This window comes from Eubacterium sp. AF17-7 (assembly GCF_003461285.1).
GTDB classification, from domain to species: Bacteria; Bacillota; Clostridia; order Lachnospirales; family Lachnospiraceae; genus Eubacterium_U; species Eubacterium_U album.
This window is the reverse complement of record NZ_QTWU01000016.1, coordinates 1-57,671: the sequence shown is the minus strand read 5'-3', so window position 1 is coordinate 57,671 and position 57,671 is coordinate 1. Positions and strand designations below refer to the sequence as shown.

At 32.7% G+C, this 57,671-nt stretch carries 59 protein-coding genes and 2 pseudogenes (1 of these 61 running past the window's edge); 2 read left to right on the top strand and 59 right to left on the bottom strand.

Annotation, left to right across the window (positions count from 1 at the left end; genetic code table 11):
- The 43 genes and pseudogenes from DWW96_RS12040 to DWW96_RS11840 all read right to left on the bottom strand — a co-directional run.
- On the bottom strand, nt 1–353 hold the 5' portion of the coding sequence (locus DWW96_RS12040) for a class I SAM-dependent methyltransferase (protein WP_022088524.1). Its footprint begins 250 nt before the window's first position; only the first 353 of its 603 coding nucleotides appear in the window; its start codon is at nt 351–353; the stop codon falls past the left edge of the window.
- A 72-nt stretch (nt 354–425) separates the two neighbouring features.
- The gene (locus tag DWW96_RS12035) at nt 426–1,649 is read right to left on the bottom strand and encodes an N-acetylmuramoyl-L-alanine amidase (protein ID WP_117910586.1); all 1,224 of its coding nucleotides are present in this window, start codon (nt 1,647–1,649) and stop codon (nt 426–428) included.
- A gap of 159 nt (nt 1,650–1,808) precedes the next feature.
- Nucleotides 1,809–2,048 (bottom strand): gamma-D-glutamyl-L-diamino acid endopeptidase 1, encoded by a 240-nt coding sequence (locus DWW96_RS12030; RefSeq protein ID WP_022088522.1) that lies wholly within the window; start codon nt 2,046–2,048, stop codon nt 1,809–1,811.
- 53 nt (nt 2,049–2,101) lie between these two features.
- Nucleotides 2,102–3,190, bottom strand: a complete 1,089-nt coding sequence (locus DWW96_RS12025; protein WP_117910585.1) for a M14 family zinc carboxypeptidase — start codon at nt 3,188–3,190, stop codon at nt 2,102–2,104.
- Nucleotides 3,191–3,425: 235 nt separating this feature from the next.
- Complete coding sequence (locus tag DWW96_RS14635) at nt 3,426–3,935, bottom strand: PDDEXK nuclease domain-containing protein (protein ID WP_346432191.1); 510 nt, start codon at nt 3,933–3,935, stop codon at nt 3,426–3,428.
- Between the two features lie 18 nt (nt 3,936–3,953).
- A pseudogene (locus tag DWW96_RS14630) lies at nt 3,954–4,211 on the bottom strand (DUF1016 N-terminal domain-containing protein); the annotation flags it as partial.
- Nucleotides 4,212–4,322: 111 nt separating this feature from the next.
- Nucleotides 4,323–4,466, bottom strand: a complete 144-nt coding sequence (locus tag DWW96_RS14625) for a hypothetical protein (RefSeq protein ID WP_336305845.1) — start codon at nt 4,464–4,466, stop codon at nt 4,323–4,325.
- A 70-nt stretch (nt 4,467–4,536) separates the two neighbouring features.
- Complete coding sequence (locus DWW96_RS12015) at nt 4,537–5,001, bottom strand: class I SAM-dependent methyltransferase (protein ID WP_158562709.1); 465 nt, start codon at nt 4,999–5,001, stop codon at nt 4,537–4,539.
- Nucleotides 5,002–5,379: 378 nt separating this feature from the next.
- Nucleotides 5,380–5,787: an NUDIX domain-containing protein gene (locus tag DWW96_RS12005; RefSeq protein ID WP_117910582.1), complete on the bottom strand. Its 408-nt coding sequence runs from the start codon at nt 5,785–5,787 to the stop codon at nt 5,380–5,382.
- Nucleotides 5,711–5,935 carry a hypothetical protein gene (locus DWW96_RS14280; protein WP_199522695.1) on the bottom strand — a complete coding sequence of 75 codons (225 nt, stop codon included), beginning with the start codon at nt 5,933–5,935 and terminating at the stop codon, nt 5,711–5,713. The genes DWW96_RS12005 and DWW96_RS14280 overlap by 77 nt, the downstream gene beginning before the upstream one ends.
- Nucleotides 5,936–5,958: 23 nt before the next feature.
- Entirely contained in the window at nt 5,959–6,111 is a 153-nt protein-coding gene (locus DWW96_RS14110) for a hypothetical protein (RefSeq protein WP_158562708.1), read from the bottom strand.
- 6 nt (nt 6,112–6,117) lie between these two features.
- The gene (locus tag DWW96_RS12000) at nt 6,118–7,068 is read right to left on the bottom strand and encodes a phosphotransferase (RefSeq protein ID WP_243003078.1); all 951 of its coding nucleotides are present in this window, start codon (nt 7,066–7,068) and stop codon (nt 6,118–6,120) included.
- Between the two features lie 2 nt (nt 7,069–7,070).
- Nucleotides 7,071–7,649: a hypothetical protein gene (locus DWW96_RS11995; protein WP_117910581.1), complete on the bottom strand. Its 579-nt coding sequence runs from the start codon at nt 7,647–7,649 to the stop codon at nt 7,071–7,073.
- A gap of 120 nt (nt 7,650–7,769) precedes the next feature.
- On the bottom strand, nt 7,770–8,375 hold the full coding sequence (locus tag DWW96_RS11990) for a YdcF family protein (RefSeq protein WP_117910580.1): 606 nt from the start codon (nt 8,373–8,375) through the stop codon (nt 7,770–7,772).
- A 74-nt stretch (nt 8,376–8,449) separates the two neighbouring features.
- The gene (locus tag DWW96_RS11985) at nt 8,450–9,229 is read right to left on the bottom strand and encodes a class I SAM-dependent methyltransferase (RefSeq protein WP_117910579.1); all 780 of its coding nucleotides are present in this window, start codon (nt 9,227–9,229) and stop codon (nt 8,450–8,452) included.
- A 61-nt stretch (nt 9,230–9,290) separates the two neighbouring features.
- Nucleotides 9,291–9,623: a DUF3784 domain-containing protein gene (locus DWW96_RS11980; protein WP_117910578.1), complete on the bottom strand. Its 333-nt coding sequence runs from the start codon at nt 9,621–9,623 to the stop codon at nt 9,291–9,293.
- Nucleotides 9,624–9,683: 60 nt separating this feature from the next.
- Nucleotides 9,684–10,079 (bottom strand): DUF6483 family protein, encoded by a 396-nt coding sequence (locus tag DWW96_RS11975; protein WP_117910577.1) that lies wholly within the window; start codon nt 10,077–10,079, stop codon nt 9,684–9,686.
- 354 nt (nt 10,080–10,433) lie between these two features.
- The gene (locus DWW96_RS11970) at nt 10,434–11,498 is read right to left on the bottom strand and encodes an FUSC family protein (protein ID WP_117910576.1); all 1,065 of its coding nucleotides are present in this window, start codon (nt 11,496–11,498) and stop codon (nt 10,434–10,436) included.
- Between the two features lie 33 nt (nt 11,499–11,531).
- Nucleotides 11,532–12,575 (bottom strand): HAMP domain-containing sensor histidine kinase, encoded by a 1,044-nt coding sequence (locus tag DWW96_RS11965; protein ID WP_117910575.1) that lies wholly within the window; start codon nt 12,573–12,575, stop codon nt 11,532–11,534.
- Nucleotides 12,575–13,285 carry a response regulator transcription factor gene (locus DWW96_RS11960; protein WP_003693048.1) on the bottom strand — a complete coding sequence of 237 codons (711 nt, stop codon included), beginning with the start codon at nt 13,283–13,285 and terminating at the stop codon, nt 12,575–12,577. Before DWW96_RS11960 ends, DWW96_RS11965 begins: the two co-directional genes overlap by 1 nt.
- On the bottom strand, nt 13,264–14,697 hold the full coding sequence (locus tag DWW96_RS11955; RefSeq protein ID WP_117910574.1) for a phospholipase D family protein: 1,434 nt from the start codon (nt 14,695–14,697) through the stop codon (nt 13,264–13,266). Before DWW96_RS11955 ends, DWW96_RS11960 begins: the two co-directional genes overlap by 22 nt.
- A gap of 197 nt (nt 14,698–14,894) precedes the next feature.
- Entirely contained in the window at nt 14,895–16,454 is a 1,560-nt protein-coding gene (gene cls, locus DWW96_RS11950) for a cardiolipin synthase (protein WP_117910573.1), read from the bottom strand.
- Between the two features lie 35 nt (nt 16,455–16,489).
- Nucleotides 16,490–16,816, bottom strand: a pseudogene (locus DWW96_RS11945) (GTP pyrophosphokinase family protein); the annotation flags it as partial.
- Between the two features lie 542 nt (nt 16,817–17,358).
- Nucleotides 17,359–18,612, bottom strand: coding sequence for an ATP-binding protein (locus DWW96_RS11935; protein ID WP_117910572.1), 1,254 nt, complete (start codon nt 18,610–18,612; stop codon nt 17,359–17,361).
- Nucleotides 18,613–19,021: 409 nt separating this feature from the next.
- Nucleotides 19,022–19,084: a hypothetical protein gene (locus tag DWW96_RS14485; protein ID WP_243003079.1), complete on the bottom strand. Its 63-nt coding sequence runs from the start codon at nt 19,082–19,084 to the stop codon at nt 19,022–19,024.
- Between the two features lie 279 nt (nt 19,085–19,363).
- Nucleotides 19,364–19,798 (bottom strand): NUDIX domain-containing protein, encoded by a 435-nt coding sequence (locus DWW96_RS11930; RefSeq protein ID WP_117910571.1) that lies wholly within the window; start codon nt 19,796–19,798, stop codon nt 19,364–19,366.
- A gap of 50 nt (nt 19,799–19,848) precedes the next feature.
- Nucleotides 19,849–20,241, bottom strand: coding sequence for a GNAT family N-acetyltransferase (locus tag DWW96_RS11925; protein ID WP_199522694.1), 393 nt, complete (start codon nt 20,239–20,241; stop codon nt 19,849–19,851).
- A gap of 69 nt (nt 20,242–20,310) precedes the next feature.
- Nucleotides 20,311–20,811: an NUDIX domain-containing protein gene (locus tag DWW96_RS11920; RefSeq protein WP_243003077.1), complete on the bottom strand. Its 501-nt coding sequence runs from the start codon at nt 20,809–20,811 to the stop codon at nt 20,311–20,313.
- A 154-nt stretch (nt 20,812–20,965) separates the two neighbouring features.
- Nucleotides 20,966–21,733, bottom strand: coding sequence for a class I SAM-dependent methyltransferase (locus DWW96_RS11915; RefSeq protein WP_117910570.1), 768 nt, complete (start codon nt 21,731–21,733; stop codon nt 20,966–20,968).
- 1,013 nt (nt 21,734–22,746) lie between these two features.
- Complete coding sequence (locus DWW96_RS11910) at nt 22,747–23,889, bottom strand: HNH endonuclease domain-containing protein (RefSeq protein ID WP_158562707.1); 1,143 nt, start codon at nt 23,887–23,889, stop codon at nt 22,747–22,749.
- A gap of 44 nt (nt 23,890–23,933) precedes the next feature.
- Nucleotides 23,934–24,566, bottom strand: a complete 633-nt coding sequence (locus DWW96_RS11905; protein ID WP_117910568.1) for an SdpI family protein — start codon at nt 24,564–24,566, stop codon at nt 23,934–23,936.
- A gap of 3 nt (nt 24,567–24,569) precedes the next feature.
- The gene (locus tag DWW96_RS11900; RefSeq protein WP_243003076.1) at nt 24,570–25,544 is read right to left on the bottom strand and encodes a nucleotidyl transferase AbiEii/AbiGii toxin family protein; all 975 of its coding nucleotides are present in this window, start codon (nt 25,542–25,544) and stop codon (nt 24,570–24,572) included.
- On the bottom strand, nt 25,486–26,118 hold the full coding sequence (locus DWW96_RS11895; RefSeq protein WP_117910566.1) for a DUF6088 family protein: 633 nt from the start codon (nt 26,116–26,118) through the stop codon (nt 25,486–25,488). Before DWW96_RS11895 ends, DWW96_RS11900 begins: the two co-directional genes overlap by 59 nt.
- 214 nt (nt 26,119–26,332) lie before the next feature.
- The gene (locus DWW96_RS14105; protein ID WP_158562706.1) at nt 26,333–27,511 is read right to left on the bottom strand and encodes a CD3324 family protein; all 1,179 of its coding nucleotides are present in this window, start codon (nt 27,509–27,511) and stop codon (nt 26,333–26,335) included.
- Between the two features lie 221 nt (nt 27,512–27,732).
- Nucleotides 27,733–27,939, bottom strand: a complete 207-nt coding sequence (locus DWW96_RS11885; RefSeq protein WP_117910565.1) for a hypothetical protein — start codon at nt 27,937–27,939, stop codon at nt 27,733–27,735.
- Between the two features lie 53 nt (nt 27,940–27,992).
- Nucleotides 27,993–28,214, bottom strand: a complete 222-nt coding sequence (locus tag DWW96_RS11880) for a hypothetical protein (protein ID WP_117910564.1) — start codon at nt 28,212–28,214, stop codon at nt 27,993–27,995.
- Between the two features lie 314 nt (nt 28,215–28,528).
- Complete coding sequence (locus DWW96_RS11875) at nt 28,529–28,732, bottom strand: hypothetical protein (protein WP_147339829.1); 204 nt, start codon at nt 28,730–28,732, stop codon at nt 28,529–28,531.
- A 578-nt stretch (nt 28,733–29,310) separates the two neighbouring features.
- Nucleotides 29,311–29,778, bottom strand: coding sequence for a hypothetical protein (locus tag DWW96_RS11870; RefSeq protein WP_117910562.1), 468 nt, complete (start codon nt 29,776–29,778; stop codon nt 29,311–29,313).
- Nucleotides 29,779–29,907: 129 nt separating this feature from the next.
- Nucleotides 29,908–30,576, bottom strand: a complete 669-nt coding sequence (locus DWW96_RS11865; protein WP_117910594.1) for a Fic family protein — start codon at nt 30,574–30,576, stop codon at nt 29,908–29,910.
- A gap of 95 nt (nt 30,577–30,671) precedes the next feature.
- A complete protein-coding gene (locus tag DWW96_RS11860; protein ID WP_117910561.1) occupies nt 30,672–31,301 on the bottom strand; it encodes a non-canonical purine NTP pyrophosphatase in 630 nt (209 codons plus the stop codon).
- Between the two features lie 227 nt (nt 31,302–31,528).
- Nucleotides 31,529–34,156, bottom strand: coding sequence for a pyruvate, phosphate dikinase (gene ppdK, locus DWW96_RS11850; RefSeq protein ID WP_117910560.1), 2,628 nt, complete (start codon nt 34,154–34,156; stop codon nt 31,529–31,531).
- A 228-nt stretch (nt 34,157–34,384) separates the two neighbouring features.
- A complete protein-coding gene (locus DWW96_RS11845; RefSeq protein ID WP_117910559.1) occupies nt 34,385–35,344 on the bottom strand; it encodes a LacI family DNA-binding transcriptional regulator in 960 nt (319 codons plus the stop codon).
- A 97-nt stretch (nt 35,345–35,441) separates the two neighbouring features.
- Entirely contained in the window at nt 35,442–35,843 is a 402-nt protein-coding gene (locus DWW96_RS11840; RefSeq protein WP_022088018.1) for a hypothetical protein, read from the bottom strand.
- 248 nt (nt 35,844–36,091) lie between these two features.
- On the opposite strand from DWW96_RS11840, the gene DWW96_RS11835 reads away from it, so the two are divergent.
- Nucleotides 36,092–36,697, top strand: a complete 606-nt coding sequence (locus DWW96_RS11835; protein WP_117910558.1) for a YdcF family protein — start codon at nt 36,092–36,094, stop codon at nt 36,695–36,697.
- Nucleotides 36,698–36,973: 276 nt separating this feature from the next.
- Here the strand turns inward: DWW96_RS11835 and DWW96_RS11830 are convergent, their stop codons facing one another.
- From DWW96_RS11830 to DWW96_RS11805, 6 genes are all read right to left on the bottom strand, one after another.
- Nucleotides 36,974–38,305 carry a leucine-rich repeat domain-containing protein gene (locus tag DWW96_RS11830; protein WP_022088016.1) on the bottom strand — a complete coding sequence of 444 codons (1,332 nt, stop codon included), beginning with the start codon at nt 38,303–38,305 and terminating at the stop codon, nt 36,974–36,976.
- Nucleotides 38,306–38,566: 261 nt separating this feature from the next.
- Nucleotides 38,567–39,964 (bottom strand): glycine--tRNA ligase, encoded by a 1,398-nt coding sequence (locus tag DWW96_RS11825; protein ID WP_022088015.1) that lies wholly within the window; start codon nt 39,962–39,964, stop codon nt 38,567–38,569.
- An 82-nt stretch (nt 39,965–40,046) separates the two neighbouring features.
- Nucleotides 40,047–40,682 (bottom strand): hypothetical protein, encoded by a 636-nt coding sequence (locus tag DWW96_RS11820; protein ID WP_022088014.1) that lies wholly within the window; start codon nt 40,680–40,682, stop codon nt 40,047–40,049.
- A 49-nt stretch (nt 40,683–40,731) separates the two neighbouring features.
- Entirely contained in the window at nt 40,732–41,475 is a 744-nt protein-coding gene (gene recO / locus DWW96_RS11815; RefSeq protein ID WP_117910557.1) for a DNA repair protein RecO, read from the bottom strand.
- A gap of 129 nt (nt 41,476–41,604) precedes the next feature.
- Nucleotides 41,605–42,513 carry a GTPase Era gene (gene era, locus DWW96_RS11810; protein ID WP_022088012.1) on the bottom strand — a complete coding sequence of 303 codons (909 nt, stop codon included), beginning with the start codon at nt 42,511–42,513 and terminating at the stop codon, nt 41,605–41,607.
- Between the two features lie 92 nt (nt 42,514–42,605).
- Nucleotides 42,606–45,623 carry an insulinase family protein gene (locus DWW96_RS11805; RefSeq protein WP_347496383.1) on the bottom strand — a complete coding sequence of 1,006 codons (3,018 nt, stop codon included), beginning with the start codon at nt 45,621–45,623 and terminating at the stop codon, nt 42,606–42,608.
- 275 nt (nt 45,624–45,898) lie between these two features.
- Here DWW96_RS11805 and DWW96_RS11800 point away from each other — a divergent pair, with 275 nt between their 5' ends.
- Nucleotides 45,899–46,870: a biotin--[acetyl-CoA-carboxylase] ligase gene (locus DWW96_RS11800; protein ID WP_022088010.1), complete on the top strand. Its 972-nt coding sequence runs from the start codon at nt 45,899–45,901 to the stop codon at nt 46,868–46,870.
- Nucleotides 46,871–47,082: 212 nt separating this feature from the next.
- Here the strand turns inward: DWW96_RS11800 and DWW96_RS11795 are convergent, their stop codons facing one another.
- The 10 genes from DWW96_RS11795 to DWW96_RS11760 all read right to left on the bottom strand — a co-directional run.
- Nucleotides 47,083–47,946, bottom strand: a complete 864-nt coding sequence (locus tag DWW96_RS11795; RefSeq protein WP_022088009.1) for a DegV family protein — start codon at nt 47,944–47,946, stop codon at nt 47,083–47,085.
- Between the two features lie 127 nt (nt 47,947–48,073).
- Complete coding sequence (locus tag DWW96_RS11790; protein ID WP_022088008.1) at nt 48,074–48,439, bottom strand: hypothetical protein; 366 nt, start codon at nt 48,437–48,439, stop codon at nt 48,074–48,076.
- A 69-nt stretch (nt 48,440–48,508) separates the two neighbouring features.
- Nucleotides 48,509–51,190 carry a hypothetical protein gene (locus tag DWW96_RS11785; protein ID WP_117910556.1) on the bottom strand — a complete coding sequence of 894 codons (2,682 nt, stop codon included), beginning with the start codon at nt 51,188–51,190 and terminating at the stop codon, nt 48,509–48,511.
- The gene (locus DWW96_RS11780; protein WP_022088006.1) at nt 51,187–51,531 is read right to left on the bottom strand and encodes a hypothetical protein; all 345 of its coding nucleotides are present in this window, start codon (nt 51,529–51,531) and stop codon (nt 51,187–51,189) included. Before DWW96_RS11780 ends, DWW96_RS11785 begins: the two co-directional genes overlap by 4 nt.
- Nucleotides 51,532–51,593: 62 nt before the next feature.
- Entirely contained in the window at nt 51,594–51,998 is a 405-nt protein-coding gene (locus tag DWW96_RS11775) for a hypothetical protein (RefSeq protein WP_117910555.1), read from the bottom strand.
- 3 nt (nt 51,999–52,001) lie between these two features.
- Nucleotides 52,002–52,142, bottom strand: a complete 141-nt coding sequence (locus DWW96_RS14100; protein WP_022088004.1) for a hypothetical protein — start codon at nt 52,140–52,142, stop codon at nt 52,002–52,004.
- Nucleotides 52,143–52,372: 230 nt separating this feature from the next.
- Nucleotides 52,373–53,677, bottom strand: a complete 1,305-nt coding sequence (locus tag DWW96_RS11770; protein WP_022088002.1) for a hypothetical protein — start codon at nt 53,675–53,677, stop codon at nt 52,373–52,375.
- 7 nt (nt 53,678–53,684) lie between these two features.
- Complete coding sequence (locus DWW96_RS11765; RefSeq protein WP_022088001.1) at nt 53,685–54,701, bottom strand: ATPase, T2SS/T4P/T4SS family; 1,017 nt, start codon at nt 54,699–54,701, stop codon at nt 53,685–53,687.
- A gap of 23 nt (nt 54,702–54,724) precedes the next feature.
- Complete coding sequence (locus DWW96_RS14095) at nt 54,725–54,898, bottom strand: hypothetical protein (protein WP_022088000.1); 174 nt, start codon at nt 54,896–54,898, stop codon at nt 54,725–54,727.
- Nucleotides 54,899–55,382: 484 nt separating this feature from the next.
- Nucleotides 55,383–57,671: glycosyl hydrolase family 18 protein (locus tag DWW96_RS11760; protein ID WP_117910553.1), on the bottom strand; the 2,289-nt coding region annotated here is incomplete at its 5' end.

Genomic DNA, 57,671 nt, shown 5'->3' with positions numbered 1-57,671 from the left:
TCAAGTACTTCAAATTTCTCTGCATTTGCAAGTTCAATTATGACTTTATTAGATGACACTGCAGTTTCTTTATTTGTCATTGCCTTTTCATAAATACGCTCATCGTACTCAATTCCAATTGATTTGCATTTTGTCTGATATGCCATAAAATAATCAACTCTTCCTTTGCCGCATCCATAATCAATCAATGTATTATTTTTACGTATAAGCCCACTGTTGGCAAGACGCTCTAGCACTGAATACGGCGTTGGCTCATAAGGATATCTATATTGGTCTGCTTTTGAATCATCTCTTCCTGTGGTGCGAATCTTAAGAAGTTTGTCCCACCTTATTTCGTTTTTGTCTTGTTTCATAATTTATCGCAAAAATGCATATCTCCTATCTTACACTTTCCATTTTTTGACCTATTAATATCAGTAACTCAATTACTTATTCACCTTATTCATTCCCTTAACAATTCCTACGGCAATTGTTTCTAATGTCTTATTTGAATGATTACTACTCTTATCTCCCACTTCTAAATCTACAGAAGGTATTGTAGAATAGGAAGTTTGAGTCAAATCAATTCCCATTACACCATTCCCATATATTTTAACTCCGGCATTTTTCATTCCCAATACGAGATTTTTTCCTAATTTGTTATGTTTTTTCCAATTTTTAGAAACCGGATACATATTTTTATATGACTGATTATCTGGAACACCAATATAAAAAGCCCCTTTATTTGATGAAGTCGAATCATAATGAAGTGCAATATGATAATCTGCGCAGTTATTTGCATATACAGTTCTTCCTATATTGTCTATCTGAGCATCTTCGTCTTCCCTAACCATTAAAACATTATATCCTGCTTTTAAAAGTTTCTGCTTAACTATCATTGCCAAATTTAATGTAGCCTTTGCTTCAGGTGTCCCGTCATTTAAAGTAGTTCCACCATTAATTGATGTAGCTCTTATTGCTCCCTGCGAAGTACTTCCGCCGGTTACTTTAGCGCTACCATCAGGATGGCATAAAGTCTTAACACTTTCACCACCTTTAGTTCCATGTCCTGCATTTATGCAAACAGTTTTGTTCTTAACCTTTGATGCTCTTGAAAAATATAAAACAGCTGAATCTGTATGCATTTTTGAATAACTTGCAAATTCCCATTTAGAATTCCACGAAATTATTTCAGCACAGCTACTCCAGTCTGAATAATATTTACTTCTACCCTTCTTTGCATATCCTCTGACTCTTACATAGTAATTTTTCTTACTATTTAATTTAGCAAGTTTTGTAGAATTTTTATTTTGACCTTTTATCGTTTTAATTTTTGAGTTTACAAAATTTTGGTCTGTAGAATATTGAATCTGATATCCATTAGCCTTACTATTTTTAGTCCACGAAACTGTAACATTTCCCGGCTTTCCTGATAATATATTAATATTGCTTTGCTTAAGGGAATAATTTTTAACTTCCGGCAAGACTTTACTTTTATCTTCTTTTACGGCCTCTGTATTACCTGTAGAAATTTCTTCTGCTTCTACTATAGAATTAAATGCAATATTACCCGGCATTTTAAGTCCGTTATTATTAATTTCTGCAAATACAACTGTTGTTACTATAATCAGTCCTGATGCAATTATTTTTTTTATTGTATTTCTGTTCATATACTACCACCTTTCTTACTTACTCTGATAGATATTTATTAAGTGCAAATAAATTTAGCGGGGAATTTTTCTCAAATCAAATTAACCCATTTATTGTTTAACCTCTTATATTTTTTCAGAAAAGGCGAAATCCTAAAGAATCCGGACTTCGCCTTTTTATTATAAATACATTTTTGCAACCGCTACTAATACATCTTTATTTGTCTTATATATTTTCTTATACATGCTGTTTTTTACAGGTGCCGGTGTTAATCCTGTTTCTAATGTACAATTTAGTATATTTCTGGCATCAAGATAATCACTGAATGTTCCATAATGAGTCTGCCCACTTATTATGTGAGTATAATGTGTCATGGAATAAAGCATATTGCTAAGCTTTGTGTGATTAAGATGATACATAACTTCACCTGCCTGATGATAACAAATTACTACATCTGGTTTAACTTTCTCTACTACCGATACCTGTGCCTTGGTTTCCGGTTCAGATATAGGTGTTTTACCGGCATTTCAGATATAGGTGTTTTACCGGCATACTGCTTATGTCCTGGTGTTTTTGCACCACCTCTGTCGAAACCTTCTGCGTAATTTCTATTTATATCTATACCTCTGGCATTTGCTTTCCATATTTTGAAATCAACTCCGCCTGCTATCTTATAAAGATTTTCACGTAACTTAGCATTTCTTATTTTTTTAGGTCCATACTGACTGATTGTTACTCCGTCCGGATTTACCATTGGCATAATTACTAATTTAACATTATTAAAGATTGTACTATATTTTTTTCCTTTATATTTTTTCGTATCATATCCTCTGCAATAATCTTCAATAACTTTCATCATAAATTTAGTATTCATATACTCTCTTGCATGCACGGATGTTTCTACATAAACCGTTTTCTTTGCTTTAGCATTCCCCAATGTAACATAGTATAAATTTCTTTTATCCAAACTTTTTCCTGCAATATCAACTTTTAATATTGAACCGTATGCTTTCTCTAATTTCTTTAAATCTACTTTCATATCTGAGTATGAATATTTTTTATCTGATGTATTTACTATTTTTTTAGCATTACATTTGTAGGTAATATATTTCGTTTCAACTAATAATTCCTGATTTCCCACTTTAATTAATGAATATCCATTATTACATTCTTTATAAACATAATAACGAACACCTTTTTCAACTTCTGTCACTTTCTCTAATTTCAAATTATATGCAGAAACATTCTTCTTTACGTAGCCACCTTTTTTCACGTTCTTTCCTGTTGTGTCCACATCCGGTTTAGTTGTCGGCTGTACAGTTGTTGTTTCTTCTGCTTTTGTTGTAGTTGTTTCCGGTATTGTTGTTGTTTCCTGCGGCGTAGTTGTTTCCGCTATTACTGTTGTTTCCTGAGGTGTAGTCGTTTCCGGTAACGTTGTTGCTTCTTGTACTGTCGTTTCCGGTACTGTTATCTCTCCCGAAGTTTCGGCTTTTGCCTCTGTCAAATTAATTCCCATTGCAATTATTGCAATTAACATTAGTGTCTTTAGCGTTTTTTTCATATGTTTTTCCTTTCAATTTTTCGTTCCAGTTTATATATAAATATTATACTACAAAATGCCTGTTTATTTAATTACTAGAATTCTATTTTTGTAGAAAAATACATCCTCTATGGTTTATTATTTAGAAATAATAAAAAAAATAGTTGGGGCACGGGGTCCCAACCTGATAATAACCTTTTCAAATATACATTTGCAAAATATAGTAACTCATTAGTATTTCTATACTTTAATAAAACTACTCGTCATTTTCCTGTTGTTGCAAATAAAACATTGTTTTCTGATTTTCAATCTCTGCTCTTAATTCTTCCTCTGTTGGTAAGTATAACTTATATTTTGATGCAAACAGCTGTTCATTACCATGAAGAATAGAATACTTTGCAACGTCCTCATCTGTATCAGAACAGAGGACAATTCCAATCGTAGGATTGTCTCCTTCACTACGTTTAAGTTCGTCATACATCCGAATATACATATCCATCTGACCTACATCCTGATGTGTAATTTTCTGCGTTTTCAAATCTATTAGTACAAAACATTTGAGAATATAGTTATAGAAAACAAGATTAATATAATAATCCTGCTTTTCTGTATGAATATGTTGCTGTCTTGCCACAAAAGCATACCCTTTCCCTAATTCCATCAAAAACTTCTGTAAATTAGACAAAATGCTATTTTCTAAATCACTTTCAGTAAAATCTGTATTTGAAGCCATACCTAAAAATTCTGCAATAACCGGATTTTTTATAAATTCTAACTTATCATTCTAATATTCCTTGGTTAGTTCATTCATTTCATTTTCTACAAGATCCTTCTTTTGAGTCTGAAGCATACGGTAATAGTACTGTGAAGAAACATTACGTTGTAATGTTCTAACACTCCATGCTTGTTGAAGCGCTTCTTTCTCATACCATTCACGTGCCTTTTCATCTTTTACTTGTAATAAAATGCGATAATATGTCCATGATAATATCGGTTGAGATTTTCCACTCGCTGAGTGGAAAATCTCTGGATAAGTTTTATAAAATGAATAAAAATTTTATAGATTTGCTTTTGTAAAACCTTTTCCATACTCTGCCCGCTTTTCACCATGCAATTCCTCACTGGCGATCCGATAACCCATCATCCAATTTCTCTACACAAGAGTCATATTAACTGCCTGATGTGCAGCTCTCTGTGAGGATTCAATAATCTGTCGCATGTCTTTTAATATATCATCTGTCTCAATAAAATTATCCATAATACTATTTTGACCAGTGTTTATTAGTTTATTCTCCATATGTATTATTCTCCTTTGCCACTTCTTGATACTGATTTTTTTCTGCAATAGTGCCTTAACCATTTTATCTCTATCCTTTTTTTGCTACAAAAGTAACTACACTTGTTTTCAATTCACATATTCCACTATCTCTCGGAATATCATATTGCTGATCCACCACAGTAGATTTTAATACTGTCCATTCACTAAAAGCTTTTTCAAAAATCCTTTGCATTTCTTCTGTAGGTAAGCATACTTCAAATTGTGGAAGTATTTCATTTCCTGTTTTCTTGTCAAACTCTTTTATATTTGAATTTACAACTAAACATACAATGCCATTTTTGCGGATGCCATGTTCTATTTCCCGCAATTTATTAACAAAGGTTTCTTTTGAATCTACGTGTTCCAAAGATGATACCGCCATTACTAAATCATAATTTCTTTCTTTGATTTGATAATCATCAATCGATTTAACTATTCCACATATATTTGATGTAACACCATATTCATCAGCATTAGCATAAAGTTTTTCGATAGCTAAATCCAGTATATCCACACAATCTATTTTACACAACCTATCATAATAATGTCGAGCAATACATATGCAATTTCTTCCATTTTTTGTATCTTTTATTTTTACTCCACTGATTTATCACTTTTTTGATCTCCGTTATGAGTTGTTCTTTATTGGTAATATAATAAATATATTTTGATGCAAAATATTACTTGCCAATCCTTCTAAAGCATATTCTGCAACCACTGAATCTTTATCAGTGCAAAGAATAATACCAGTTGGCTTATTAGATTCTTCGTCATTTACTATTTGCTAATAGCCCTAATTTTCAGCCTATATTTCAAAATCTGGAGCTTATGACCAGCTTATAACTGTAACGCACTACAATTTTGTTGTATATAAATCATAATATAAATATTCTTAATTTAATGTTCCTAATTTAATTTTACTATCTAATTCCCATAACGCAGTTTTATTACTATCATAGCTAAGTTTTTTTAATGCGGTTTTGTAATCAACCCATTCATATTCCGTATGCTCTTGAGACAATTCCAAAATTGTTGTATCCATCCTAACAGCAAATGTATATTCAGGAAAAACCAAACAATTTTCACCCCATATTTTTCTTGCTTCTTTAAAACAGTATGTTGGTATGCCATTTTGTGTATCAAGTACAGAATACTTACAATCCATACCTATGTTTGCTTCTTCATATGCCTCTCGTTTTGCAGATATTATTATAGTTTCATCCTCATCTTCTCCACCACTTGCTATAAATTGCCCCTTCTTCGTATAACCACAATAACAATTTACGCGAAAATAATTCAACAGATAGTGATAAGAATTTTCCTTCTTCTACCGCATGCAACAGCTTAAACTGTGACTCCATTAAAGATGTTTTTTCTCTTAAGTCTTTTCTATCAAATTTCGTAATACACGAACTTCCTACCGGATATAAAATATTTCCATTATACATATTTTTAATAGTATATAAATACTTTATATTCTCTTTTCCACATATGCATATTTCAGAGCATTTTCATCTTCCTCGCAATCAATAATTTTCCACTCCATTACAGCATTATCCCAATTATTACTTTCTGATTTATCAATAACTTTACAAATCAAATTCTTTACATATGTGCCTTCCATAGTTTATTATTTCATCTCCTTCTTTTTAAAGTTATTCCTATACTTATCTGTATACCACTTTGGTATATACGTTTCAAAATTGTCGTAGTCATCAAGTGCCATACGGCATCTAACTACCATACTATCTATATCTTCTTGCCCAAATTTCTCTGCCCATTTAATTGAAAATAAAGAAGCCTGTGCTACATACACTGCAAGTGTACTCCAAAAGTCTTCTGGTATTTGGTCATCAAAATATGCATCTATTTGTCCGATACAATACGGAATGCTGTTTTCAATTCCAAAACTTTCAAGTTTATAGAATTCTTCATAAGGGTCACCAACTTCCCAACGATTAAAATCAATTACACCAATTAAACCATTATCTGTGTAAATAAGATTTCCCGGGTGATAATCCCCATGCATATATACAGGTTTCTCTTTCCATATTAGGTCGATATTTTCCTTTACATATTTAATTGCAATTTCATCACCATCAATACGAACGTGTGACTCTTCATAACGTGATAATTGCTGCAACTTCTTCGATTTCTTTGTATCTTTTGGAATGTCATTTATATCAACATCTATTGAATGTATTTTCTTTAAAATCTTTCCTGCTTGTCTTCCAAGCTGATATTGTTGTTCTTCTGTCAAGTCAGATAATACTTCTTCTAAATCTTTACCTTCAATCCAAGTAAGCAACATATACACGTTTTTTCCATTGTTACAAATTCCAAAATCAATTGGTTGAGACATTAAAAATCCAAGTTTTGAGTATTTTTCTACAATCTCATATTCTTTTTTCTTTGTTTCATATTGTTCCATATCTGATATTCTAAGTAATAGCATCTTTCCTTCTTTTGTTTTAATAAAGTATTTACTATCGCTTGACCATCCCTTTGAAACCTTATCAACAGATTGCCAATCACTACTATTCTTTATATCTTCAAACATCTGTGTACCTCTATATTTCATAATTATCCAACTCTACAACTTGGGATTCGTTTACTTGATTTACGGACAATTTTTTCATCCAATTCCTCTATCAATTCACACAAAATAGCTAAGTATTCTAATGGTAATTTATACTGTTCATTAAAAACTTTCAAAAGTTCAATAATGTTATTCCTGTAACAAGCTTTATTAATAAAGATATTACAATTAATAAATGTAGCCACCTCGTTTGCTATGCTTACACCTATATCCTGTTTGCCCGATAAGAACTTAATCAAACTACGATGAAACAAACGAGAGATTTGATAGTGCATATCATCTCTTAAAGCAAACTCTTTACATAATTTTTCATTTCTACTGTAATCGTATAACTTAATATCATCAGTATGGAAGAATTCACTGTTTGAAATATCTATTTTTTCGATTATTTCCAAATCAACAGTTACTCCATCTTCATATATAACGATAAGTATGCCTAATGGTTTATGGGTAAATGATATATACACAGGTTTTCCATAACCATAAATCAGTTCATTCAAATTTTCCGTGTTACAAAAGGTACTTATATCTACATCAAAGAACAATGTAGCAGTTCTATGCAAAAAAAGAACCACTTAACCAAATGTGACTTTTATTTTTTTCCGCAAATCGCATAACATATTCAATATACTGTTGCTGATTGTTCTTCATATGATAGCTTTTACCTCCTCACTAATTTCAACCTATATTTCAAAATCTGGAATAACACCATTTTTTACGCATCCAACAATATTCAAAGCTTCTCTCTTTGCTCTTTCTCTTCCCTTTGGTGTATTCATCCAAGTATCACGATTTGTATTATTATCATCCGCAGGACCGGGAACTATATCTATATGTATTGGAAATAAGTACCTTGCAATTGCTAAGCTGCGCCTCATGTGATATGTACTTGTTACTAACAATACTTTTTTTACTCTATTCAACCAAAATGCACGTTGCAATTCTACTAATGCACAAAGAATATTTTCCACTGTACTTTGTGATTTATTCTCCAAAATAATATTTTTCTCTGGCACACCTAATTCCAAAACCCTTTTATACATATGCTCAGCTTCAGTACTTTCTTCATCCGGAAATTTTTTTAAAGCACCGCCACATAATATTATTTTGTTTGCTCTGCCTGAATTATAGGCTTTCACTGCTACTGGAACTCTATATTTTGATGCCTTTGTACTTCCTAAAACAATAATACAATCAATATTTTCTCCTGTATCCACTATGCCTTCAAATAATAATTTATCTATTATTTCATTACTTAAATCTTCTTCTGTAATTTTTGATACCCACATTTCTTTTACCCTTTCATTTTTCTAAGCAAATATTTCTTATTATATTAATCCTACTACTTTGAAATAATTATGTTCTATGATGCAACAAACATTCCATATTCCTTTGGTACATTTAATATTCCATTTGTCATATTTTGCATTAGTACGTCTTTTATTATATGTTTTGGTACATCATTCAAAGTTGTCATACTCGACAGGGAGTAAATATAATCTATCATATCATCTACATTAGTAACTGCTAACGAATCTATATATTCTAATTTATCAACTTTAGAAAATGTTTTACTTAATATCTCATATCCATTTTGAAGTGTGAAGTTCTTATTTATATTGTTTTGAACACCATATTCAGAAAGAATTTTTGAAAGATATTCTATAATTCCATGTTCTCCATATGTTGCACAGTAAAAATGTCCACCTTTCTTTAATACACGTCGCACCTCATTCATACCTTTATCAATATCTGGCACATGGTATAACATCATGTTTGCTATAACAACATCAAATGTCTCATTTTCGTAAGGGATTTCTTGAATATCTATAACCTTATATTCGGTATTTTCATAGTTTCCTATGTTGCTTTTTGTTGTTGCTACCATTCCTTCTGAAAAATCAGAAAGTATTAGTTTTGAGCAAGCTTTAATCAAAGACTGGCTATTCTTCCACATATCTCCTGTTCCACAACCTAGTTCTAAAACTTTCATTTTCTCATCAATTCTATAATTAGACATTATCCAGTTTCCAAAACCCATTTTGTTTGTTGAATATTTATCGTGAATAGATATTCTTGTATTTAAATTGTTTGCATTAGCATACTGCTGTTTTACAACTGATGTATTATTTATTTTATTCATGTTAAACCTCACTAACTTTTTATTCTTCTACTCATTTTATTAGCTCTCAAACTGGATTTTGTCACCTTCTACATATTGTATTTCCCAAGACAATAATTATCACAACATCAGCTAAAATAATACCCAATGCAATATACACAAAAAATGCCGGTAAAATATTTTCAAACACTCCCATAATTAATAGAAGAATTGCTATGACAGACATTCCAATTTCCATTGTTCTGCATAGCTTTTTTTCATTATATTTTGCCTTTTCTTCTTTTGAAGCTGTATTATATCCGGAAATTAACCAACTTCCATGTCCAGAAATCAAAACTATGGAAAATACAGCAAATATTATAAATCCAACATATACTACCCAGTCTGGTCCAGTTGATAAGTCTGCCAGTTTCATTTGTATAACACCTCCCACCAAATTCCGAGTTGTTAAAGTCCACAAGTCGAAAATTCTGCATTACTCATCATCCTTAATCATATATAACAAATTATTATATTCTGACTGCACAAGTAATTGCTTAAAACCAGAAAGTACTTCTTCTTTTGTATAATTGTTGTTAATCAAAAACTCACTATCTTTCTCACTAAGGTATTGATAGAAAAGAGCTGCCGCCATAACATCATCATTATTTGTATAATCAATGTTATCTAAAAGTATATTCTCCGCTTCGTTAATTTGCCCTGAATCAATCATATCAAGAAAATCTTTCAAATTTTTCCCTGATACTTCATATTTATTTTCTTTTTCAAGTTCAACAGAAACATACTTTTTCCCAAACATTAAAGAAAATAATACTCTTACCATTTCTTTTATCATTCGCATAATATAGTCTTTTTCGTCTGTGAAATACATTTTTCACCTCCATAACTTCCGATTGAGATTTCACCTGTTTTAAGAGATTTAATAACTGTTATATTTTGTTATTAAATTCTCCGCAAACCCTTGAAAGCACTGGATTTGTCGCAGGTGAGCTTTCCCTTATTTTTTCCCTTGTGTTATATCGTCCCATCAGTGTTTATGAACTCTGATAAGGGCAAATACAAGGGCAAGAAAAATCTATAAAACAGTATAACACAAACGGATTCCCTTAACTGATCCTGAAGTAAATGTTACCTATCACCTGATTAGTTCCGCTAAGAGTACTATTTTACAATCTGTTTCGCCCACTTTTGAATTTCGTTATCAGAAGTAATCTGTTTTTCTTCATTAAAGCGTACATTGAGTCCCGCATGAACCGTTTTTTTTAGACATAAACCAATAAAATATAACACAAAATGCTAAAGCAAACACAACACCAAAAACATTTTGAATCACTCTAAGACTAACCGCTCCTTGTAGTCCATAAGTCTCTGCAGCAATGGCTAAAGCACCAAATGTGTTAAATACTGCCTGCCAGCCATATTGTGCTGAAAATCCTACACCGATTCCACCAAGAATTCCTATATATGCATAGATTGACGAAGGAAGCAGAAAATATAATACTGTAAAACATATAACACCTGCAATATTTCCGACAATCCTTTTACGGACTCTGTAGTGCATATCTTCCATAAACGGCAAAATCGTGGACATGGCCGCAATACCAGCCCACATTGCACGTGGCATATTACAAAGTTCTGCAATGCAAAGGACTATCGGTACGCATAAAATCTGACATATCTGCCATTTTGTTCTGGAAGAAATGATATCAAATTCTTGTATCAGATCTTTCAGATTTCTTTTATAGGTTCTGTTTTTATGATTTCGATAAAATACGAAGCAGGTAAGTGCTGCACCTAAAGCCATTCCGACTAATCGCATCTGATAGCTTTTTCCCGTAACATCATAACCATATAGCAGTAGATACCCAAGAACCAATGTAGATTGATTAAACATGAATGGATTATGACATCCGAACAGAATCAACACAGCCAGTGCCGCAATATTTAACAGCATTCCCAATACCGGTGAAAACTGATTTGCTAAATGCGGACATACAGTCATAATTACAAAGAACAAAGCCAAAAGCATCGTAGATTGTCCGATGTGGATCCCCAGATCCGCATTTCTAAACACCATGAGACATAATAAGACTACTACACCTACAATGCTGTTCTCCTTTCCAAATAGGATGCTGAAAATACTAACAAAGAAAAAACAAAATGCCATTGTAACAGCTATCTTCACCAGATATACCCACATATGATATAATTTTTCTTTTAGTGTTTCACTCTTTTTCAACAGGTTTTTAGAACCTGCCTGATTTAACTGCAACTCCTGATAAAATGTCATATAAATCCTCCCATCTTCTAATTTATCTTAAAACTATATAATCTCATCTTTCTGCTTTGGCAGCTCTATAACAAATCTGCATCCACCATATTCACGGTTTTCTGCTTTGATTGTTCCTCCGGCACTATCTACAATCCGTTTTACAAGTGCAAGACCTAGGCCATTTCCTTCTGCTTTATGAGATCCATCTACCTGATAGAACTTGTCAAATATTCTGGATTTTACATCATCCTCTATTCCTGGTCCTTCATCTTCCAGAATGAACTTAACAGAATCCTGTTCTTGTTTCAGAAACATCGTAATTGTCCCCTTTGAAGGGCTGAACTTAATCGCATTATCCAAAAGATTTATCCAGATATGCATAAAAAGTCCTTCATTCCCAGTATATTTAACTTCCTCCAATTCTACCTGAAAACCAATTTCTTTTTCTGTCCATTTTGTTTCCAATGAAAGAAATGCCTGGCGGATCTGTTCATCCAGACGATATTCTGTTTTTTTCATTGGTATATTCTGATTCTCTAACTTGGATAACAGCAAAATATTACCAACCAATCCGGAAAGTCTTTGGGTGTTAAATAAGATTTTTTCTACATATTCCTCTTGATCCGGAGACAGTTCTTCTCCCTGAAGCAGCATTGTATATCCTTCAATGGCATTAATCGGGGTCTTAAACTCATGAGAAACATCAGATACAAAATCCATCTGCAGCACCTCTGTTGCACGAAGTTCTTTTGTCATAACGTTAAAACTTTGATAAGATTCTCCAACTTCTGCTATACGGCTGTTCGTTTCCAAATGCTGTTCAAAATCTCCCTGAGAAACTTCCTTCATTGCTTTACTAAGTCTGGTAATTGGTTCCAGTAACTTTGCATTAATAAAGGAAGTGATCAGCCCTGCAATCAATGTATTGAAAATCAAAAGCCAGCCAAGCACAGGTATGCTGCCCGGCAGATTAAAAAAATGATTCAAAAAAGCAAATAATAAAGCAGATATGACTGTTGAAAATACAAGTGCCAGCCAGATTGCACCAGTCAGACAGGATCGGATCCGCAATCCTTTTTCTTTCTTTTGTTCCATTATTTTTTCACCACCTTGTATCCAATTCCACGCATTGTTACGATTTCAAAATCAGGGTTATCTTTAAAACGCTCTCTAATTCTTCCTATATGTACCTCTATCGTATGTGGGTCTGCCTCCGTCTCGTATCCCCATACTTCATCCATCAACTGTTGTTTTGTAAATGTTCTGCCTGGCGAAGCTGCAAGCTTATATAAAAGCAGGAATTCTTTTTTAGGCAAAACAAGACTTTCCTTATCAGTTGTAACCGTCATTGCATCATAATCAAACTCTGTTGAACCGATCACAATTTTGTGTTCATTCAGTATCTGTGCACGGCGAAGCAGTGCTCCGACTCTTAAAACCATTTCATTCACATTTACCGGTTTTACCATATAATCGTCACTTCCCGAAAGAAATCCCTGGCGCATATCATCAAAGGAACCTTTCGCAGTGATCATAAGTACCGGTATCTGATACCCTGCTGAACGGAGTTCCGACACCAGTTCATAACCATCCATAACCGGCATCATAATATCAGAAATGATCAGATCAATATATTCCTTATCCAATACTTCTAATGCCTGTGCTCCATCCGATGCACTTTTGACCTGATATCCATTCTTCTCAAGCACTTTTTGGAATAGCTGGCTTAATTCTTTATCATCTTCTACAATCAATATTTGAAACACGTTTTCCTTCCTCCTTATTAAAACAGATACCTTGCCCATCCAAGCAGATGCTGTACCAAAAATATTTTTCTCTGACGTTTCTTTGTTAATTCGATTGGCTCTACATGATATGGATCACGATAGGTTCCATCTTCCAATACCTGGCGGGACACTCTTTCATATTCCATCATGCCCTCTTCCAACTGTTTATTAATATCTTTACTGCGAATTACAAGCATCAGTTCCGTATCCAGATATGCACTTCTCATGTCCATATTAAAGGAACCGATTACAGACAGATCATCGTCAATCAAAATACTTTTTCCGTGGTATGAATAACCGCCTTCATATTCCCAGATATTAATTCCTGTACTTAAGATTCTATTTCTGTTTTTCGCATAATCGGCAGCCCCAAATGGATTCCCATTATTCGCAACTGAATTTGTCATGATAGAAAAATCTGAAACGTTCTCTGCAATCTCCTCCCATGTATTATACATCATATCATTACAGATAATATATGGCGTGTGGATCTTCACACGATTTTTTGCATTTTTCATCAATTCTCCCAACTGATACCACACTACTGGTTCTTTGGAACCTGTGTGAATAGGATTTGACACTAATGCAATCTTTTCTGTCTCAAAAGTTTCGTCCGTATAATCGGTATCGCAGATTCTTTCCTTATTCTCTTCAAAATATTTCTGATAGCCGTTCTGCAGCTCTAAAACTGCGTTCTTTACAGATTTTCTATTTGCCAGTTTTTTATTGTTATGAAAATAACCACTGTCTTCCTGATCCCATATAGTTTCAAAATAATCTAACAACTGGTTAACTGAATTTTCTTTCTCAGGTTCATTGCAAACAACCAACACGTCTCTGTCATAGTTCTTATGTCCCGGAAAATCCCCCAGGAAATAATTATATGTATTTCTTCCGCCAAGAATATATGTCTTACCATCTGCAATCAAATATTTATCATGCATTCTACCCATCATTTTCCATGGTTTCAACGGGTTGGCTTTATTATACAGTTTAATTTCAACATTCTCATGGGAAGATAATCCATAGAAATACGGATTCCCTTCCATATCAATCCAGCTCTCCATTCCATCTACTAACAGACGAATATGCACACCTCTGTCTGCCGCATCATGCAGTGCTCCTAAGATTAATTTTCCACTTTCATCGGATTTAAATGCAAAAGTAGAAAGAATAATTTCCTCTTTTGCATTCTGGATCAAACGCACTCTTTGTAAAAGCGCTTCTGGATTCTTTTCTATGATTACTGCCCGTTCTGTATTTTCACTGCATTCGTTCCATGACCCATTTTTTGTTTCTTTTTTGGTTGTATTGGACACTTCCGGCTGCTTTTTATATGCAACGCAGATTCCGAGCAATTCATAAAAAGCCACACATAAAAAAATTGCCAGTATAACAAGAAGGATTTTACATATTTTATACTTTTTCATTGTACATCACCTAATTCCTTTTTATTTCATACTTATACAATACAAAGTCAATCTCAATTTAACCTCAACAAGGTTTGTTTTTTCATCAATGCAAAATCTTCTTTGTACAACAGACTGTTAGATATAGCAAAAACGGCCTTTCAAAAACAGTTAACTTCTAAATCAACTGTTTTTTGAAAGGTCGTTTCATCAGATTCTTATAGCAATCCAGCAAATAATCTCATAAATAATTGTCCCAGTCGCAAATATGCACTTCGTCCGGTTTGATATTGGTCTGTCACATCACGACATTCTCCCATCGTTCTTATCAGATCATTTTTTATTTCCACAACTGCCTGACAATCTGCCATAAAACAGCCGTTTTCAAAATGGTGATATAAACTTCGATAATCCAGATTAATTGTTCCACAAGTTGCCATACAGTCATCTGCCACACTCATTTTTGCATGACAGAAACCAGGAGTCCACTCATAAACACGAACACCATGTTTAACCAATCCATGATAAAAAGAACGAGTTATATTATAAATGAATTTTTTATCAGGGATACCAGGTGTGATAATTCTTACGTCTACCCCTCGCTTAGCAGCCAGACATAACGCATGCGTCATTTCATCTGTTATGATTAGATATGGAGTCATAAACCAACAATATTTTTCAGCTTTATTTATCATACTGATATAAACTTCTTCTCCTACTTGCTCATTATCCATAGGGCTGTCTGCATAAGGTTGAACAAACCCAGTTTGCTGTGCCGCATAATCATAGTGGAAAAGGTATTTACTAAAATCAGAATCATTAGCATCCTTATCACTTACTGCATTCCACATTTCCAAAAATGTCACCGTAAGCGACTGAACAGCATCTCCTTCTAAACGAATACCTGTATCTTTCCACTGTCCATACGGGTGTGTGTAATTAAAATATTCGTTTGCTAGATTATATCCACCTGTAAATCCGACTTTTCCATCAATAACTGTTATTTTTCTATGATCACGATTGTTCAAAAACAGATTTAAACCTGGCACAAACGGATTGAATACACGGCAATGAATTCCTATTGCCTCCATCTTTTTCACAAAATCTGTGTTAATAAAGCCTATAGAACCCATATCATCGTAGAATACTCTAACTTTCACACCTGCTTTTACTCGCTCTTCCAGAACATCTTGAATCTTATGCCATGCTTCAGCGTCTTCTATCGCATGATATTCCATAAAGATAAACTTCTGTGCTTTCTCCAAATCCTTAAGCTGTGCCTCTAATCCTTTCACTGCTTCATCAAAATATACAATATCCGTATTCTGATAGATTGGATACTGCGAATTTCTTTGTATGTAACTTGCTATATTTCCTGCTTTCGGAATTGTTTCTTTTATTCTGCTCAAACACTCCTGACTGTCCGGAAGCATTGGTAACAATTTGCTATCAATTTCTGCATATCGCGCACGCATTTTATGTGTGCCACCATTCAAACCAATCAACAAATACAGGCCTACACCCATAATTGGGAAAATTAGAATTAAGATGACCCAAGGCATTTTCATAGAGGATGTCTTATTTGATGCGTACAATCCCAAAACCAAGATCCCACTCAAAATCCTTGTAAATAAATTTATGATTTCTGCATATTCATTCAAGCGTGTTACGATAGTAATAATAAAAATCACTTCCAGAAGAATGCAGATTATGGAAAAACACAGCCGTTTTACCCCATTTTTTGTTTTTGCTTTGCCCTCTAAAGTATCTTGTTTCATATATATTCCACCTTCCTACTTGCTCAGTTTTCTCCCTAAATTTCGTGTAACATACCAATTTTGTCTTTTATTCTCTGCATTTCATTATCTGCTTCAATGATAGCTCTTGCAGAATGAAGTAATTCTTCACTTATCTCATCATAGCCAGACATTTCTTCAATTCCTTTTTTATAGCGAAGTTGATGTTCCAATGTTGCCAAGAAATCCATACCATTGGTTCGAATCTGTAATTCTACACGCATAGGTGTTTTACCCTTAGCAAAAAATACTGGTATTTCAACAATCATATGATAGCTTCGATAACCATTCGATTTTGGATTTTTTATATAATCTTTTATTTCAATAACTTTAATATCATCCTGTTATCCTCCTAAATAGATTGAAATATGTCAATGAGTTTTTTTCTTGAACAATAGTAGAGCACAATTCTTTTATTTTGTTCCAACTTCATACATGATCATAACATGTAAACTTTAAACTATTTTCCCAGATTATTTCTCCATCAGTTTTTCAAACCAGGTATCCATAGCTAGGATGAATTGACTTACGTCTGGCAATTCTTGCAGCATTTCGTTTAGGGTTTTGTGCTTCACATATTTCTGCGCATACACCCAACAGGCAACGCTACTGGCTTCTGATACAATGTCAGCTATGGTTTTGCGCATAAGCTCTTCAAATTAAGCAATTTCTTTTTTCGGAACAACATCATACAGTGTTGGTGCCTAATGACTTATTTTTACTCCATTTTCATTTGCATCTTTAAACAGATTCTTAACTTTTTCTCTTGAATCCTCCGGTACTTTAATGTACTCCCACATAAATGCTACCACATCGGCTGGCCTTATTTATATCATTTCACTCTTTTTTGAAATAGAACAACACCACAGCAACAACTCAAATCGGCTTAAAATTCCAGACTATTCGCATTCAGCAAGAAATACTTCATTCCCATGATGACAAAACCTTCATCATTTCTCCAAGGCTTTTTGCTGCCATTTACAATGACGATCTTCTTGAAAGAGTCCGGGATATTACGCAGAGAATTGAACTCCTGCGTCTGTTTTTCTTCCGAAGTCATGTCATATGCAACCTGGATATAGTATCTCTGGTTTCCTTGATTCACCACAAAGTCAACCTCCAACTGCTTGCGAACACGTTTGCCCTCTTTATCCTTATCGAAGATATCCACGACACCCACATCAACATTGTAGCCACGGATCAACAGCTCGTTATAAACAATGTTCTCCATGATATGAGTAGGCTCCTGCTGTCTGAAATTCAGACGTGCATTTCTCAGTCCCAGATCCGTAAAGTAGTATTTCAGATTTGCACCGATATACTTTCTGCCCTTAATATCGTATCGGCTTGCCTTGGAAATCAAAAAGGCATCTGTCAAATAGTCGATATGCTTGGAGATGGTTTTATTAGCATAAGTCATCTGGCGCTCACTGGCAAAGGTATTGGCAATCTTTGAAGGGTTGGTCGGTGCGCCGATTGCAGATGCAAGCACATCAACCAGATTCCCAATCTCATCCACGTTCTGAATCTTATTTCTTTCAATAACATCCTTCAGATAGACATTTGCAAAGATGTTCTTCAGATAGTCCGCTTTCTGTCGTTCGCTCTGGAAACTTACGATCTGCGGCAATCCTCCGTAGATCATGTAGTCATCCCATGCATCATCATAATCGCCGTCATAGACAGAATAAAACTCTGCAAAGGAGAGAGGGTAGATTCTAATCTCATCACCTCTGCCACGGAATTCGGTCACAATGTCGCTGGACAGGAACTTGGAATTACTTCCGGTGACATACACATCAATATTGCTCATGCGGAGCAGGCTGTTCAGCACTTCCTCAAATTGTGACATAAACTGCACTTCATCAAGAAGCAGATAGTATTTGCCATCGTCTTTCATGGCATCTTTGATGTACTTGAAACACACCTTAGGATCTCTTAGTTCCTCATTTTCAATACCGTCCAATGCAATCTCAATAATATGATCAACATCAACGCCGTTCTCCAGTAAGTATCTCTTAAAGATGGTAAACAGCAAAAAGGATTTGCCACATCTACGAATGCCGGTAATCACCTTTATCATTCCATTATCTTTTCGCAGGGTCAGCTGCTGTAGGTAAGCGTCTCTTTTAATCTCCATCGTTACGCTCCCCCTTTCCGTGCATCTGCACACTTTTTAGTAATGAGATTCTATCACAGAACGACGTGAATTTCAATATATATTCCCATTTTATGTGCATCTACACACTTTTATGTAATGTTGATAAATATATTTTCGGATTTTTTTGATTGCAGTGTCTATAATCGACTACTCCAATCGTTATTATAGGTAAACAACAAAAAGAAGATGGTTTGATTCAACCATTGAGCGAGTTCCTCTCGTCAGAAATGGTGAGTCTGTCAGAAAAACATACTGTGCCTTCTGGCGAAAGGATAATTCAGGATACTACATTGAAGATTTTGCTGAAATGTTAAAAACAATATTTTAATGTAATTCCTTTTCATCCATAAAACGGACAGCCTTGTTTTTGATGGCCGTCCGTCTTTTCTTAATAATATCCCCGTTCTTCCATCCAGTCTTTCACATAGCATCGAATTCCAATATAAATCACATGCACCAGTACAGGAACTGTTAGGACACTATGATGTCAGTACCACAATGAATATTTACGCTCACCCAACAAGAAAAGCAAAACGGGATTCCGCATAAGGGCAAAAATAAGGGAAAATACATATCATTTCACTATCTAAGAGGCTGTAAGCCTTGAAAAATAAGGAAAGTTCAGGAAATCTCTCCACAACTTCCGATTTGTTAAATTCTTTCTATATTCCATCTTCTTGCTCTTCGGACAAGAAGCATTCCTCGCTCAAAGAGCTCGGTCAATTCTTATTTATAAATATCCTCTGTTTTTTGCTTCTTCAATTAATTGAGGTTGAATTAAAGGATAAGTCCAATTTTCAACTAAGTTATCCGTAATTAAAATTTTCTCTATTTCACTATGTATTTCTTGAAAAGAAAATACCTCTGCAAAGAAAAGCATGCCAAATGTTTCATCGTTTATATTTTCCATCACATTTGTTTGTCCTTTAACCGAATACGCACAGATTGGTTTGATGGTAAAATCTGTCGCACCCGTTTCCTCCATCAATTCCCGCTTAGCAGTAGCTAAAATATCTTCGCCACTTTCCCTATGCCCGCCTGGTACTTCATAAGTATCTCTTTCTTTATGTTTGCAAAATATCCATTTACCATTTGTTTTAGAGATGATAACTGCAAATTTTAGAAATTTATCATCTATACTATCATAAAATTTTACTTCTACCATTTATAAACTCCTCTAACTTCAATTCTCCTACCGTAGTAATTTGCTATTATCTACAAATTCTTCATCATATAGCGTTCCCGATACTCCACATAGCCATGTTTGGGATAAAATATTTTTGATTCCTCAAAGCCTTCTCCTCCCAAATGAATTCTTACCACTTTCTTTCCTTGATTTGCTATATAATTTTCTGCCATTTCTAACAAAGCACTTCCAATACCTTGTCTTTTCAAATTATATTTTACAAACAAACGATGCAGCCAAACCTCATCGGTGTCTCTTATAGAATTATATCCAATACTTCCACTAACTCTGTCTTGTTCATCAATAGCCAACCAAAACATATCTCCTACATCCAAGTAGTTCTTCTTAATATTCAATAAATCCTCATTTAATCCCGGAACTCGTCCTAAAGCATTTTTGGCTTCTAATATCATAAAAATCATATCATCACTATATTAATCTTCGTATTTAACTATTTTTATAAAATATTCCTTTAATTTTGTTATTGTCTATTATCGTAATTCCTCAATAAAAAGCTGCATTCTTCTTGTCACCAATTCATTAGATTTCATATTTTTCAAAGTATCTTTATCTACCCATTTATAATCCTGTGTTTCTCCCTGTTGAAGAGTAATGTTATACTTGTCCCAATCCGTAATCACAATATAATCAACATATATTGAATGATTATTATGTTGAACAACTCTTCCTAGCTCCACTAAATTTGTTTCACATATTCCTGTTTCTTCTCGCAATTCTCTTATTGCGCAATCAATCGGAAGTTCTCCTTGCAGTGCTGAACCTCCTGCTGTAGCTTCCCAATATTCACCATAGTGCTTATTTTTGTCTCTTTGCATTAACAAATATGTACCATCTGTATGTTTAACAATAACCTCACACACTAAATGGTACATTCCATCTGGTATAGCTTCACCTCTTACTAATGTTTTATATTTAATTTTATTTAAATTTGTGTCATATGCATCCCAAAGTTCCATAATCTCCTCTTTCATATAATCTTTTAGTCTATGGGGTACCGTAGCCAACTATATTCTCAACATAACTTGGTATCAGAATATATTTCTATATATAATTTTCTTTTGTTTATTTACATTTTTTTAATGAATTTGTATATCTTTAATTCCTTTTTAACATTCCTATAAAATGCTATTTTTTGATGTTATACCAGGTCAAGAAAATCTTATGTTTTATTGTAAATTCTTCAGGATATTTTTCTTCAAGCATTTTTCGATGTTCCCTATCAAACAACGCAATCTGTTCCTCATTCATCGATGCCATAACACCACGACTAGCCATCATACGTCCATGCCATGTTTCTCTGGTAAACGGTAACTCTACAATCATAGTTTCCATTTGTGGTTCATCAAAATAATGCGTTGTTAAATCCTTTACTGAAGCTGATGCACCATTCCATGAGCCATTAATCTTTTTTACCAAACTATTAGAATCTTGTGTGATCGTTTCTTCTTTCATATAACCCATATACACCTTCAAAAATATGCCATCAGGTTTTAACATTGACCGAATCTTTGGAACAATTACTTTTGGATCAAAATACCAAAAACACTGAAAAGCAGTAATAACATCAAAACTATTATCCGGATAATTAATATCCTCTGCAGATGATACAATGTATCTGATATTATCCATTCCTTTAGATAACTCTTTTGCTTCCGCAATTTGGTTTTCTGAGATATCTGTTGCAATAATATCAGCTCCATACTTTGCCATACCACGTGGAACTACACCTGTACCTGTTCCTAAATCAAGCCACTGGCTTCCCTCTGTTCCAATACCAATTTTATGTAATCTATCAAATAGCTCCTCTGGATAAATGTCTCTATGTTTTGCATAGAATTTAGAAGTTTTTCCAAAATCAAACTTCTGTCCTTCATCAATTATATTTTTCAGCATAATACATCCTCCTCATAATTTTCCCTTACATTATATTGCGTATATTAACTAAACCAAATCTTATCTTTTCTACAAACTCGATATTTACTCTTGCACATTACGAGTTACATAATGTTTCATTTAACACTTGAGTCATTGACATTTTATCACGCCATATTCACGTTATTATATCCCATTCAAAATCATTTTCTATATTCTACCATATCTATAGCTTAATTGATATTTCATTATTGTAGCAATTATAATATTTCAACTGATTTTTTTATATTAAACCGCCCTGCATGCACATCTACAAAGAATAAGATATAGCCCCATAGAAAATTTTAACATAAACAAGGTAGGAATGCTGTCCTCCACTGTATGATTTTAAAAAAGCAATAGAATATACTAAGCTGGTAGGCGAGATATTAAGATATAGAGGTTTTAGGATTCTTCCTAACAAGAATGTATTTGTATATACAAATGCGTATCTTGCAAAAGACCTACTTCCATTTTCTTAATCTACTTTTGATAACCTGGATTTAATAATTTTTCTTATTTTTTCCTTTAACAGATACGAGATACGCTATGCATATCTCGTATCTGATTAGCAGTCGGCAAATGTTCATTCATGCAAGCCTGATGACCACTTGCCTCGTCGCTATAACAAAAAGGGAACCATACTTTAAAAGTATGATTCCCTGATTATTTTTATCAAACCGTAATCGTTACGTTGATGTCTTCCCATTTACCCGCTTTTTTCATGTTTTTATCGAACTTTTTGTACTCTTTCAAGTAGTCCTTAGAAACTGTGAAATTGCCGATGTTTAGGGGCTTTTGACACCATAAACGATTATTTCCCACTTTCTGCAATAGCTGCCTGAGCCGTTACATATCATAGGCTTACTACAGCCACTCCTCTTTCTGCTTTATCTTTTTATGCTACCTTTGAATAATCTAGCACTGCAATTTCCTGCATCCTCTCCAAACAACGTGCAGACCATCGAATAGCGTTTTTTCATATGTTTTTCCTTTCAATTTTTCCATATATCATATCCCTGTGTCATTGCAGACTCATATATGGGATGAAGTCTGCCATAAAGCACATTGAAAAATCTTTCTTTTTCAATTTTCTGTATGTATAATTCTTCCAAAGGCCAAATTGAATTAAGATTGTGTTGTTTACATTTTTCAAATTTTTCTCTTGCCTTTTCGTTTGTCTGAATTGTTTCATTTAAAATATACTGATTATCACAAAACTTCTTATAATAAGCGTCCCAGTCCGGCAATTTATTGTTCTTGGAAGAATTCAGATTTTCGTCCATTGGAATCAAATTCCACAATTCATCATTGGCAACATATGACCATGGTATAAAATGATCTATCGCATATTTGTTCTCTATATGTCGCTTTGAATATATATCTTTAAACCCAACACCATTAATATCTATTACGCAGTCCCAAAGCTTTCTAACATTTTCAAGTTTTCTTTCCTTGTCTTTTTCCGATTCAAGTTTATAAATAAGTCCCGGAACTCCCGGATTTCTATCCTGCAAATATTTAATTTTTTTCATCTTAATCCAGCCACGGATTGTAACCATATTATCGATGAGAAAATTGTTCCACAACTTATTTATAATAACCTTTTTAGTTAATCCTCTACCATTCTCTATCGTGTACAGTAAACATCTTTTCTTATTAATCATTTCAAAATAACTAATAAGTTTTCCAGTCTTGCTCCATAATGGATTATTCCCACCTAACTCTTTCACAAACGAAGAAAGCAATCTATACGGTACATTCTTCGCCAAGTCCTGCATCTCAGAATTAACACATTTACTGTTGCACTTTATTTTTTCAATGATAATATCCCTTGATTCATCATTTTTCACATCCACATTTTCGCTAATTTTATTTACTGCTCTTTCCAAAAGATTAGAACTTGTACCATCTACTGATTTTGGACCTAGTCTCAAGTGATATTCCTTTACCGCATACCATGCATCCGCTATCATGCCCGCAAAAACTTCCAAAAATGTAAACTCATTTTCTCCTCTTGCAACCAACTGCATTATGGAATCAAGCCAAAAGAATTTATAGCATTGTGTTGGATTTTCCAACATTCCTGCGAAACTTTTTATATTTAAATTACAATCATAGAAATATAATTCATCCATAGACATTCTCTAACTTTCTCTGTTAACATTATTGTGAAAATTCTCTAACGATATCCCTGCTCTTTCTTGATTTGCCTTTCAAGTTCTTTTGCAAGTTGTTCTTTCTCTATTTTTTCAATTGGTATTGTAATAATTACAGCGTAAATAATCCCTATTATCAACGGCCCAATCAAAAAGATATTACAGATAACAAAACTTAAAGTCTGTTCAACATGATTTATTGAAATAATTGTTGGCAAAATTACAAAACTTAACAATACAGAAGTAAATATATGTGTCCTCCTCCAAACTTCAGGATAATCCATTGTTTGCTGAATTCTAATTCCAAAAAATCCATTTTCACTGGTAAATGGCATAACTACTGCTGCTACAATCATTATAATCAAATACACAATGCAACCATAAGACGGCTTGTATAAAAATATGTTTTTTGTAACATTTCCATTTATCCAAAACGCACCCATACATCCTGCTAATATTACAAACGATAATATGTAAAATAATTTTGACTTTATTCGTTTGTATAATATATGCGATGCAATCATTATCGCCACTGGCACAAATATAAAAACATACATCAGAAATGGCAAATTAAATTTCATTTCTTTTTCAAATATCAAACTACTGATAACATGTGAAGTTGTAAATGAAACTAAATATTTTTCTTGTGTAGTCATTTTTCATACCTCCTTTTTATAACTTAATTGAACAACCCCATTAATAACATCTTCATCATAAATTTTTGGGCGTTCTTTTATTACTACTAAAATTGCTGCTTCAACAATGTTTTCTCTTGCATATAATCTACGTCCATCCGCTCTATGTTTAAACATATTCTTCAATTTTGACTCAAGCGATTTATTAAATACCATTGTTTGAATTTTTTCAAACTCAGAAGGTGAAATACTCATAGACATTGTTACATCTATAAATTCTTCATCAATTTCAACATAATTTAATAACTTAAATATGTCATATAAATGTCTGGAGTTTCTTTGTGCTTTTCCATGCAAATAATAATCGCATACGGCAAATATTTTATCCGCAAGTGTTCTATTTATACATTGAACACTCATTTCAAACGGTATTAAATTATATTTCTTTATTAACTCAGGTTCTTCATTTTTTAGCGTATCATATATGTAATTACTTATTTGTCTTCTTTCCGTTGGAAAAGAATAAGACATCAACGCTGTTTCTAACTTAATGAAAGGAGACAGTCCGGAAAAGTTACTATTATCACTAACAGAATTATAATAAAAATCATAATGATTATAGTTTTTATCACTTTCAATATCTTTCCAATTTTTTATTTCTATTTCTAAATCTTCAGCTATAGGTTTCAGTATGTTATACTTCAATTTTTTTCTTCTACTCTCCCCCAAATGTTCTTTAAACGTAATATCTATATCCTCAGAAAATCGATCAATAACACCATATGCTTTAGATAAAGAAGTTCCTCCTTTGAATATTATCTCTATCTCTTTTTGAGATAATAAATATAAAATCATTGTTACATAATAATCTTTTTCTACTATATCTGTTGTAACATTCTTACGCTCTGAAACAATTGATATAATGTCTCTAAATAGTTCTTTATTTTCTTTGTGCAAATACATTGTCCAACCCCAATTCGTAATAATTTTTAAAAACATTAATAGGAAACTCTCTTATATATCTGTTCACACTTTCTTTTCGTATATCATGAATATCAATATATTCCTCAATCTTTACTCTTGCTTCATCATATGATCCGTCCATATAAACTTCTATATTTTTTAACAATTCAAGTAATTGCAAAACATATACATTCTCCCTATTTATAACTATAGATGACTTCCTTATCAAAAACTTTCTACCACCAATTTCAATCTCCCTTGGAGATGAATTCGAATTATTACTGACAATTTCTATTTTTCTAGGTACCTGCATTGATATACCTAACTGATTTGCAAAAGAATTTCCACTATAATACCCAAATATTTCTTCACCCTTTGTAACAAAGCGATATCGAGCCACCATATCTGCACTAGGTCCAACTGTTGCTTTAAGCATCGTCTTCTTTGGAATATAATAAATTCCTTTATCGTACTTTTTTATCAGTCCTTTATTACATAATGACTTCATTTGCTGATTTACAGCAGAACGGGAGACTCCTTCTATAAAAATATCTGAAAAAAATATAGGTTCTCCTTCTTTATAATTACTTATTATATAATCATATAGCATAATTTTTGTTTCCTTAATATTTTAGATTATCTCTTTCTATTTTGTTAAGTATAATAATATAATTTATTTTTTCCTATGTCAATCATATTTAATATTCTTTTTCATTAATATTTCCTGTTTTTTATACTTTTTAATAGTCTGTTAATAATAAAAAACAGAACTAATCTTTCCGATTAATCCTGTTTTATTAACACATTCATCTAAGTACTACATTTTACAACTGCACACTTCTTTTTATTTTATTGCAATTGTCTTTACAAAATTCATACAGTTTTAACGAATCTCTCATGGCTCGCTCATCTTTTTCTCCTATGAAATACGCTACAAACAGTAACTCTATGCATTCCATAACTAACGGTATACTTTCCCTCTCAATGGTTGAAATTGGAATTACAGATGCATATCCTTTTACCAAGTTTTTTAAATATTGAAACCACTGCTTTTCATCGACTTTGTTTTCTTCATCTTCTAATAATAAACCAAGCATAAAATAACATAAATCAAATATTCTGATGTTCTTTTGACTCAAATCAAAATCTACGTATCCTGAAAATTCATTGTTATAAAACAAAAAATTTCCTAAATGTACATCTCTATGTATAAGCCCATAGGATAAATCTTTATCTACCAATCTAAGTTCTTTTATAATATCTTCAAACTCGTTTTTATCGATAATTTTTTTGTCATACTCATATATGTTTTTTCTAATCCAGCTTTCCATTTCTCCTAACAAACTATTATTCCAACATTTGATTTTTCCTTCACATTCATCAAATGCCAGATGCAATCTTGCAATAATCTCGCCCATTTTGAAAAACCATTGTTCATTGCATTTATTAACATTAACTATATTGCATCCTTTTAGTTTAGTTGTAAGAAGCCAATAATTTTCTTTATCTTTTAAATATTTTTCATTATTTGGAGTGGCTATTATTTTAGGCACTGGAATTTGCTCACTATACAAAATGCTCAAAACTTCTACATTTCTCTTTAATTCCTCAAAATTCACATATTTTTTTAAAACAAATTCATCACCAATGTTCCAAGCTGTGCTGTAAATTTGTTTTATATCACATTCAATACCATATTTCGTCATTACCTGTTGTACGTTCACTTGTTTCTGCTCCATTTTCTTTTTTTCATTTAATACTATTCTTCTAACACTTTTTTCTGATAAACAATACATTTTTGCAATTTCAGAATACTTCATACCTATAAGGTAATGCTCATATATTTTTGAGTTTCTTATGTCTATTTCCTGTCTGTATTCTGTTATAACTTTATCGTTATTTTCTTTCTTCTTCGGTATGTAAATATATTGTCCATCTACATATTTCATAATTTCTCTTAGTATCTCATCCGGGAAAATATCTTTCGCATTTTTATATTTCATATTCGCACCTCACAATGCTATGATAACATATTATTGTTTGTTTTTTTGCTCATCTCTTTTCATAGTAAATTTTAAGAATGTACGATAGTGCAAATTATAAAATAAGAATGTAGTTTTTCCGACATTTTTATACGTCATCATTCCTACATTCTTATTTTATGATTTACATCTGCACATCATTTTTCTCGTTTATAAATATTTAAGAAAATTATGTTGTTATATTATTTATATTTTTCTCTTAACTCATTTATTTTTATATTATATTTCTTTTGAAGTTTTGCCATTTGAACCGTGCATTCTCCATCTAATTGTCCATCTCTTCTTGGATATTCAGTTTCAAGAATCTTTTTTGCTTCTTTCCACATTTCAAACTTTAATTTTTTAAACTCTTCTTCTAATTTTATATTTTTTTCGTTCATATCTTTCATTATTCTTTTTCTAAAATATTTTAACTTTACTATTTTTTCCTATAAATTCTCAACTAATTAATTATCATATCCGGGCTTGTTCCTATGAGATGTATTATGTATAACATATGTTCTTCGAATTCCTTTCCCAAAATAGAATCTACCATTTCCTTGTCAGCCATTTCTTCATCAGTAATCAATTCTCTCCATTTTCTTCCCCATGCCAAAAATGCTTCTGGAGTTTTACATTCTAAAAATTCATCTCTATATTTTTCTAATTTTTCTTCAATTGTCATTTGTTTTGTTGATTCCCCTTCATTTTTATTTGCAGGCTACAACTAGCTATATTATACCATCTGAATTTTCAATTTTTTTCACAAACTGATCCCTTACATACCATTATACTATTCATCTTCCTAAAATTCCAAACAAAAACTCCACTGAGATTTGCCTTATATGCAATGTTCCTAGCGGAGTTTTATCTTTTTATTTAAAGTAATAAGCTACTACAATAGAACCTTCCTATTAAGGTCCTTCCTGAACGTCAATGGCATATGAACCACCTACAAACTCGCCGCCCTTAATTGTTACATTTGAAGTAATGCTGTTTCTATAATAGATTGATTGTAAGTGCTGCAAAAGATGCTGCTGATGTACTTGTTATTTTTGCGTTATCAACAATTCCGTTAGAAGCACTTAACTGCATTGTTCCTGAAACAACATTCTTCATATTAACTTTTTGTGCATATAAACGCACAACTGTTGATGTATCTTCTATTTCCACATTTTCCATTGTTATAGAAGAATCTACCAATCCTCTACCATCAATGTAAAGTTTGTCTGTTTTTGTGTCTTTAATAATAGCTGATTTTAAACGTTTTCCTATTCTATGTATGTAATATACTTCTGAATTGTAAACTTCAATTTCACTCTGGTTAGTCTTATTTTCATAAAAATCTACATTGTTACTCTTAATGCCGTCTAATACTAATTTATTATTAAAATCAAAATAAGGTGTTTCACCTGTGCTATTTAAAGCACCTGTTTTTTCTTTACTACTATCGATAATCTTAAGGTCACCATTTACAGTAACGTCATAACCATTTAAATCTAATATATGGCCGTTTAAATCAATTGTCCCACCTGCAATAGTTGTCTTTCTTGCTGGTTTGTTATTACTACCTAAAGTTATCTTTTCTTACTTTTGTTAGTTTAGTATAACTATCTTCTTGTTTAATAGTATCTGTATCGATACTTCCATCTTTTCTATCAATGTCTGCCTCATAAGCAATACCTTGCTCATATAATTGCAAAACTATATTTCTATCATTTTCAATATTTTATCCTGCACTTTATTTAAACTTTTTACATCTACTAATTTCACACTTATTTTCATTTACCCCTTCCCACCACATATGTATAAAATTTTCCAAATTTAGTTTTTACAACCTTAACCTCATCTTTAACCATCGGCGCTGGATATTTCTTTGTCGGTATAATCCATATATCTTTCATACTTTTTCTTTCCTTTGGAAAATATACATTATATACAGCAGCAGAATACTTTCCTGTCTTTTTATAAGTTTTCTTTGATATTCGTCCATATTTTATCCCTATTGGAGGGAATAAAAAATACAAGACATATCCACCCCAGATGCAGGAAATGTATAATATTGAAAATATTACAATTAGAATATATGATTTTTCTTTATACAACCCATATGTATATAAAAGAAATACTAATATGGAAATTAAAAATATAATTAATCTAATTTTTAATGACTCTTTTCCTAGTTCTCTGTATTCTTTTTTGTCTTCTTCTGTTAATTCATCAAATACTAAATTTTTATTTTTATTCATTATTTCTGATAAGTACCTGCTGTAATAATAATTTTAAATCACTTTTTGATAAAAACCGATACACGCCATCTAAATCAAGCACTTTTCTTTTCCTCCTCTCGTATCGAAAGTCGATAGTTTATATTTTGTTTAAATAGTTAATCCTAAAATTGCATTACCATATAAAAATTGTTTTAACTCTCTGCTTTCTCCGGTATTATAATACTCTAGCAATAGTGAATTAAACTGTTCCATATATTTATCAGTAATAGTCATAATCCCTGCACCTGAAGAAACCAAAATCTTATTTGCAAGCAATAAACTGGTACGTTTATTTCCATCCCAGAAGAACTGTCCTCTTGCTCCCCATGTAAATGCTTCTAATGCTTTATCTGTAGCAGAAGCATTTGCATCATTCAAAATATTTTTCAACTCTTCTGCTGTTTTCTCTTTTTCTGGAACCGGAGGCTCATAATCCGTTCCTGAAATACCAACTGTTCCTGTCCGTAGTTTTCCCCATTCCAAAGCTTCATTTCTCGCAATATATCCATTCAACTTACACCAATAATCAAATGTAACTTCTTCATTTACCGTATTTAAAAGAAATTTCCATGCATCACGCATATTCAAAATTGCCTGAATATCGTCAAGTTGTACATTTGGAACATTCACACCATTTAAAATTGTCTGTGTTTGCGGAAAAGTTACTTCTCTGTTTTCCATTTTCATTCCACAATATATGTTTTCATCCATTCTTTTCTTTGCAAAAATTAGACTCTGTTCAGGAGATAGATGAAATTTATCTTTAAATTTTGACATTGTAATACGCACCTTTTCCTCTTTTCCATACACATTATAACACAGATTTATATAGTACTGTCAGCAATTGCTATCCGAATTGCTGGATATCATACTTATTTTATCCCCAATGCTTCCTTTAAAAATCCTACTATTCTCTTTTCATACTCGCCATATATTATATTTTCCTTACTTTCAGAATCACTGCCCTCAACAAAATATCTTCCTGTCTCTTTACTAATTGACAAAGAATCAAGCGGCCAGCCCTCAAATCTTTTAGTTGATGCATTATCTATCATATAAAAAGCCCCTACATTTTTTGCTGACTCTCTATCCATAAATGATGAAATCCTACCATTGTTATAAACAGCTACACCGTCCAGGTAATAGGCAGATACCTTTCCTCCAAGCTCTCCTATAAGATTTGAATAATACTCAATCATTTCTTCATCTGATAATCTGTTCATTCCCATTGGAGTCCTAACATTTAATCCCGGTTGTCTCTCATCTTCTAAACTTAGTTCCTCAAAATACAATCCCGAATCATTACAAATCACCAAGTCAAAATATTTGCCATAATATCCTGCTTTGCATATTGCATTTTCTTCCGGCGTTTTTCCTGTCTCATCCGGTTCATCTTCTATCTCTAAATCTTTTAATGTTATAAATTCTATATCACAATTTTCTAACAGTTTAGAAAACCTCTTTACCTTTGACGGATTAGTTGTTCCCAGTAGTACTTTCATCGTTCTCTCCTTTCAATTCTTTTCATACTTTATTTCAAAATAGTCTAAATATGCCTTATATCTATCTTGCGCTGTTAGACATGTATCCATTAAATAACCTTTTTCATCCTTCCCTAAAGCAGAATGTAGCACAGCTTAATTTTATGTTAAAAAACTCCTGCACACCATTTCTGGTATACAGGAGTTCATTATTTTAAGTAATTATATTCTTTTCACTAGTCAGTGTATTACTTGTTAGCGATAGCTGCCTGAGCTGCTGCTAATCTAGCGATAGGTACACGGAATGGTGAACATGATACATAATCAAGACCAATCTTATGGCAGAATTCTACTGAAGATGGATCTCCACCGTGTTCTCCACAGATACCTACGTGAAGGTTAGGGTTAACTGGCTTACCAAGTTTAATAGCCATTTCCATTAACTTACCAACACCAACCTGATCTAACTTAGCAAATGGATCATTTTCAAAGATCTTAGCATCATAGTAAGCATCTAAGAACTTACCAGCATCATCTCTTGAGAATCCGTATGTCATCTGTGTTAAATCGTTTGTACCGAAGCAGAAGAAGTCTGCCTGCTTAGCGATTTCGTCAGCTGTAAGAGCTGCTCTAGGGATTTCGATCATTGTACCTACCTGGTATTCAAGTTCAACACCTGCTGCTGCGATTTCAGCATCAGCTGTAGCTACTACGATATCCTTAACATATTTTAATTCCTTAGAATCACATGATAATGGAATCATGATTTCCGGCTTAACTGTCCAATCACTATGTTTCTTCTGAACATTGATTGCTGCACGGATAACAGCCTTAGTCTGCATCTTAGCAATTTCAGGATATGTTACAGCAAGACGAAGTCCTCTGTGTCCCATCATAGGGTTGAATTCGTGAAGTGAAGAAATGATTGTCTTGATTTCTTCTACTGTCTTACCCTGTGCATCTGCAAGTTTCTTAATATCTTCTTCTTCAGTTGGAACGAACTCATGAAGAGGTGGATCTAAGAATCTGATTGTAACTGGGTTACCTTCAAGTGCTTCGTAAAGTGCTTCGAAGTCTCCCTGCTGATATGGAAGAATCTTTTCAAGAGCTGCTTCTCTTTCTTCTACTGTATCAGAACAGATCATTTCTCTGAATGCTGCAATTCTGTCTTCTTCGAAGAACATATGCTCTGTACGGCAAAGACCGATACCTTCTGCACCAAGTTCTCTAGCTTTCTTAGCATCAGCTGGTGTATCAGCATTTGTTCTAACCTTAAGTGTTCTATATTTATCAGCCCATCCCATGATACGTCCAAATGTACCAGCGATCTTAGCATCAACTGTAGGAATAATTCCATCATAGATGTTACCTGTTGAACCATCGATTGAGATGAAATCTCCTTCATGATATTCTTTTCCAGCTAAAGTGAATTTCTTGTTTTCTTCGTCCATAGCGATGTCGCCACAACCAGATACACAGCATGTACCCATACCACGAGCAACTACGGCAGCGTGTGATGTCATACCACCACGAACTGTTAAGATACCCTGTGATGCCTTCATACCTGTGATATCTTCTGGAGATGTTTCAAGACGTACAAGTACAACCTTTTCTCCTCTTGCATTCCATTCAACAGCATCATCAGCTGTGAATACAACCTTACCACAAGCAGCTCCCGGAGAAGCTCCAAGTCCCTTACCAGCTGGTGTAGCAGCCTTAAGAGCAGCAGCATCAAACTGTGGGTGAAGTAATGTATCTAAGTTTCTAGGATCGATCATAGCTACAGCTTCTTCTTCTGTTCTCATGCCTTCATCAACAAGGTCACAAGCAATCTGTAAAGCAGCCTGAGCTGTTCTCTTACCATTTCTTGTCTGTAACATGTAAAGTTTTCTGTTTTCAACAGTAAATTCCATATCCTGCATGTCTCTGTAATGGTTTTCAAGTGTTTCACAAACCTTTACAAATTCTTCAAATGCTTCTGGGAATTCCTGTTCCATCTGAGCGATTGGCATTGGTGTTCTAACACCGGCAACAACGTCTTCACCCTGAGCGTTCTTTAAGAATTCACCCATAAGCTTCTTTTCACCTGTTGCTGGATCTCTTGTAAATGCAACACCTGTACCACAATCATCACCCATGTTACCAAATGCCATTGACTGTACGTTAACAGCTGTTCCCCATGAATAAGGGATATCGTTGTCACGACGGTAAACGTTAGCACGTGGGTTATCCCATGATCTAAATACGGCTTTGATAGCTCCCATTAACTGTTCCTTAGGATCATCTGGGAAGTCTTCTCCGATTTTTTCTTTATATTCAGCCTTGAACTGTGCTGCTAATTCCTTTAAGTCATCAGCTGTAAGTTCAACGTCCTGCTTAACACCTCTGTCAGCTTTCATCTTGTCGATAAGTTCTTCAAAATACTTCTTACCAACTTCCATAACTACGTCAGAATACATCTGGATGAATCTTCTGTAGCAGTCCCATGCCCAACGGGCATTTCCTGACTTTTCAGCAATTGCGTTAACTACTGTTTCGTTAAGACCAAGGTTAAGAATTGTATCCATCATACCTGGCATAGAAGCTCTAGCTCCTGAACGAACAGAAACAAGTAATGGATTTTCCTTATCACCGAATTTCTTTCCTGTGATTTCTTCCATCTTTACGATATACTCGTTAATCTGTCCCTGAATTTCTTCGTTAATTTCTCTACCGTCCTCATAGTACTGAGTACAAGCTTCTGTTGTAATAGTGAATCCCTGAGGTACTGGAAGTCCTAAACCTGTCATTTCTGCAAGGTTAGCACCTTTTCCACCAAGAAGTTCACGCATGTTTGCGTTACCTTCGCTAAAAAGGTATACCCATTTGTTTGCCATTAATTTTTCCTCCTAAAACTTTAGTATTTATTTTATGAGTTGTGGAGAATGGCTCTCTTTAACCAACTCATATTTTCTAATATCGGTATTTTTGCGCACAAAAATTGGGCAAAAATCCCTATAAAACATTATAACATAAGGCATTTGATAGTCAAGTTCATTTGCCATATGTTACCACAAAAAATCACTAAAACTCATCAAATCTTACTAAACTTCATACGACACACATTATTTTGTTGATCCATTAATATTCAAAATTGGTTTAATAAATTTTTCGGTTTCTGAATAGTCATTATTTCGCAATATATTGACAATACATTCTGCCAAAGCTATTCCTGATGCATATACAGGTTGTTCTACCGTTGTGATATGAGGTGTTACTAATTTTTCATATCCTAATCCATCAAATCCTGTAACGCCAAGTTCATTAGGAACATTTATTTCCATCTTAACGGCACATCTCATTACTCCAAGTGCTAAAGCATCACTGGCACAAACTATCGCATCAACATCTGCATTTTTCAAAATTCTTGAAGCTGCCAGATATCCATCGTCTTCATTATTACACACTCTCATTATTCCCGATTGTGGTATATCCATATGGTAATCTCTCATACAATCCATATATCCATTTAATCTGTCCTGCGTGTATTTTTCTTCACTTCTTATTCCAATATTTGCAATTTTCTTATAACCGCGTTTAAGAAGATGTTCTGTGGCAATATATCCACCTTTATAATTGTCTATGTCAATCCAATTATTCTTGTAACTGCTATTTCCAAATACAATTACAGGCTTATCCTTAAACCACTTCATCACTTCATCTTCTTCACGCTCAGTCATACCCATGGCTATTACGCCATCACATTTAACTTTTTTGTAATCATGTCTACATATCTGCATTGAATAGCCTTCAAGTCCTAACTTTTCTCCGATTCCTGAAATTGCTCTTAGTGTAAAAGGATGCAGAGGGTCAATTCCATTTGCAATATATACACATATAATGTTTGTTTTGTTTGTCTGCAAAAGTCTGGCAACCTGATTAGGTTCATATTCCATTTCGTCTACTGCCTTTTTTACTTTCTCATAAGTTGATGGTTTTAATTTTTCCGGTTCATTGAGAAAGCGCGAAACGGTCATTGTCGATACACCTGTAGCTTTTGCAATGTCTTTAATTGTTATTGCCATTGTTCTCTCCTAATTGTTTTCTAATTAATTCGTTCATTTGATAATGTTATCGATAACACTATTTTATCACATTATCTAATTTATTGTAGATATAAATTTATTGAATCGACTTAATAGTTAACCCTGACAATAGCTTTTCTTTTACTTCATTAACTGTTATGGATTCATCATTATAAAAACAGGTAATCTCCAATACTAATTCCTGATATCTTGCCTGTCCCAAGCCTATCTTCATATTATTTTCCTGTGCAATGTTTCGCAAATTTGAAATCATATCAGACGTTTCCTGATCTGTAAGGTCAGATGTGTCAATTACAGCTTCATATTTTACTGAATATCTAAATGTTTCCTGTTCGGTCGTTTCCTCTATAGTTGTCTGCTCAGCTGTCGTTTTTACATTTGTTTCCGTTGTCTTTACTTCCTTTTGCTCCTTACCACATCCAATAAATGCCAATGTAACACCTAATGCACAAAGTATTACAGCTATTTTCTTTCTCATTAGTTGCACTCCTTTTTTGTTTGTTTTCTTTCGTTTCATTATTTTGTTTTTATTTAACTATAATATTATCATTTTTCAAATTTATTTTCATTACAATTTATTCAAATTGTCAATGGTTCGAATGCAATTTGTCGTTTACTCTTTTTATATAATCAATATTACATTTTTCACTTCATTTCATATACTATATTAAGGGAATATTTACATATAAACTTTGATGTTTCTCTCATAGATTTGGAGGATTATTCATGAACATTTCCGATTTACAATATAAAGATATTTCCAGGGATTTAATAAATTCAATGCTTTTTGAAAATATAGAATATTCAGACACCAATTCGGATATGGGAATCGTTATGGGTAGCTATAGTGCTGTTAAATATCGTGTGCCAAGGGCTGTGGCTTTGTATAATAAAGGACTTGTTAAAAATTTTATTTTTTCCGGAGGCAAAATGCTTATTGATTCTGGAATTTATGAAGAGGCTGATATCATGAAAGATTTTGCCATAGAGTCAGGACTTCCTTCTTCAAATATTTATACGGTCTACAATTCTCATTCTACATTTGAGAGTTTGAAAAATGCTTTTGATTTGCTTAAAAGCATTGAATATTTTACACCTAAAAATATCACTTTAATCACTACTTCATTTCATATGAAAAGATGCCTTTTATTAGTTGACAAAATGTTTTCTAAAGATATAAATATCATTCCATGCCCAGTTAATGACTCTTTCACAACTAAAGAAAACTGGTATAAAACTCCTGCCGGATATGAAAGAGCAATCGGTGAAATTTTTGGAATAATAGATTATGCAAATAAGGGCTACATTAATAATTTTAACATAACATTGTAATTTATTATGATGCCAGGGTCAAAAGGTCTTTCACACACATGAGCTTGCTCATAAGTGGGTGAAAGACCTTGGGACCCGCCTCAATATGAGCATAAAAGCGGGATAATTCCCGCGATATGCGAATATTGGGTAGGATTGTGATAGTGCGCAGCACGGAACAATCCGTAGGCATCATATTTTATCTTATTTTTTGTTTTTTGTTACTTTTTATTATGTTTTAGCTTATTACGCTTTTATACTTATTATGTTTTATTGTTTCTTCTACTTCATAGTCTGTTATTCGTAATATAAAACTAATGTTTTTGTTGACCATTTCCCATAGATTTTTTTCTTTTTACCTACTTTATAAGGTCTTACCATTACAGTACCTGCTGTCCATGTTCCATCTTCTTCTATTCCATTCGTGATGCCCATTTTATTTACATCATTTTTTGAAACTGCTTTAGTAAACACATTCTTTTTGGTCGTAAATGTTTTTTTGTATTTTGCACTTTTGAACTTAACTTCATATCCTGTAGCTCCATTTACTTTTGCAAATCTTATTGTGTATTTCTTTTTGCGCAACTTTGCAAATTCAATTGATGTACCCGCCTTTTTCAGACCTTTTGAATATGTAATACTCGAATTTCTAGAAAATACTTTCTCTCCCATTTTTGGTTTTGTATCAAAAGCAAATTTCTTTAATGTTGAGTTTGCAAACGCTTTGTCTCCAATATATGCTAATTTTTTATTTGAAACAAATGATGCAAGGTCATATGTTCTATAAAAAGCCTGTTCACCTATATTTTTAACATTTTCACCTAATTTTACACTTTTAACTGATTTTTTTCTAAAAGCCCCTGCATCAATTTCTTCTACTGTACCAGCAATAACAACTTTGTCATTTGTTCCTATGTAATAATTCAATTTTGTTTTGTCTGCTGACAATATACATCCTTTATCAAAAGTAGATTTTGTATTGTCCTGTGCAATTATCACTTTATATATTGGTGAATTTTTAAATATCATACCAAGTTTTGTTGCAGTTCCATGCAAAATTACACTGTTAATATCGTCCGTATTACTTTCAACGATTCCATTTTCAAAACCATCAATATCTCCCATAAATTCAATGTTTTTAATAGTTGCAAATGCATTTTGCTCGATAGTCTTTACATTTGCAGGTATTATTGTTGTTTCTTCGCCCCAAACAAATCCGAATGCTTTTCTTTTTATTGTTTGGACATCTTTTCCAATCTTTATAGATTCTACACTTAAGGTTGAAAACGCATTTTCGCCAACACATGTGATTCCATCTTCGATTGTTATGCTTTTTACAGAATCATAATTGCCAAGTATTTCCATATCATCCCACATTGCACCTGTTCCTGAAACTACAATTGTTTTCGCGTCTTTGTCATATGTATACGTTGCATTGTCACCACATTTTCCGGTTAACACATTTTTAGATGCCTCAACGTTCTTCGTTGTTTCCTGATTTTGTGTTGCCTGTTGATTTTGTGTTGTTTCTGCTGCATACACATTAACACTTTTGGTTGCAACAGGTCCCATAACTGCTGTTGCCATAGCTAAGGCTACTGCCCCTGATAATAATACTTTTGATTTCATAATAGATACCCTCCTTAAAAATCTTTGTTTTCTTTATTGTCTTATACTTATTAAACGAAGAGGTCATATTTTTTATTGCATTTATTTTTTAATTATAAGTTAAGTTTTCACTTTTTAGCAAAGAATAAAAAATAACAGAGCTAAAATCCAATATGAATTTCAACTCTGTTATTATTTAAAATCATATTTTATATCCATTAAGGATAATTGTTTTTAAATATGTCTTACATACTTTTGCATGTTATATGCTGACAATTCCAATTAAAATGCCATCTTTTCTTCAAAGTATGCTTTTAAATCTTCAATCTTGATTCTTTCCTGTTTCATAGTGTCACGGTCACGAACTGTAACTGCTCCATCTTCTTCTGAATCAAAATCATAAGTAACACACCAAGGTGTTCCGATTTCATCCTGACGACGATATCTCTTACCGATTGCTCCTCTGTCATCATATTCACAGTTATATAATTTGCTAAGTTCTGCAAATACCTTTTCTGCACCTTCATTTAACTTCTTTGATAATGGAAGTACACCGATCTTAACAGGTGCGATAGCCGGATGGAAATGCATAACTGTTCTCATATCCGGTTTTTCTTCTGTTCCGATATTTTCTTCATCATATGCTGCACAAAGGAATGCAAGTGTTACTCTGTCAGCACCAAGTGATGGTTCAATAACATATGGAACATATCTTTCTTTCTTTTCATCATCAAAATATGATAAATCCTGCTTTGATAATTCCTGATGCTGAGTTAAATCGTAATCAGTTCTATCAGCGATTCCCCAAAGTTCGCCCCATCCAAACGGGAATAAGAATTCAATATCTGTTGTTCCCTTTGAGTAGAAACATAATTCTTCAGGTGAATGATCTCTTAATCTAATTTCATCTTCTTTAATTCCAAGACTTAATAACCAGTCACGGCAGAATCCTCTCCAATACTGGAACCATTCTAAGTCTGTTCCCGGTTCGCAGAAGAATTCAAGTTCCATCTGTTCAAATTCTCTTGTTCTGAATGTGAAGTTACCAGGTGTAATTTCATTTCTAAATGATTTACCAACCTGACCGATACCAAATGGAATCTTCTTTCTTGAAGTTCTCTGTACATTCTTAAAGTTTACAAAAATACCCTGTGCAGTTTCAGGTCTTAAATATACTGTATTTTTAGCATCTTCAGTTACACCCTGGAATGTCTTAAACATAAGATTAAATTCACGGATTTCTGTAAAATTGTGCTTACCACATGTTGGACATGCAATGTTCTTTTCTTCTATGTAGTTAGCCATTTCTTCATGTGACCATGCATCAACAGAACCTTCTATTGTAATTCCATTTTCTTCCATATAATCTTCAATAAGTTTATCTGCTCTAAATCTTTCATGACATTCTTTACAATCCATAAGAGGGTCTGAGAATCCACCAAGATGTCCTGATGCAACCCAAGTCTGAGGGTTCATTAAAATAGCACAGTCAACACCTACATTATATGGGTTTTCCTGAATAAATTTCTTCCACCATGCTTTTTTAACATTATTCTTTAATTCTACACCAAGGTTACCATAATCCCATGTATTCGCAAGTCCACCATAAATTTCTGAACCCGGATATACAAATCCTCTGCTTTTTGCAACTGCAACGATTTTTTCCATTGTCTTTTCCATGATACTTCTCCACCTTTTATTTTTTATGATGCCACGTTAGGAAATACTAAGCAATCCATAGGGCATCTTTTTATTATCATTATTATTTTAATGTATATACAATATAGCTTATTCCGTCATCAGTTTTCGCTGTTTCTACCACGCCATCACTGATTTTACAGTTTTCGCTCACATACTTTACTGTTCCTTCAATCTGGACTTTCATCTGTTCATTAACAATCAAAATATTATCATCTAAATCACTAATCTTGTCTTCTGACACTGATTTTTTCTTATTGTCAGGGGCATAAAATTTTCCCTTAATTTCACAATCTTCATTGTCACTTATGTCACCTATATAGAAAGTTCCTTTATCAGGATTGTTATATTTTAAAATATATGTTCCAAAGTCTGTAGTTGATGCAAATTCCATAATCATAGTCGCAACATCTTTCTTTACATCCATTGACTTTAAAGAAAGTGCATCTTTTCCTGATGCATCACTATCTGAATTAAACTCATCGACTTCATTTTCAACAGTACTCTTAAGTTCCTTCTTGTCATAATAATCTTTATCGAATGACTCTGCTACTCCGTACTGTACTTTACCATCTTTTGAAATATGAATTGCTGTCTGGCCTTTTTCTAAAGCAATATCTCCAACTTTATTGTCACACCCGACAAATGTAAGAGCTATTGTCATAACCATAAGCAATGATATAATTTTTTTCTTAAGCATATCCGCTCCTCCTCGCAATACCTAATTTTACATTGTATACTCATTATTTTCAATAACTAATTTCCAGAAATTCCAGAGTTTTGAATTGTTTTTCTATGTGTTCTTTCAAATACCTTTCTATAATTCCATTTATTTCCTGCCACACCTCATCTTTTACATTAAATGTATATAATTTGTTAAGTGGCGATGAAATTATGTATTGAAGCGCATACACTGCCGATTGCGATACTAATTTATCTTTTGACAAATTTCCATGACATTTAGAACAAATCATGCCATTCTTTCTCAAATCAAAATAATCCAGTTCACTATTATTGCCACAATTTACACAGGTAAACACATTTGGATATTCCCCGTTTATCACAAGCGATTTAAGTTCATATATATTTTTCACCAATTTGTCAGGAATAGAATCATTTTGCAGTGCTTTAAGCGAAAGATAGATTAATTTTAACGTCTCTGTTCCATCTATATTTTCCCTTCCATAGTAGTCCGCCATTTCAAGAAAATACATTCCCATATACATTTTATTAATGTTGGTCATTTCACCGCCAAAATATTCTGTCACTTTTACATTTGTTATAGTGTATGAATTTCTTCCACGATACATGGTAAATTCGCCAAAGCTCATAGGCTGCGTTCCCGAAAGGAACTGGCTTGTAGGTCGTCTTGCCCCTCTTGCAAAAGCCGTTATCTTTCCAAATTGTTTTGTAAGAAGCACAACTCTTTTATCATATTCACCCATCGGCATTGCTGATATTACAATTCCCATAGCTGTTACTGTTTCAACCATAATCGTGCCTCTCCTTCCTTAACTCAAATCACTAAATATTTAATAAATGCTAAAAGCCGCATAGACACGGCTTTAATAGCAGAAATTTCTTACATTAAAAAAATTTCTTATATTTTTAAAAATTGTATTTTACTGCTGCTTTTCATTATATCCGTAATTCTTCAATAACAAATCGCTGTCTCTCCATTCTTTTCTAACTTTTACCCATAACTGAAGATTAACTTTCATTTCAAGCATTTGTTCTATTTCATATCTTGCATTGCTTCCAATCTTTTTAAGCATACTACCCTGTTTTCCGATAATTATGCCTTTATGAGAATCTCTTTCGCATATAATTGTTGCTTCTATATCAGTAATTTTGCCGTTTTTTCTTTCTTTCATTTTTTCAATTGTAACAGCTATTCCATGTGGAATTTCTTCATTTAGAGCATGCAATGCCTTTTCTCTTATAATTTCAGCCACAATCTGACGCATTGGCTGGTCAGTTACTGTGTCTTCATCATAATACTGAGGTCCCTGTGGCAGATATTTAAAAATAGATTCTACTATTTCATCAGCATTTTTATCTCTCAATGCTGATGCAGGAATTATTTCTGCAAAATCAAGAATTTTTCTGTACGCATCAATAAATACCAAAATTTCTTCTTTTTTAACAGTATCTATTTTATTAATTACAAGAATTACAGGTACATTTATGTCTTTAAGCTGTTCGGCAATATGCTGTTCACCTGCCCCAATAAATGTACTAGGTTCAACAAGCCACAAAATAACATCTACTTCTTTTAATGTTTTTTCAGCCACATTTACCATATATTCACCTAATTTATTTTTTGCCTTATGAATACCCGGTGTATCAAGAAATATAATTTGTCCTTGATCACATGTATATACTGTCTGAATCTTATTTCTCGTTGTCTGCGGCTTATTTGATGTAATAGCAATTTTCTGTCCTATTATTTTGTTCATTAATGTAGATTTTCCAACATTCGGTCTTCCTATTAATGCAACAAATCCTGATTTGTACTCTTTATTTTCCATTTGTTCTCCATTTCCAAACTTTTGTTTTATACTTTATTTACATTCTATCATCTGATTTGCATTTATTTTTCATTTATATTTGTATTTATTTTTTAATTTTTATTTTCAAATAAATTGTAGATATTTTTAAACATATCTTTGTTTTCTTCTATTCTTCCTTCGTTTCCAATAACGCAAACATAATATTCTTTAAGTGCATCTGCAACAAGGCTTCCACAGTTTCTGATTGCATTTGTTGTAGTACTTAACACCTGACTTCTTTCTTTTTTAAGATTTTCAAAAGTATTATGGTTAAAATACAATGTTAACAATCTTCCACCTTCGCTACACGGTGTGCGTGGCTGGTCGTATTCACTTATAGTTCCGATAATAAATTTGCGCATATCTCTGTCACCGGCATTAAAATTATTGATGTAATCCACAACATTTTCATAGATTTCATTTGTTTCTTTTAATTTAGGGTCTCTGTAAGATGTAAACATTGCAACACCCTGTTTTGTAAAGAAGTTGCTACAGCCATACGCGCCACCTTTTACTCTTACGTTATTCCACAAATATTCATAAACTAAAATAGTTTTAAGTACTGATAAAGTTCCTGTATATGGATATTTGTCTGTATCAAATTGTCCTGCTCTTACTACATATTGCACCTGACTTGATGTTTTAAATCCTTCATTTAATACATTCTTTGCAAATTTTTCCACTTTATCGCTACTCAATATACTACTGTCAGGTTCTTTGTCATATAATGAATCTGTCATATCTTCCACTAATCCCGGTAAACTGTCATATTCATCATCCTTGCATACATAACTGATAACAAGATTTTCTTTTCTAAAAACATACTCTGTAAGCAATTTTAATTTTGCTGCTACTTCCTCTTTTACATTTTCAAAATTGTTGGCTATATCTTCAATAAATTTGTAAAATGTAATTCCAGCATAATTTTCCCTTCTATACATCGTCTCTGAGAAATATGAGCCTGCTCTAAGTGCTGCAGCAGAATCTCCACTTTCCATAAGTGTATTCTGAAGTCTTGCTTTTATTTCATCGATAATTTCTTTTAATCTCTTATAGTCATCAAATTTTGTAGTAAGCATAACTTCTTTTGCAATTTCAAATGCCTTATCCATTCTGCTTATCATCGACTTAAAATTAACTTCAACTCGATGTTCGAACTTATTCTTTTCAATTGCATCCGGATATAATGTTGCATCAACATATATTCCACCAATATTTTTATTTATTTCATTTGCAAGCTGAGTGTAATTATAACTTTCCGTATTCATATATCCTGCAGTATTTTTCAGCAAACCAATATATGGTAAAAGTTCCGTAGGTATATTTTTACAGTCAAATGACAATATTGCATAACCTATTCCGTTAGTAAAGCAGTCATAATAAACCGTAGGTATTCCATTAATTTCTCTTATCTGAGACTTTATAGTTCTTGGTTCAGGGTCAATATCACTTATTTCCAACATCGGTATCTTCTTTAAATCTTCTTCAGGTGATGGTTCTTCCTGATACTTCTTTAATGCCTTTGTGTCTGCAACTAACTTATCAATTTCACTCTTTGAAAGAGTTGCCTTTTTTGCAGTTAACTTGTCCGCTAATTCTTTTTCAGTTTCTGCTACAAGACCTTTTTTTGGCTTAAGGACTACTGTTGATTCAATTTTGCTGTTTAAAACATACTTTTCAATTAATTTTTCAAAATAATCTGTTTCAACCATTTTCTTTAAAAACGCATATGTTTCATTGCATTCTACATATATAAATGGCTGATTTTCATCGTAAATCCAACTTTCATACATCTGAAGACCAATCATTAATCCTCTTGGCCAACGTCCAAAATCACTTTCACGATATTTAAATTCCAAATTATTAATTGTAGCAATAAGGCTTTCTTTTTCGATACCATTTTGTACTATTTCTTCTAATCCACTTTTTATTATCGACTTGAATTTATCCTTATCTTCATAATTTGCATATTTAGCTACTATAGACCAATATGGTTGTAAAATTCCTGACTCATATGTGCTTTCTACGTTCTTTCCTATGCCTGCATCTATAATCTTTTGTTTTAAAACTGCACCCGGCATTGTCATAAGTACATAATCAAGTACCTGGAACGCCAACACTTCTTCTTTATTAAGTGTTGTGTCTAAAACTACATTCCATGACAAAATAGTATTGTCTTCTTCTGATTCACCATCTGATATAGGGTAGTAACTTTCAACCTCTGCCGGTTTATCAAATGGTTTCTGCATTTTTATTTCAGAATCTATTTCTAATGTATCATATTTGCTCAGATATTCTTTATCTATAAAACGGAGTTTTTCTTCCATATCCATATCTCCGTACAAATATATAAAGCTATTTGACGGATGATAATATTTTCTATGAAAATCCAAATATTCTTCATAAGTTAAATCAGGTATTGATACCGGATCCCCACCTGACTCAAAGCCGTATGTTGTATCCGGAAAAAGCGAATGCAATACCTGTCTGTCAAGAACTCCTGCTACTGAGGAAAATGCTCCCTTCATTTCGTTATAAACTACACCATTTATTTTCAACTCATCTTCCGGTGATTCTAATTCGTAATGCCATCCTTCCTGCTTAAAAATCTCCTGATGATTATATATTTGTGGATTAAATACTGCATCCAAATAAACATCCATTATATTTTGAAAATCTTTTTCATTACAACTTGCAAGCGGATACACAGTCTTGTCCGGATATGTCATTGCATTTAAAAATGTATTAAGTGACCCCTTTACGAGTTCGATAAATGGGTCTTTCACCGGGAATTTATCTGAGCCACAAAGAACTGTATGTTCAATTATATGCGGTACTCCTGTATCATCATTTACCGGTGTTCTAAAACCAATATTAAAAACTTTATTATTGTCATCATTTGATAATAATGCAATTCTTGCTCCTGTCTTTTTGTGCTTTAATAAATAAGCCTGTGAATTCAAGTCTTCCATATAATATTGTTTTATAATTTCATATTCTTTGATATCTTTTACTGCCATTAATTTTTCCTTTCCATAATATTTTTCTTTTTTAAGATGTTCGGTCAAAAATATCTTATGAATTATCACTCGCTATTCGCTCCAACGTAAATCTGTCATCATTTTATACTATTCACCTTATTATCTTAATATATTATCAACTTCAACTAAAAATCTATTCAACTGATATACTCGTTCTATATTCTAACACATTTAATTTTTTTCTTCATTAACAATAAATTTTTTTATCTAATTTTATATAGTAATAAATTTTTTATCTGATTTTAATTCTTATTTTATTTTCAGGCTTCATTTGATATTTTATTCATATTTGTTATACTTATAGAAGCATTAGGAGGAATATTATGAGCGTTAAAGATGAAGTTTTACATATGCTTGAAGCAAATAAAGGAAGGTATTTTTCAGGAGCTACTCTTGCAAAAGAATTAAACGTTAGCAGAAATTCTATTTGGAAGGCAATCAAATCTTTAGAAAATGAAGGGTACAAGATTTTGGCTGCTACAAATAAAGGTTATTGTCTTGAACAATCAAATGATATTTTAAGTAAGCACAGTGTTGGTGAGTTTTTAAAATATAATTTAGATATCCATGTGTATGACACAATTTCTTCAACTAATACTGTTTTAAAAGAAATGGCTGAAGATGGTGCAAAAGAAGGAACTGTCCTCGTAGCCAGTGAGCAGACTTTAGGTCGTGGTCGTATGGGAAGAAAATTTGTTTCACCTGCAGGTACAGGAATTTATTTTAGTATACTACTTCGTCCTGATATTCCTGCCAGCGATTCACTTTTTTTAACTACAAGTGCAGCAGTTGCAGTTGCTAAGGCAATTGAAGATGTTTCCGATAAAAAGGCAAAAATAAAATGGGTCAACGATGTTTTTGTAGATAACAAAAAAGTATGTGGAATATTAACTGAAGCTACTTTTAATATGGAAACAGGCAAACTTAACTATGCAATTGTCGGAATCGGTATTAATGTTTGTTTTCCTGAAGGTGGATTTCCTGAAGAAATCGACAAAGTTGCTACAGCTATATTTGACAAAGAAAGCGATTCCATTAACAAGCGTAGCAAATTATTAGCTCATGTCTTAAATTACTTTATGGGCTTTTACAATTCATTTGAATCAAAGAGTTACCTTAAAGAATATATTGACCGCTCTATATTATTAGGAAAAAATATTACTGTTATTGACAAAGATGGTAACAAGCCTGCCCAGGCAATTTCAATTGACGATGAATGTCATCTTCTTGTCAGATTTGAAGACGGAACTGAAAAACTTCTTTCTTCCGGAGAAGTTAGTATAAAATTGGATTAATTTCACACATATCATAACTATCTAATTTATAAGATATATATTAATTTTATATTTGTTAATTATACACTAACAGCCAGACTTTTTGGAAGCCTGGCTGTTAGTGTATAGTATACAATATATATGCAATACCAAAGTCATAAAATCTGGTACAGATTCTTTTTGTAATTTTCATCTCTGTATTTATCTTGGTATCACTTCAATTAATAAATTTTTTATTTATTTTCTCCTATAAAGAACAAACCAACTGTTCCTGGTCCTGCATGAGTTCCAATCGTAGGACTTAGCATTCCTATGATTACTTTTTCTACTCCACATTCTTCTTTTATTTTATCAGCTACTTTATTGGCATCTTCTATACAATCACCATGTACAATAAAGGCTACTTTATTTTCATAACCTGCGCCTTCTTTTTTCATGGAATCAACCAGACTCTGTAATGCTTTCTTTCTTCCACGAACATTCTGGAATGGTTTTAATTCTCCTTCATTTGTTACATGAAGTACAGGTTTTACATGTATTAAAGTTCCTACAACTGCAGTTGTTTTTGACACTCTTCCACCTCTATGTAAATGGAATAAATCATCTACAGTAAAGTAATGGCACATATGATTTAAATTTTCTTCAATCCAGGTCTTTACTTCTTCTAAACTTTTACCTTCTTTTTTCAGAGTTGCTGCTTTATATACTAAAAGCCCCTGACCTAAAGATGCAGCCTTTGAATCAATAACAACAATATTACTATCCGGAAATTCTTCTTTTAAGTCCTCTGCTGCAATTCGTGCTGAATTATAACTAACACTTAATGCAGATGAAAAAGCAATGTGCAATATGTCTTTTCCCTGATTCAAAATACTTCTAAACATCTCTGTTGCATATTCCGGATTACATCCCATCGTTGTAGGCATCGCACCTTTTCTCATAAGTTCAAAGAATTCATGTGGCTCAATGTTTTTTTCATCTCCGTATATCACTCCGTCTATACTATAATATAAAGGGAGGCAAGGAATATCATATTCCTTTAAAATTTCTTTTGGCAAATCACTTGCTGAATCTGTTACAATAACATAATCTCTCATATTATCTACATTCCTTTCAACCTAACAAAATGTCATTTATTTTCGTTATTATCATATCATTGTAACATTTCTATTTCTACAACTCTGAAAAAGAAAATGTTTATTATCTCTTTTATTGCAACTTATTTTATCCATAAATTGCAGCTTTTCTTATAGTAATCTTTTTTTCTTTTCCCACTACATTTGTATATTTTTCTGTAACTATTATATCCAACATTCCTTCTTTGTAATCAACAGACATGACTTCTATTTCATAATCTGATGTGCCACTGACATTATATGCAATATTATTCATACAAAAATTTATCATATCGTCATTACTGTTAATTTCTTTATTCTTACCACAACTTGCTTTTACTGTCTGCTTTACAGCCGCTGCGACTGCTCTGTTTAGTTCTGTTTCTCTTGAACTATTTTCTTCTAACGCCATAATAGTCATACTTACAATCATAACTGATACAATTAATCCAATCACTATTGAAATTTGCTTCATCTGTTTTCCTCATAATTTTATAGTAGTAGTTTTTATACCCTCTCCAAGGTTCCTGTAATTATTTAGCCATCATCTGTTTTTCTTAATTTCATTCACCATTTCTTTTGACATTTTATACTTTTTCATTCCCTGTCCTTCTTTTTTATTAAGTCTTTCTTCTAGCCTGTTCCGCATAGAAAGATTCCATTTAGAATTTTTATTTAACGTATCCATATATTCCTTTGAAACAAATCTAACCATAGGATTATAGTCATTATTATTTATAATATAAACACCAAATTTCTTTTCTGTATAAGAACTATCATCTCCGGCATTTGTACAAACTGTCACTATAAATTCTGCAACAGACTCTGTGTTCATAAACTTCTCAGTTAATACAATATCTGAATTATTTACATCTTCACATTCTTTATTCTTTCCTCTTTCATAATAATTTTTACCTGATACATCAATTATGTTTTTTATGTATATAGGATATTTTTTATTTGAATATGTATCATCAGTAACTTTTACTTTCTTAACTAACTCATTCATATCCAGTTTTATATTTTGATTAACTACGTAATATCTATCCGTAGCATTTATAAATAAATTTATAATCTTTTCTTTTTCCCACTGGGCATACAATATTTGATTTCCATTTACATACAATATTCCACCGGGTTTTATAGTTTCTCCATTACCGTCACTTTGAAAATTCCAATGTTTATTTTCTACTGTATGATATCCATTTCTTTTGACTGTAACACCACTTATTATTATGTCTTCCTGCCAAAATTTAATCTGATTATCAGGCATTCCTAAAACCCGTTCAGAAGTATTTTTATTAAATATAACATCATATTTTTCACTTATTATTATTTCATTATCCACATAAGTTTTTACAAATTTGGTTGGTCTCAAAAGCTTATTTTCACCAATATTTCGTACCGAAAACTTTTTTACACAATTTTGGTTATTTAATTCTGCAACTGCATCACCTACATAATATAATTCACTCTGTGCATCTGTACTATATTCAACCTGTGCAATTATTGTTCCCGGGTCAGTTAATGTTGTCCTTATAACTGCAACATATCCGCTAGGTTTTAGCAATCTGTCTATTATTGATATGTATGTCTGTCTGGTAAGATATACTTCATTACTTTCATCTACACTTGCTATGCTAAACATTTGAAACTTTCCTCTTACATACACACCCATTCCGTTTTTAGCACAATTATTTTGATATATGTTATTGTCCGTCAGTAAAAAGTTAGCTTTTTCACCTATATATACACCCCCGCCATTATTGTATGCATAATTATTATTTATGTAACTTCCCATCCACATATGAACCGTAGCTGTATTGCCAATATAAAGGCCTCCTCCGTTTCGTGAAGAATTGTTATTTATTGAGGTATTTCTCATCAAAACAGAAGAATCCGTGCATATTCCACCACCTTTATCAGTAGCTCCATTTTCACCTATTATGCTATTATAAAGTTTTATGGCTCCGCCATTTATATCCTCAACATTCTTCCCTATGGATAATCCTCCCGCATTATCAACGCTTGAGTTGCTAAATATATTTACTGCTTCGATAGTTATTTTTGAATCATCACCGCAGGCTACTCCTCCTCCTAAATTTCCTGATGTGTTTCCTATAATCCTTGCATTATATATAACCGTACATCCACCATGTCCTTCACCTATACCGCCATTGCATCTTACTCCACCACCACTTCCTCTTGCTTCATTTCCACTAATTGTCGGTGCAGTACTGCCTGACCCAAGAATAAGACCTGCCTGATATCCTGAAAATACGCCTCCGGCACTGGCTCCGGCATCATTGCCATATATCCATCCATCATTTATATTTACAATTGTTCCTAATCCTGTTCCAAATATGCCTCCACCTTCCTCACCTGATTTGTTATTATGTATTATTCCTGCAGTCATTAATAAATGCGAAGAACCACCTATGTAAATTCCTCCGCCTTCTTCTAATGCTTCATTTTCAAAAATTTCACCATCATATATCCTTAATTCTGAATAATTTCCAACATATACTCCACCACCCTGACTTAGAGTAAAACATTTATATATTTGTGCTCCGGGCCATATATTGCACACTCCGCCTTTAATGGTAATTCCTCCGCCTTTTACTCCATCACAGTCATGAATAATTCCATATACATTCAATGTTCCTGTGCTTCTAACCGCTCCTGCTTCCGTCTCGCCATTATAATTAGTAACATTTTTTACTACACATGCATTTCCAATCGTTCCTGTTGAACTGTCATCAACTTTTATAAACCCTTTTGTTGCAAAAGAAATTTGATTCTTTTTTCCATCAAGATATAACTTATATCCACCCATTCCATCGCCAAAATGAACTTCCGCTCCATCTGAGATTTTAAAACAATATTTATCTGATTTATTTACATCATCGCTTATGTCTTTACTTCTACTAATAGTTCTTTCACCACCTGATGAATAAAGCATATATCTTCCTTGAGTTACTTTTATTCCATCTTTAATTTTTATATTACCAACTATGGCAATATATACTACGCTTGTTTTTTTGTTATTGCTAAATATATTTTTTAATTTACTTTCTGTTTGCACAAGATACGGATTACTTCTACTTCCATTTTCTGTAGTCGCGCCATAAACATTGTTTTGCAAAAGAACCATACAGCAAAAAGCAAGCACAACGCATACTTTCAAAATATTTTTTTCTATTACTACACTCCATTTTCCAATCATCTTGCATACCCCTCAATCACAACTTTTTTACTCTTGTTTTCTCCAAACATTTGATAAATTGGAAACGTTATATTATATTCCATACTAACATAACAACTTAGTTCATTTTCTGATAATGAATTATCTTCTGTAACCAACATATATCCTTTTTCACCGGCTTCTTCTTTACATTGTTTGATAACTTGTGCATCGCAATTACTATCCTCTATACGATTAACTGCTACATTATAAAAATCCCTCGCTTTTACATTTTGATTTTCCGTGCTTATATACGACGAAAAAACTATACAGGCTATTGTTACTACTATAACTATAGAAAACATTTCTATTGCCAGTTTCATCTTTTTCCTCCTCTAATTTAACATTGACTTTTTATTTCCAGGCCAATCTGTATTACCATTGCTTATTCCACTACAACATTCATATTCCTAATACTTTTAATGCCACTTTCACCTCTTACAATACATTTAATGTTATATACACCTCTGTGAAACACATCTACATCTCCATATATTTTCAATTTATCTGTTATATCTTTTCCATCATAATCCCTTGCACTAATTTGATTTGTCACATCAAAACTTTTATCTAAATATGTAACATATATAACATCGTCACCTACAATAATAGGGCATTTCTTTTTGTATTCTTCCGAAAACTCTCTGTTAGTATTACTTCCTTCACAGTTGTATGCAGGCATTATTTTTTTAATACTTGTGTTTGTTATAATGCTAATAAGTGCAACAATAATTACACCAATTACCGCATATTGAATAGTTTGTCCATGTTCGCTTAAAAATACTTCCATGCGTTATCCTCCTACCAGTTTTGTAAAAAAATCTACATTCATTCCCGCTGCAGTATACATAATTGCAATAGACAAAATTATTAATATTACCGAAATAATTCCACTTATAATTATCTCGCCATGTTCTTCTAATAAATTCTCCATTCTCTACCTTCCTTTTATCCCAAATTACTCTATTCTTCCATTTGTTCTTTTTATAATATAAGGTTCGACTTTTACTATTTTTATAAATCAAAAACTTATTTTCATATTATTTTTACTCTCATAAAACTATGTAACCTGCTGTAACACATGGTAAAATCCCGCAACAATGAATAAAAATAATATTCCATAAATCAAAGTCTGACCTAATTCAGATAATAATAATTTCATTTTCATCCTCCATTCATTACATTTCCCAATGCGGACGTAAATACTAAAATCATAAGCACCATATCAATAATTATCTTTACAACTCCTACCATCATTGGTCCTGCTGACAAAGTCCCTGCTAATCCAATTCTGTCTTTATTTTTCATTTCTTCCGCCTGCTTTAACATCTTATTATTTCTATCTATAATTGCATTTGTCTGCTTATAAGTTTCTTCTTTACTTAACTCATTTATGCAATAAAACATTTTTAATGATGACTGTATTTCAGGCATATCGAGTTCTTGAAGAAAATTATCATAAGGTTCTATCCCTATTGGATATTCTTCAAAATCAATTAATAAATGTCGTATTGGTCTTTTTAAAATATATGGCGCATCATCATATGAATTTTCTATTGAAGACTGTACTGTCTGCTGTTGCAAATTCAACGCTACCTGCCTTAACCAATCAGGAAATACTTTCGATATTTCCCGTCTCATTCTCTTTTTGACTTTATTAATTGACAACTTGTCCATAAATTTTATTTTTTCATTCTGGCTTTTCATAATTAAGTCATAATACTTATCTACCATTTCAGGATTAAGAAAACTCTCCTCTTTCAACCAGTCAATATTTAGTTTCTTATAAACAAAAATATAAATGACAAGCATTATCAAAATAATAATCATCGAACTTATCTGATATACTATATTTCCTGTAAATGAATATTCTTTTGGTATAAGATAAGCCATAAATCCACATGTTAATAGTGTAGCTCCAATTGATATAAGAACGTTTCTTCTTATCCTATCTATATCTCTTCTAAAAAGTTCCGTTCTATCACTCCACTCTTTTATATCGCTAAGAATAATATTTATATATTCTTCAAATTCTCCACCTTGTTTTTCTATTTTTATAATAAATTCATGAAGTGAAATAAGTCTTTTACAATAATATTCTTCTTCGAGAATTTTAAGTGCCTGCTCATAAATATCTTCATTCATTTTAGAATCAATATTTACAATAACTTCTTCAATTATTTCCTTCATCTCACCATCACTTATTTTTTGTGCATCTATAAGAGATGGTCTGATTTTTCCACTTTTCTTAAACGAATAGCACATCTGCTCCATATAGCTTATTAAGTCTTCAAATTTTTTCTTATAATAGCTTTTCTTTTTTTCTTCTTTATATAGCATAGGCATAAGTAACGTTGTTATTACACCTATAGCAATCACTATTGGAAGTTCTAACTTATACGCAAATGCTATTCCTACAACTATAGCTATAATACATATGTATTTTCTAAAATATTTTACTTTTTTCATTTATCTCCTAATTTTCACTTTTCTTAAAAGGATCTGTAATACCTGCCATTCTGAATTTTCTCATCAATTCAGGTGGAAGTTTTCTACATAATATTCTTCCATCTTCATATATCATTGTCTTTTCATTTCTATCCTCATATCTTGACAAACAAATAATTTGTGTTATTTTTCTCGAAATTTTCTCTCCCTGTTTTACTACCGACTGCAATTGTATTCCAATATCAATAAACGAATAAACATCATTTTCATAAACTGACTGTCCCATGTTTCTTAAGCGATCGGGTATTTTACCTGCATCATCCAAGTGAATTGTCGTTATACAATGTACTCCTGCCGAAATATTTTCCAAAAGATACTTAACTTCCTCTCCTCTTGCCTCCGCAAGCAAAACCCATGTTGGTAATTGTCGTTTACTTGCCTTTAGTGCATCAGCATATCCAAAATTATCACTTACCTTAATTTCCACACAATCTTTCTGCGGATTAATTGACGAATATCTTAATTCAAGATTATCCTCAATTGTATACACCCTTTCATAGTCCGGAATATAACTTGTTAAATATTTTACATATTCTGTTTTACCCACTCCCGGTAACCCTCCAACAATCACAGTGCAGTGTGCCTTGATGGCGTTTTCCATAAAAATATCCAATACTTCCGGACAATAATCACTTTCTAAAATACTTTCCCTGCTTATTCTTCTTACAGCAGGAGTTTTTCTAATACTTATACTGATTCCTGTATTTGTAACTGAATCATGCAAAATCGAAATTCTTAAATTTTCAGTTTCCGCTTCTAATAATGGATTGTTTTGATTAAATTGAACATTCATTAAATTACTTATTTTTGTATAAAACTGTTGTATAAACAATTCATCTAACGTAAATCCCTCAATCTTATACCTTCCCTTATTTAAATCATTCACCCATAATTCACGACTATAATTGATGTCCGTAATGTTATCGTCATAAATAAATGGTAATAACTTTCCAAATGCCCTATCCGGCAATGACAATTTTCTCAACTGTATTCCCCTTTCGCCTATAATTAACTAATCTTTCCTGCTACACTGTTAAAAGTTACAGAACCTGCATAACTGTTTACAATTCCCTTAATCGCATCTGATATAATCGGTCCCACAACATAAGCAACACCCACTAACAGCAAAATGCATACTGCAATGAAAATTGTTTTACCATGTTCCTGTAAAAAAATGTCCATAATTTACCTCCTATACTTTATTCCAAATAATCACATATTATACGCTTCGGGTAAGAACTACACAGCTATGTTTCTTCCTAAGTGCGATGATAAAAGCCTTATAACTACTAATTATTATTTATTCAACACTCTTTTCATCGTTCAATTTTTGATACATATTGTGTGCCATGTTATTATACATATATTATGTTATTTGTTCGGTGCTCAGAATAATATCACATTTTAGTTATGTAGTCAATTATATTTTATATATTTTTCAAATTTTCTATATAAACATTATTTTAAATTATTACTTTTTATAATCGGCATATTAAATCTATTATCTGGTTTCTTTTTAAAGCATGATTTGTACAATATTTTCTTTTTTTAATTAGCATTAAGAAATCAGCCATAAAAATCGAAAAAGCCGTCTAAGTGATTTCTCACTTAAACGGCTTACTTTAAACCCCAATATTTTATAGCTCCCCAGCTACATTTAATACCTTTATTTTGTTTTTGGTAATGTATCTATTGCCTTATCCATTGCGCTTCCCCAAGCGTATCCATTAGATGCATCCCAGTTAATTGACCATGTCATTACACCTCTTAATGAAGGATATGTCTTAGGCGGCATAAAGCTTCCACCACTTGCCATTCCTTTTGTTAAACAATTAAGAGCTGATGTTAATGTATTTGTAGATACAAGACCACTTCCTGCAGCCGGTGCTGATGATGGAACACCAATTCCGACCTGATCTGGTCTTAATCCGTTTTCAATAAGCAATGTTGCAAGTGATGTAAGGAAATCAACTGAACCACAGCTATAAACTCCTCCACCGTATCCAACCATGCTACCTGAATTGTAATACTGCATATTAACTACTGTTAAAATATCTTTAATATCTAATGCTAACTTAAAGTAATTAGATGTTGGACTCTGCATATAATATGTTTCAGGTGCCATTGTAATAATAAATTCGTCGCCGAAATGGTTATGAACCTTTCTAAGTGCTCCTGCAATATATTCCGTTCCTGCTACTGCTCCACCTTCAAGGTCAATGTCTACACCTTCAAATCCAAACTGTTCAATTACTTTAATTAAACTGTTTGCAAAATTATCTGCTGCTGCCTGACTTGTAATATAAATTGTACCTTCAGCACCACCAATAGAAAGAATTACATGCTGATTTCTTTCCTTTAATGTCTTAATATCCTGAATGAACTGTGCATCTGTATATCCACCAACTGCCTTGCTTAAGTCTCCATTTACACTAAAAGTTACTTCTCCAGGTGTTGATGTTGAATCTGCAAATGAAACACAAATTAAATCATAGTATGATGGTACTTCACTTAACTTTAAGTTTGCAGCTCCATTTGTAAAGTTATGCCAATATCCTGTAACAATATGTTCAGGTAAACTCTTGTTAACTGTATAGTTATTATCCTGAGTTGTTTCTTCTTCTTTTGATGTTGTTACTTCCTGAGCTTTTGTTGTTACTTCAGGTGTCTTTGTTGTTTCCACAGGCTTTGTTGTTTCCACAGGCTTTGTTGTTGCCGCCGGTTTTGTTGTTGTTCCGTCTGTCAATCTCCAAACGCCCCACTGGCCACATGTTTCAGGGTTATCACCATTTGTCCACCACTGAGCTTCATAAACATTTCCGTTATAAGACACTTTATCACCTTTTACATAAACTTTTCCATTTACCCATTCAGGATAGCCTGAAGCAGCCTTAGTTGTTTCTTCACTTTTAGCTGTTGTTGCTTCTGTCTCAGGTGCTTTTGTTGTCTCTACTGTCTTTGTTGTTGTCTCTGTCTGACCTTTTACATCTACTACAGTTTCTGTCTTTTCTGACTCTTTTCCATTATAAGTTGTTGTTACCGCAACTGTATGTCTTCCAGCTGTATAACCTGTATATGTGTATGAGCCACATGCTACTGCATTTGATACTAATTTTCCATCAATGTAAACATTATATAAATCAATTGTGCCTCTGCCCCATACAACTGTAATTGAGTTATTTGCTGTTGAAGTTACTACTAATCCAAATGGTTTATCTAAAACTATTTCCTGTTTAGTTGTTGTCTCAACTGTCTTTGTTGTTGTCTCTGGCGCCTTTGTTGTTGGCTGTGTTACTGTTGCATCACCAACATATTTCCAAACACCCCACTGACCACATGTTTCCGGATTATCTCCAAGTGTCCACCATTTTGCCTGATATACTTTTCCATTATATATAACTCTGTTTCCACCTGTGTAAATTGTATCTTTATTCCACTGTGGATATTCTGAATCAATTGTTGTTTCTGGTGTTTTAGTTGTTGTTTCTGGTGTTTTAGTTGTTGTTTCTGGTGCCTTTGTTGTTGTTTCTGGTGCCTTTGTTGTTATCTCTGCCACCTTTGTTGTTTCTGGTGCCTTTGTTGTTATCTCTGGTGTCTTTGTTGTTTCTTCTCCTGAAAGACTATCAAGGAATCTACCATTACTCTGTGCAAATAAGTTCTTATTCTGTGATGAATCCCAGTTAATTGACCATGTCATAATTCCTCTTAATCCAGGATGTGCATTGTTTAATTCTGTAAATGCACTCTGTAATGTTTCATTTGAAACCTGTCCGCTTCCTGCAGCACTTGCTGATGAAGGCACACCTATTACTACCTGATCAGGTCTAAGTGGTGCAAAATACTTTTCTGCTGTCTGTGACTTTGTATAATAGTTATTTACATAGAAACCGTTTAATAACATATTGCACATTGCAACAATTCCTTCTTTTGTTCCCATGTTGTATGACTGATTATC

Coding starts and splice junctions, on each gene's coding strand:
- DWW96_RS12035 (WP_117910586.1), bottom strand. CDS start 1,649: ATGAACAGAAATACAATAAAAAAAATAATTGCATCAGGACTGATTATA.
- DWW96_RS12030 (WP_022088522.1), bottom strand. CDS start 2,048: ATGTATCATCTTAATCACACAAAGCTTAGCAATATGCTTTATTCCATG.
- DWW96_RS12025 (WP_117910585.1), bottom strand. CDS start 3,190: ATGAAAAAAACGCTAAAGACACTAATGTTAATTGCAATAATTGCAATG.
- DWW96_RS14625 (WP_336305845.1), bottom strand. CDS start 4,466: ATGGAGAATAAACTAATAAACACTGGTCAAAATAGTATTATGGATAAT.
- DWW96_RS14280 (WP_199522695.1), bottom strand. CDS start 5,935: ATGTATAATGGAAATATTTTATATCCGGTAGGAAGTTCGTGTATTACG.
- DWW96_RS14110 (WP_158562708.1), bottom strand. CDS start 6,111: ATGGAAGGCACATATGTAAAGAATTTGATTTGTAAAGTTATTGATAAA.
- DWW96_RS12000 (WP_243003078.1), bottom strand. CDS start 7,068: ATGAAATATAGAGGTACACAGATGTTTGAAGATATAAAGAATAGTAGT.
- DWW96_RS11990 (WP_117910580.1), bottom strand. CDS start 8,375: ATGTGGGTATCAAAAATTACAGAAGAAGATTTAAGTAATGAAATAATA.
- DWW96_RS11985 (WP_117910579.1), bottom strand. CDS start 9,229: ATGAATAAAATAAATAATACATCAGTTGTAAAACAGCAGTATGCTAAT.
- DWW96_RS11980 (WP_117910578.1), bottom strand. CDS start 9,623: ATGAAACTGGCAGACTTATCAACTGGACCAGACTGGGTAGTATATGTT.
- DWW96_RS11975 (WP_117910577.1), bottom strand. CDS start 10,079: ATGTATTTCACAGACGAAAAAGACTATATTATGCGAATGATAAAAGAA.
- DWW96_RS11970 (WP_117910576.1), bottom strand. CDS start 11,498: ATGACATTTTATCAGGAGTTGCAGTTAAATCAGGCAGGTTCTAAAAAC.
- DWW96_RS11965 (WP_117910575.1), bottom strand. CDS start 12,575: ATGGAACAAAAGAAAGAAAAAGGATTGCGGATCCGATCCTGTCTGACT.
- DWW96_RS11960 (WP_003693048.1), bottom strand. CDS start 13,285: ATGGGCAAGGTATCTGTTTTAATAAGGAGGAAGGAAAACGTGTTTCAA.
- DWW96_RS11955 (WP_117910574.1), bottom strand. CDS start 14,697: ATGAAAAAGTATAAAATATGTAAAATCCTTCTTGTTATACTGGCAATT.
- cls (WP_117910573.1), bottom strand. CDS start 16,454: ATGAAACAAGATACTTTAGAGGGCAAAGCAAAAACAAAAAATGGGGTA.
- DWW96_RS11935 (WP_117910572.1), bottom strand. CDS start 18,612: ATGGAGATTAAAAGAGACGCTTACCTACAGCAGCTGACCCTGCGAAAA.
- DWW96_RS11930 (WP_117910571.1), bottom strand. CDS start 19,798: ATGGTAGAAGTAAAATTTTATGATAGTATAGATGATAAATTTCTAAAA.
- DWW96_RS11925 (WP_199522694.1), bottom strand. CDS start 20,241: ATGATTTTTATGATATTAGAAGCCAAAAATGCTTTAGGACGAGTTCCG.
- DWW96_RS11920 (WP_243003077.1), bottom strand. CDS start 20,811: ATGAAAGAGGAGATTATGGAACTTTGGGATGCATATGACACAAATTTA.
- DWW96_RS11915 (WP_117910570.1), bottom strand. CDS start 21,733: ATGCTGAAAAATATAATTGATGAAGGACAGAAGTTTGATTTTGGAAAA.
- DWW96_RS11910 (WP_158562707.1), bottom strand. CDS start 23,889: ATGGATGAATTATATTTCTATGATTGTAATTTAAATATAAAAAGTTTC.
- DWW96_RS11905 (WP_117910568.1), bottom strand. CDS start 24,566: ATGACTACACAAGAAAAATATTTAGTTTCATTTACAACTTCACATGTT.
- DWW96_RS11900 (WP_243003076.1), bottom strand. CDS start 25,544: ATGTTTTTAAAAATTATTACGAATTGGGGTTGGACAATGTATTTGCAC.
- DWW96_RS11895 (WP_117910566.1), bottom strand. CDS start 26,118: ATGCTATATGATTATATAATAAGTAATTATAAAGAAGGAGAACCTATA.
- DWW96_RS14105 (WP_158562706.1), bottom strand. CDS start 27,511: ATGAAATATAAAAATGCGAAAGATATTTTCCCGGATGAGATACTAAGA.
- DWW96_RS11885 (WP_117910565.1), bottom strand. CDS start 27,939: ATGAAAGATATGAACGAAAAAAATATAAAATTAGAAGAAGAGTTTAAA.
- DWW96_RS11880 (WP_117910564.1), bottom strand. CDS start 28,214: ATGACAATTGAAGAAAAATTAGAAAAATATAGAGATGAATTTTTAGAA.
- DWW96_RS11870 (WP_117910562.1), bottom strand. CDS start 29,778: ATGAATAAAAATAAAAATTTAGTATTTGATGAATTAACAGAAGAAGAC.
- DWW96_RS11865 (WP_117910594.1), bottom strand. CDS start 30,576: ATGTCAAAATTTAAAGATAAATTTCATCTATCTCCTGAACAGAGTCTA.
- DWW96_RS11860 (WP_117910561.1), bottom strand. CDS start 31,301: ATGAAAGTACTACTGGGAACAACTAATCCGTCAAAGGTAAAGAGGTTT.
- ppdK (WP_117910560.1), bottom strand. CDS start 34,156: ATGGCAAACAAATGGGTATACCTTTTTAGCGAAGGTAACGCAAACATG.
- DWW96_RS11845 (WP_117910559.1), bottom strand. CDS start 35,344: ATGGCAATAACAATTAAAGACATTGCAAAAGCTACAGGTGTATCGACA.
- DWW96_RS11840 (WP_022088018.1), bottom strand. CDS start 35,843: ATGAGAAAGAAAATAGCTGTAATACTTTGTGCATTAGGTGTTACATTG.
- DWW96_RS11835 (WP_117910558.1), top strand. CDS start 36,092: ATGAACATTTCCGATTTACAATATAAAGATATTTCCAGGGATTTAATA.
- DWW96_RS11830 (WP_022088016.1), bottom strand. CDS start 38,305: ATGAAATCAAAAGTATTATTATCAGGGGCAGTAGCCTTAGCTATGGCA.
- DWW96_RS11825 (WP_022088015.1), bottom strand. CDS start 39,964: ATGGAAAAGACAATGGAAAAAATCGTTGCAGTTGCAAAAAGCAGAGGA.
- DWW96_RS11820 (WP_022088014.1), bottom strand. CDS start 40,682: ATGCTTAAGAAAAAAATTATATCATTGCTTATGGTTATGACAATAGCT.
- recO (WP_117910557.1), bottom strand. CDS start 41,475: ATGGTTGAAACAGTAACAGCTATGGGAATTGTAATATCAGCAATGCCG.
- era (WP_022088012.1), bottom strand. CDS start 42,513: ATGGAAAATAAAGAGTACAAATCAGGATTTGTTGCATTAATAGGAAGA.
- DWW96_RS11800 (WP_022088010.1), top strand. CDS start 45,899: ATGAGCGTTAAAGATGAAGTTTTACATATGCTTGAAGCAAATAAAGGA.
- DWW96_RS11795 (WP_022088009.1), bottom strand. CDS start 47,946: ATGAGAGATTATGTTATTGTAACAGATTCAGCAAGTGATTTGCCAAAA.
- DWW96_RS11790 (WP_022088008.1), bottom strand. CDS start 48,439: ATGAAGCAAATTTCAATAGTGATTGGATTAATTGTATCAGTTATGATT.
- DWW96_RS11785 (WP_117910556.1), bottom strand. CDS start 51,190: ATGATTGGAAAATGGAGTGTAGTAATAGAAAAAAATATTTTGAAAGTA.
- DWW96_RS11780 (WP_022088006.1), bottom strand. CDS start 51,531: ATGAAACTGGCAATAGAAATGTTTTCTATAGTTATAGTAGTAACAATA.
- DWW96_RS11775 (WP_117910555.1), bottom strand. CDS start 51,998: ATGGAAGTATTTTTAAGCGAACATGGACAAACTATTCAATATGCGGTA.
- DWW96_RS14100 (WP_022088004.1), bottom strand. CDS start 52,142: ATGGAGAATTTATTAGAAGAACATGGCGAGATAATTATAAGTGGAATT.
- DWW96_RS11770 (WP_022088002.1), bottom strand. CDS start 53,677: ATGAAAAAAGTAAAATATTTTAGAAAATACATATGTATTATAGCTATA.
- DWW96_RS14095 (WP_022088000.1), bottom strand. CDS start 54,898: ATGGACATTTTTTTACAGGAACATGGTAAAACAATTTTCATTGCAGTA.